The sequence below is a fragment of the Methylobacterium sp. E-045 genome (genome assembly GCF_022829685.1).
GTDB lineage: Bacteria > Pseudomonadota > Alphaproteobacteria > Rhizobiales > Beijerinckiaceae > Methylobacterium.
In genome coordinates, this window is the sequence record NZ_JAKSYE010000099.1 from 1 (window position 1) to 55,939 (window position 55,939).

The 55,939-nt window shown below is 69.4% G+C and carries 50 protein-coding genes (1 of these 50 cut by a window edge); 35 read left to right on the plus strand and 15 right to left on the minus strand.

Annotation, left to right across the window (positions count from 1 at the left end; genetic code table 11):
- Positions 1-57 precede the first annotated feature (57 nt).
- The gene (locus tag MKK51_RS19600) at positions 58-2,529 is read right to left on the minus strand and encodes a hypothetical protein (protein WP_243979899.1); all 2,472 of its coding nucleotides are present in this window, start codon (positions 2,527-2,529) and stop codon (positions 58-60) included.
- 240 nt (positions 2,530-2,769) lie between these two features.
- On the opposite strand from MKK51_RS19600, the gene MKK51_RS19605 reads away from it, so the two are divergent.
- The gene (locus MKK51_RS19605; RefSeq protein ID WP_243979901.1) at positions 2,770-3,183 is read left to right on the plus strand and encodes a flagellar biosynthesis repressor FlbT; all 414 of its coding nucleotides are present in this window, start codon (positions 2,770-2,772) and stop codon (positions 3,181-3,183) included.
- A gap of 222 nt (positions 3,184-3,405) precedes the next feature.
- On the opposite strand, the gene mdoH is transcribed toward MKK51_RS19605, so the two are convergent.
- Positions 3,406-5,496, minus strand: coding sequence for a glucans biosynthesis glucosyltransferase MdoH (gene mdoH, locus MKK51_RS19610; RefSeq protein ID WP_243980167.1), 2,091 nt, complete (start codon positions 5,494-5,496; stop codon positions 3,406-3,408).
- A 47-nt stretch (positions 5,497-5,543) separates the two neighbouring features.
- Complete coding sequence (locus MKK51_RS19615; protein ID WP_243979903.1) at positions 5,544-7,157, minus strand: glucan biosynthesis protein; 1,614 nt, start codon at positions 7,155-7,157, stop codon at positions 5,544-5,546.
- A 244-nt stretch (positions 7,158-7,401) separates the two neighbouring features.
- On the opposite strand from MKK51_RS19615, the gene MKK51_RS19620 reads away from it, so the two are divergent.
- The 10 genes from MKK51_RS19620 to MKK51_RS19665 all read left to right on the plus strand — a co-directional run bounded on the left by MKK51_RS19620 (position 7,402) and on the right by MKK51_RS19665 (position 16,087).
- Positions 7,402-7,641, plus strand: a complete 240-nt coding sequence (locus tag MKK51_RS19620) for a hypothetical protein (RefSeq protein WP_243979904.1) — start codon at positions 7,402-7,404, stop codon at positions 7,639-7,641.
- A 136-nt stretch (positions 7,642-7,777) separates the two neighbouring features.
- Positions 7,778-9,184, plus strand: coding sequence for a bifunctional UDP-N-acetylglucosamine diphosphorylase/glucosamine-1-phosphate N-acetyltransferase GlmU (gene glmU / locus MKK51_RS19625; RefSeq protein ID WP_243979905.1), 1,407 nt, complete (start codon positions 7,778-7,780; stop codon positions 9,182-9,184).
- A 299-nt stretch (positions 9,185-9,483) separates the two neighbouring features.
- On the plus strand, positions 9,484-9,687 hold the full coding sequence (locus MKK51_RS19630) for an XRE family transcriptional regulator (RefSeq protein ID WP_243979906.1): 204 nt from the start codon (positions 9,484-9,486) through the stop codon (positions 9,685-9,687).
- A gap of 329 nt (positions 9,688-10,016) precedes the next feature.
- Entirely contained in the window at positions 10,017-11,843 is a 1,827-nt protein-coding gene (glmS, locus tag MKK51_RS19635; RefSeq protein ID WP_243979907.1) for a glutamine--fructose-6-phosphate transaminase (isomerizing), read from the plus strand.
- A gap of 191 nt (positions 11,844-12,034) precedes the next feature.
- Positions 12,035-13,081, plus strand: a complete 1,047-nt coding sequence (locus MKK51_RS19640; RefSeq protein ID WP_243979908.1) for an endonuclease/exonuclease/phosphatase family protein — start codon at positions 12,035-12,037, stop codon at positions 13,079-13,081.
- A gap of 138 nt (positions 13,082-13,219) precedes the next feature.
- Positions 13,220-13,861 (plus strand): nitrile hydratase subunit alpha, encoded by a 642-nt coding sequence (gene nthA, locus MKK51_RS19645; protein WP_243979909.1) that lies wholly within the window; start codon positions 13,220-13,222, stop codon positions 13,859-13,861.
- The gene (nthB, locus tag MKK51_RS19650; RefSeq protein ID WP_243979910.1) at positions 13,858-14,526 is read left to right on the plus strand and encodes a nitrile hydratase subunit beta; all 669 of its coding nucleotides are present in this window, start codon (positions 13,858-13,860) and stop codon (positions 14,524-14,526) included. The genes nthA and nthB overlap by 4 nt, the downstream gene beginning before the upstream one ends.
- Positions 14,523-14,858 carry a nitrile hydratase accessory protein gene (locus MKK51_RS19655; RefSeq protein WP_243979911.1) on the plus strand — a complete coding sequence of 112 codons (336 nt, stop codon included), beginning with the start codon at positions 14,523-14,525 and terminating at the stop codon, positions 14,856-14,858. The genes nthB and MKK51_RS19655 overlap by 4 nt, the downstream gene beginning before the upstream one ends.
- Positions 14,859-14,978: 120 nt before the next feature.
- Positions 14,979-15,209 (plus strand): hypothetical protein, encoded by a 231-nt coding sequence (locus tag MKK51_RS19660; RefSeq protein WP_243979913.1) that lies wholly within the window; start codon positions 14,979-14,981, stop codon positions 15,207-15,209.
- Positions 15,210-15,274: 65 nt separating this feature from the next.
- Complete coding sequence (locus tag MKK51_RS19665) at positions 15,275-16,087, plus strand: DUF502 domain-containing protein (protein WP_243979914.1); 813 nt, start codon at positions 15,275-15,277, stop codon at positions 16,085-16,087.
- Between the two features lie 459 nt (positions 16,088-16,546).
- Here the strand turns inward: MKK51_RS19665 and MKK51_RS19670 are convergent, their stop codons facing one another.
- Positions 16,547-16,879 (minus strand): hypothetical protein, encoded by a 333-nt coding sequence (locus MKK51_RS19670; RefSeq protein WP_243979916.1) that lies wholly within the window; start codon positions 16,877-16,879, stop codon positions 16,547-16,549.
- Positions 16,880-17,167: 288 nt separating this feature from the next.
- Positions 17,168-19,309, minus strand: a complete 2,142-nt coding sequence (recG, locus tag MKK51_RS19675) for an ATP-dependent DNA helicase RecG (RefSeq protein WP_243979918.1) — start codon at positions 19,307-19,309, stop codon at positions 17,168-17,170.
- Positions 19,310-19,472: 163 nt separating this feature from the next.
- Here recG and MKK51_RS19680 point away from each other — a divergent pair, with 163 nt between their 5' ends.
- Together MKK51_RS19680 and mfd are read left to right on the plus strand one after the other, a co-directional pair.
- Positions 19,473-19,766 carry a succinate dehydrogenase assembly factor 2 gene (locus MKK51_RS19680; protein ID WP_027173438.1) on the plus strand — a complete coding sequence of 98 codons (294 nt, stop codon included), beginning with the start codon at positions 19,473-19,475 and terminating at the stop codon, positions 19,764-19,766.
- 178 nt (positions 19,767-19,944) lie between these two features.
- On the plus strand, positions 19,945-23,538 hold the full coding sequence (gene mfd / locus MKK51_RS19685; protein WP_243979920.1) for a transcription-repair coupling factor: 3,594 nt from the start codon (positions 19,945-19,947) through the stop codon (positions 23,536-23,538).
- A 106-nt stretch (positions 23,539-23,644) separates the two neighbouring features.
- Here the strand turns inward: mfd and MKK51_RS19690 are convergent, their stop codons facing one another.
- Together MKK51_RS19690 and MKK51_RS19695 are read right to left on the minus strand one after the other, a co-directional pair.
- Positions 23,645-23,989, minus strand: a complete 345-nt coding sequence (locus MKK51_RS19690; RefSeq protein WP_313898821.1) for a hypothetical protein — start codon at positions 23,987-23,989, stop codon at positions 23,645-23,647.
- A 303-nt stretch (positions 23,990-24,292) separates the two neighbouring features.
- Entirely contained in the window at positions 24,293-25,579 is a 1,287-nt protein-coding gene (locus MKK51_RS19695; protein ID WP_243979930.1) for an AMP-binding protein, read from the minus strand.
- A gap of 499 nt (positions 25,580-26,078) precedes the next feature.
- On the opposite strand from MKK51_RS19695, the gene MKK51_RS19700 reads away from it, so the two are divergent.
- Positions 26,079-26,852: an invasion associated locus B family protein gene (locus tag MKK51_RS19700; protein ID WP_243979932.1), complete on the plus strand. Its 774-nt coding sequence runs from the start codon at positions 26,079-26,081 to the stop codon at positions 26,850-26,852.
- A 114-nt stretch (positions 26,853-26,966) separates the two neighbouring features.
- Here the strand turns inward: MKK51_RS19700 and hspQ are convergent, their stop codons facing one another.
- On the minus strand, positions 26,967-27,320 hold the full coding sequence (hspQ, locus tag MKK51_RS19705) for a heat shock protein HspQ (RefSeq protein WP_243979934.1): 354 nt from the start codon (positions 27,318-27,320) through the stop codon (positions 26,967-26,969).
- A 167-nt stretch (positions 27,321-27,487) separates the two neighbouring features.
- Entirely contained in the window at positions 27,488-28,540 is a 1,053-nt protein-coding gene (locus MKK51_RS19710; protein WP_243979941.1) for an HpcH/HpaI aldolase/citrate lyase family protein, read from the minus strand.
- A gap of 310 nt (positions 28,541-28,850) precedes the next feature.
- Here MKK51_RS19710 and MKK51_RS19715 point away from each other — a divergent pair, with 310 nt between their 5' ends.
- Positions 28,851-30,131 carry a patatin-like phospholipase family protein gene (locus MKK51_RS19715; protein ID WP_243979942.1) on the plus strand — a complete coding sequence of 427 codons (1,281 nt, stop codon included), beginning with the start codon at positions 28,851-28,853 and terminating at the stop codon, positions 30,129-30,131.
- A gap of 3 nt (positions 30,132-30,134) precedes the next feature.
- On the opposite strand, the gene MKK51_RS19720 is transcribed toward MKK51_RS19715, so the two are convergent.
- The gene (locus MKK51_RS19720; RefSeq protein ID WP_243979951.1) at positions 30,135-31,337 is read right to left on the minus strand and encodes an FAD-dependent monooxygenase; all 1,203 of its coding nucleotides are present in this window, start codon (positions 31,335-31,337) and stop codon (positions 30,135-30,137) included.
- A gap of 193 nt (positions 31,338-31,530) precedes the next feature.
- Here MKK51_RS19720 and MKK51_RS19725 point away from each other — a divergent pair, with 193 nt between their 5' ends.
- Both MKK51_RS19725 and MKK51_RS19730 read left to right on the plus strand, forming a co-directional pair.
- Positions 31,531-32,922, plus strand: a complete 1,392-nt coding sequence (locus MKK51_RS19725) for a GntP family permease (protein ID WP_243979953.1) — start codon at positions 31,531-31,533, stop codon at positions 32,920-32,922.
- A 94-nt stretch (positions 32,923-33,016) separates the two neighbouring features.
- Entirely contained in the window at positions 33,017-33,808 is a 792-nt protein-coding gene (locus MKK51_RS19730; RefSeq protein ID WP_243979955.1) for an alpha/beta fold hydrolase, read from the plus strand.
- 223 nt (positions 33,809-34,031) lie between these two features.
- Here MKK51_RS19730 and MKK51_RS19735 read toward each other — a convergent pair whose 3' ends face one another.
- Complete coding sequence (locus tag MKK51_RS19735) at positions 34,032-34,235, minus strand: hypothetical protein (protein WP_243979957.1); 204 nt, start codon at positions 34,233-34,235, stop codon at positions 34,032-34,034.
- Positions 34,236-34,490: 255 nt separating this feature from the next.
- Here MKK51_RS19735 and MKK51_RS19740 point away from each other — a divergent pair, with 255 nt between their 5' ends.
- Together MKK51_RS19740 and pncA are read left to right on the plus strand one after the other, a co-directional pair.
- Positions 34,491-35,465 carry a quinone oxidoreductase family protein gene (locus tag MKK51_RS19740; RefSeq protein WP_243979959.1) on the plus strand — a complete coding sequence of 325 codons (975 nt, stop codon included), beginning with the start codon at positions 34,491-34,493 and terminating at the stop codon, positions 35,463-35,465.
- An 80-nt stretch (positions 35,466-35,545) separates the two neighbouring features.
- Positions 35,546-36,181 carry a bifunctional nicotinamidase/pyrazinamidase gene (gene pncA, locus MKK51_RS19745; RefSeq protein WP_243979961.1) on the plus strand — a complete coding sequence of 212 codons (636 nt, stop codon included), beginning with the start codon at positions 35,546-35,548 and terminating at the stop codon, positions 36,179-36,181.
- Between the two features lie 90 nt (positions 36,182-36,271).
- On the opposite strand, the gene rimO is transcribed toward pncA, so the two are convergent.
- Positions 36,272-37,615 carry a 30S ribosomal protein S12 methylthiotransferase RimO gene (gene rimO, locus MKK51_RS19750; protein ID WP_243979963.1) on the minus strand — a complete coding sequence of 448 codons (1,344 nt, stop codon included), beginning with the start codon at positions 37,613-37,615 and terminating at the stop codon, positions 36,272-36,274.
- Between the two features lie 271 nt (positions 37,616-37,886).
- On the opposite strand from rimO, the gene pabB reads away from it, so the two are divergent.
- The 4 genes from pabB to MKK51_RS19770 are packed head-to-tail and all read left to right on the plus strand — an operon-like array spanning position 37,887 to position 41,140.
- Complete coding sequence (pabB, locus tag MKK51_RS19755; protein WP_243979965.1) at positions 37,887-39,287, plus strand: aminodeoxychorismate synthase component I; 1,401 nt, start codon at positions 37,887-37,889, stop codon at positions 39,285-39,287.
- Positions 39,284-39,886, plus strand: coding sequence for an anthranilate synthase component II (locus MKK51_RS19760; protein ID WP_243979967.1), 603 nt, complete (start codon positions 39,284-39,286; stop codon positions 39,884-39,886). Before pabB ends, MKK51_RS19760 begins: the two co-directional genes overlap by 4 nt.
- Positions 39,873-40,718, plus strand: a complete 846-nt coding sequence (locus MKK51_RS19765) for an aminotransferase class IV (RefSeq protein ID WP_243979969.1) — start codon at positions 39,873-39,875, stop codon at positions 40,716-40,718. The genes MKK51_RS19760 and MKK51_RS19765 overlap by 14 nt, the downstream gene beginning before the upstream one ends.
- Positions 40,719-40,732: 14 nt before the next feature.
- Entirely contained in the window at positions 40,733-41,140 is a 408-nt protein-coding gene (locus MKK51_RS19770) for a DoxX family protein (protein WP_243980169.1), read from the plus strand.
- A 22-nt stretch (positions 41,141-41,162) separates the two neighbouring features.
- Here the strand turns inward: MKK51_RS19770 and mazG are convergent, their stop codons facing one another.
- Positions 41,163-41,990 (minus strand): nucleoside triphosphate pyrophosphohydrolase, encoded by an 828-nt coding sequence (mazG, locus tag MKK51_RS19775; protein WP_243980171.1) that lies wholly within the window; start codon positions 41,988-41,990, stop codon positions 41,163-41,165.
- Between the two features lie 680 nt (positions 41,991-42,670).
- Here mazG and MKK51_RS19780 point away from each other — a divergent pair.
- Both MKK51_RS19780 and MKK51_RS19785 read left to right on the plus strand, forming a co-directional pair.
- Positions 42,671-43,774: a replication protein RepA gene (locus MKK51_RS19780; protein WP_243980173.1), complete on the plus strand. Its 1,104-nt coding sequence runs from the start codon at positions 42,671-42,673 to the stop codon at positions 43,772-43,774.
- An 89-nt stretch (positions 43,775-43,863) separates the two neighbouring features.
- Positions 43,864-44,337, plus strand: a complete 474-nt coding sequence (locus MKK51_RS19785) for a winged helix-turn-helix domain-containing protein (protein WP_243979971.1) — start codon at positions 43,864-43,866, stop codon at positions 44,335-44,337.
- Positions 44,338-44,340: 3 nt separating this feature from the next.
- On the opposite strand, the gene MKK51_RS19790 is transcribed toward MKK51_RS19785, so the two are convergent.
- Positions 44,341-45,039: a DJ-1/PfpI family protein gene (locus tag MKK51_RS19790; RefSeq protein WP_243979973.1), complete on the minus strand. Its 699-nt coding sequence runs from the start codon at positions 45,037-45,039 to the stop codon at positions 44,341-44,343.
- Positions 45,040-45,121: 82 nt separating this feature from the next.
- Between MKK51_RS19790 and MKK51_RS19795 the strand changes: the two genes are divergently transcribed.
- The 5 genes from MKK51_RS19795 to MKK51_RS19815 all read left to right on the plus strand — a co-directional run bounded on the left by MKK51_RS19795 (position 45,122) and on the right by MKK51_RS19815 (position 49,806).
- On the plus strand, positions 45,122-46,135 hold the full coding sequence (locus MKK51_RS19795; protein WP_243979975.1) for a GlxA family transcriptional regulator: 1,014 nt from the start codon (positions 45,122-45,124) through the stop codon (positions 46,133-46,135).
- 145 nt (positions 46,136-46,280) lie between these two features.
- Positions 46,281-48,005, plus strand: a complete 1,725-nt coding sequence (locus tag MKK51_RS19800) for an ArnT family glycosyltransferase (protein ID WP_243979977.1) — start codon at positions 46,281-46,283, stop codon at positions 48,003-48,005.
- Complete coding sequence (locus tag MKK51_RS19805; protein ID WP_243979979.1) at positions 48,002-48,787, plus strand: glycosyltransferase family 2 protein; 786 nt, start codon at positions 48,002-48,004, stop codon at positions 48,785-48,787. Before MKK51_RS19800 ends, MKK51_RS19805 begins: the two co-directional genes overlap by 4 nt.
- A gap of 84 nt (positions 48,788-48,871) precedes the next feature.
- Entirely contained in the window at positions 48,872-49,213 is a 342-nt protein-coding gene (locus tag MKK51_RS19810) for a lipid-A-disaccharide synthase N-terminal domain-containing protein (RefSeq protein WP_243979981.1), read from the plus strand.
- A complete protein-coding gene (locus MKK51_RS19815) occupies positions 49,210-49,806 on the plus strand; it encodes a pyridoxamine 5'-phosphate oxidase family protein (RefSeq protein ID WP_243979982.1) in 597 nt (198 codons plus the stop codon). Before MKK51_RS19810 ends, MKK51_RS19815 begins: the two co-directional genes overlap by 4 nt.
- Before the next feature lie 32 nt (positions 49,807-49,838).
- Here the strand turns inward: MKK51_RS19815 and metC are convergent, their stop codons facing one another.
- Entirely contained in the window at positions 49,839-51,029 is a 1,191-nt protein-coding gene (gene metC / locus MKK51_RS19820; protein WP_243979991.1) for a cystathionine beta-lyase, read from the minus strand.
- 300 nt (positions 51,030-51,329) lie between these two features.
- Between metC and MKK51_RS19825 the strand changes: the two genes are divergently transcribed.
- From MKK51_RS19825 to MKK51_RS19845, 5 genes are all read left to right on the plus strand, one after another.
- A complete protein-coding gene (locus tag MKK51_RS19825; RefSeq protein WP_243979993.1) occupies positions 51,330-52,313 on the plus strand; it encodes an amino acid ABC transporter substrate-binding protein in 984 nt (327 codons plus the stop codon).
- A gap of 252 nt (positions 52,314-52,565) precedes the next feature.
- On the plus strand, positions 52,566-53,726 hold the full coding sequence (locus MKK51_RS19830; protein WP_243979995.1) for an amino acid ABC transporter permease: 1,161 nt from the start codon (positions 52,566-52,568) through the stop codon (positions 53,724-53,726).
- Positions 53,727-53,728: 2 nt separating this feature from the next.
- Positions 53,729-54,862, plus strand: coding sequence for an amino acid ABC transporter permease (locus MKK51_RS19835; protein WP_243979997.1), 1,134 nt, complete (start codon positions 53,729-53,731; stop codon positions 54,860-54,862).
- Positions 54,859-55,599 carry an amino acid ABC transporter ATP-binding protein gene (locus MKK51_RS19840; protein ID WP_243979998.1) on the plus strand — a complete coding sequence of 247 codons (741 nt, stop codon included), beginning with the start codon at positions 54,859-54,861 and terminating at the stop codon, positions 55,597-55,599. The genes MKK51_RS19835 and MKK51_RS19840 overlap by 4 nt, the downstream gene beginning before the upstream one ends.
- Positions 55,600-55,716: 117 nt before the next feature.
- Positions 55,717-55,939: the 5' portion of a hypothetical protein gene (locus MKK51_RS19845; RefSeq protein WP_243980000.1), read on the plus strand. It continues 170 nt past the right edge of the window; the window shows 223 of its 393 coding nt (coding positions 1-223); it begins with the start codon at positions 55,717-55,719; its stop codon lies off the right edge, out of view.

Here is a 55,939-nt window from a genome sequence, read left to right on the forward strand (position 1 = left end):
GAGCTAGCGGAAGCCCGGCTGGGCGGGGTTGGCCAGCGGGAGGGACGAGAGGACGAGTCAGTTGCGGGTCGACAGGGCATGGGCGTTGGCGGGTTCATCGTTGGGGTCAGCGTTCGTCAGGTTAGCCGAGCCGTTGTCGAGGATGTTGATCAGGTTCTTCGAGTAGTCCTGACGGTTCTGCACCACCGAGAGGTTGGAGCCGAAGGTCGAGGACTGGGCGCGCAACGAGGCCGTCGCCGAGGTCAACTGACTCAGTGCCGTGTTGATCTCGTCGTCGGACTGGAAGTTGTTGGTCGTTCCCTTGAGGCCCAGACCTTCGGCATCGAACTTCACACCGGAGATGTCGAGGGTCGACGTGCCCTTCTCGTTGAAGGTCAGCTTGAGGGTGTTCTCGTTGGCGGAGTTGCTGTTGCGGAACAGGAGGTTGACGCCGTTGTAACCGGAATCCTGGGCCTGTTGCGAAATCTGCGTCAGCAGGTTGTTGTACTGGGTCGCGAGGGTGGAACGCGTGGAGCTCGTGCCCTTGGCGCCACCGATGTCGGTTCCCGTGCTGGTCTGGGCGACGGCGCCCGACACGCCGAGGCCGATATCGGTGCTGCCGGCAGCCTTCACCGTCAGCGTCTGATCCGAGCCGAACGCGGTCGACTGGATCGTGAGCTTGTTATTGACGAAGCTCGCGCTGACCTTGCCGGCAAGACCCGTGTCGGCGTTGATCTGGTCATTGATCGCCTTGGCGACAGACGCCTGGCTCACGGCCGCACCGTTACCGACGGTCGCCGAACTGACATCGATCAGCTTGGAGGCGCCGGATCCGAGCTGGAGGGTGAACGAAGCATTGGGGGCAGGGTTGGTGCCGCTGAAGTCGAACTTGTTCGTGCCGGTGTTGTAGATACCGCTGTTGGCGCTCGTCGGCGGAGTCGCACCGGTGATCGAGGCCTTGGAAGAGCCGTCCGACGCGTCGGTTCCACCGGCAATGATGGCGACGACCGGGGCGCCGGCGCCGGCGGCGAAGGATCCGCTGGTGGCTCCCGAGGCTCCGAACCCGAGTCCGATGGTGTCGTTCGTGGCAGTCGCGGTAAGAGCGACGTTGTTTGCGCTGGCGGTGAACTTCAGGCCACCCGTGGTGCCATCGATCGAGGCGACGGCAGCGCTGTTCTGTGCCTTCAATGCGGCATTGATCGCGCTGACGAGCTTGGCGCCGGTCGGGTTGTCACCCAGAGCCGCACCGGTCGCGGCATCGCCGAGGTTCGTGCCGGCCGTATCCAGCGACCGGCTGTCGATGGTGATGGTCTGGGGCGTACCGGCATCCGTGATGGTGAAGGTCGCGGACTTGCCACCGGCGAGCGACGGGGGGGCCGTACGCAGATCGACACTGCCGGTCGCGCTCGCTGACGTATTGGCCGCCGGGGCGACGAGGGTTCCGGCGGCGGCCGTGAAGGTCGAGAAGCCGATACCAGTCGCACCACCCGCGGTGTTGCTGATCGGGTTGATCGAGAGCTGCGCGTCGGGTCCGAGATCCTGCGAGGACAGCACGATCTTGCCGTTGGCGGCCGCACCGTCATCGGCCGTGGTGCCGATCTTCGCGGTGATGGTCGAACCGGCATCCGACAGCTGCTTGTTGATCGCCTTGATGACGTTGACGTCGGTCGCGCTGGTCCCGAGGGTCCCGCCGAGATTGTCGGTGGCAGTGGTCGAATCCAACGTCACGGTAACGGACTTGTTGCCGTCGGTGATGCTGAAGACCGAGCTCTTGCCGTTGGCCAGATCGGTGGTGCCGCCCAGGGCCGCACCGGCGACGATCTTCGCCGCCGTCGGGGTGGTGGCAGGCTTGCCGAAGCCGATATCGGTGGTCGCGTTCAGCGAGCCGCTGACGCTCAGCTTGGCGGCGGCACCGGTATCCGTCGTGGTGAAGCTGACGCGGCCGTTCGTTCCGATCGAGGCCGAGACCTTGCCGGCCAGATTCGTGTTTGCCGCGATCTGACCGTTCAGGGCCGTCACGAGCTGGTCGGTGGTGACCTTCGACGTGTCGGAGGTGACGCTCTTCAGGGTCGAGGAATCGAGGCGCAGGGTGTTCTTGGTGACGCCGCCATCGAGGGAGATGTCCACCGACGCGTCCTTTGCGAGGGACGAGAGGTCGAGGGTACCCGTCACAGCCGAGGTTCCGGTCGCAACAGCCGACTGCGCGGCAACGCCGCCGAGGATCGTACCCTTACCGCCGCTCTTGTCGGCCAGCGCCTGCTGCGCGGTCGACTTGGCCGAGTCCACGAGCTTCTGGAGCGAGGTGATGCCCTGGTTGGCGGCCTGGATCGTCTGCACGCCGTTCGACAGGCCGTCGAGCAGGCCGCTGAGGTCCGACGAGCGGGCCGACAGGCTCTGCGAGGTGAAGAAGTTGGTCGGGTTGTCGAGGGCCGAGGTCACCTTCTTGCCGGTCGAGAGCCGGTTCTGGGTGGTGGTCAGCAGGTCGGCGGTGCCCTGCAGCGAGAGCAGGTTCTGGCGCGTTGCCGCGGTGAGCGTAATGCCTGAAGACATGTGGTCCGATCCATTCTGATCTGGAAGCACCCTTTTTTGGGTGCGAGGTAACCAAACCACGAGGACGTTGCGAACGTCTTAAGGCGAACGGTCAACGAAACATGTGCGAGATCCGATGCCTTCTCCTCATCTTCGCGCCCTTCGGGGAAATCCCGGATTCCGCAAGCAACGCTCGCCATGCCGGTCACATCTTGTTAACCGCGCGGACCGATGATCCCGCCTCAGCCCGAAGGACCGGTCATGCCCCTGAAGATCGAACTCAAGCCGTTCGAGCGGCTGCTGATCGGCGGGGCCGCCATCCGCAACGGATCCCGGCGGTCGAGTTTCGTCATCGAGACGATGACGAAGTTCTTGCGCGAATCCGACATCATCACGGAGAGCGAGGCCGATACGGCCTGCAAGCGCCTCTATCTGACCCTCACGGTGCTCTATCTCTCCGACGACGTGTCGGAGATCGAGAACCTGTTCGTGGCCCAGGCGAGCGAATTGCTCGAGGCAGTGCCGAGCACCGCGCCCTATATCCGGGACATCACCGCCTCCGTGGCGGCGCGGGACTTCTACCGGGCGATGAAGCGGGGCAAGGACCTCATCCAGTACGAGGCCTCCCTGGCCGACCGCCTGGCCAAGGCGCCCGATGCGGGAAGCGCCGACTGATACCAAGTCTCACTGACTCTGACCCATAGGTCAGGGTCAGTGAGGTCCGGCGGACGACCGCCGCCGCGCAGTCGCGCGGGCAGACCTCGATGAGTCAGACTCATCGAGGTCTGGTATGATTCTCCAAATTGACGATGGAGCGGGCAGGGGGGCCGGCATCGGCCGTGCGGATGCGTCAGGCCGTCGTGGCGCCGGGTTCCGGGTCCCAAAGATCCTCCCGCCTCACGCGGGGGCGAGGCGGGTGAGGCGGTCGAGGAGGGCGCGGTCGTGCAGGAGGGCCACGCGCTCCTTGGGGCTGAGCCACTCGGCGGCCTCGGCGATGGTCTCGGCCTCCACCACCTTGGCCTGGGCGAGGGCGCGGTCGGTGTCGATCACGCCGCGGGGGCGTTTGGGCATCTCCGGCAGCATCAGGGCATGGGCCTCGGCGAAGCCCGCATCGGCGTGGAGGGCGCGGATCGCATCCGCGTCGTCGAGGCCGGCCTCGGCGTTGCGGGCGGCGATCGCCCCGGCGCTCGACGCGATGGCGGGCGGGTCGCGCTCCTCCGGGGTCATCAGCAGGCCGAGGCGCTTGAGGGCGAGGCCCCAGGAGAGCTGGCCGCTCGCCCAGGAGATCGGGATCGCCAGGACGAGGCCGAGGATGGTGGGCGACATCCAGAGGAACAGCGAGGTGGCGATGGCGAAGGCGGCGATGCCGGTCACCAGCCCCAGCACCATGTGCCAGCGGTGGCGCCGGACGATGTCGCGGAAGGGAATCGAGCCGTCGTCGCGCCGCTGCGGGTTCCAGCCGGTGTCGCGCCCCACCAGGATCTCGAACACCGAGCCGGACTGGATCAGCATGGCGATGGGGGCGATGAGGGCGGAGAGGATCGTCTCGATCAGGCTCGACAGGACGAGGCGGACGGCGCCGCCCGAGGCCCGGCGCACCGGCCCGTCGACGAGGGCGAGGATCAGCCCCAGGAGCTTGGGCGCCAGGAGGATGCCCATGGTGAGCCCAAACAGCTGGAGCGCGCGCACGGGGTCGAAGCGCGGCCAGACGGGATAGAGCCCGAACTCGCTCGTGAAATATTCCGGCCGGACATAGGCGGTCTGGAGCACCAGGGCGATACCGACCACGAGCTGGCCGAGCCAGAGCGGGGAGGCGACGTAGCCGGCGATGCCGGTGGCGAAATGCTGGCGCGAGGCGAGGGCGAGGCCCGCCGCCCCGATGACCCGGCTGTGCTGGAGGTTGCCCTGCGCCCAGCGGCGGTCGCGCACCGCCACGTCGATGAGGGAGGGCGGGCTCTCCTCGTAGGAGCCGGGGAGGGCCGGCAGCATGGTCACGCTCCAGCCCGCCCGCCGGATCAGCGCCGCCTCGACGAAATCGTGGCTGAGGATATGGCCGCCGAAGGGCGGTTGTCCCTTGAGGTCGGGCAGGCCGCAGGCTTGCGCGAAGGCGCGGGTGCGGATGATGGCGTTGTGGCCCCAGTAATTGCCGTCGCGGCCCGACCAGACCGAGAGGCCGGTGGCGATGACCGGGCCGTAGATGCGGGCGGCGAATTGCTGGACGCGGGCGAATAGGGTGTTGCGGTTGATGATGAGCGGCAGCGACTGGATGATGCCGGAATCCGGGTCGGCCTCCATGGCGGCGGCCAGATGCACCACGCAACGACCGGTCATCAGGCTGTCGGCGTCGAGCACCAGCATGTGGTCGTAGGCCCCGCCCCAGCGGGAGACGAAGTCGCCGATATTGCCGGCCTTGCGGTGGTGGTTCTTCGCCCGGTGCCGGTAATAGAGCCGCGCATCCTCGCCCCAGCGCGCGCGCAGATCGAGGAAGGCGCGCTCCTCGGCGATCCAGGCATCGCCGAGGGTCGAGTCCGACAGGACGAAATAGTCGAAGGCCTCGCCGTGGCCCGTGGCGTCGATCTCCGCCCGCATGGCCTCCACGGCGGCGAAGGTGCGGGCGGTGGCCTCGTTGTAGACCGGCATCACGATGGCGGTGCGGGAGGCGAGCCGGGTCGGCGGCAGCGGCGCCTTCGGACGGCGCAGGAGCGCGAAGAAGCCGAGGATCGCGCTCATGAAGGAGAGGGCGATCCAGGAGAAGTTCAGGGTGAAGAGCACGAGCAGCACGTATTGCAGCGCCGTCGTCCCGCCCGAGACCGCGACGACCTCGTACATCTCCAGCGCCCCGTAGGCGGTGAGCAGCGCGGCCCCGCCGAAGACGAGGGCGCGGGCGGCCCAGGGCCGCCGCAGGGGCCCGGCCGGCCGGTGGCCCGAGGCGGGGTCCCAGCGGTCGAGATCCTGCACCGGCATGGGCAGCGGCGCCTCGAGGGGCATCGCCGGCCGGAAGGAATCCGGGGCGGCGGGGGGAGGCGTGTGCGTGTTCAGGGTGTCCACCGGTAAAGCCAGGTTTCGGTGACGGGGGCATCCCCGCGCTTGAGCAGGAGGCGCAGTTCGCAGGTCTTCTCGCCGCCCGGATCGAGCTCGAAGGAGACGCGCACCGTCTTGCGGTCGGGATAGCGATAGAGGGTGGGGGGCGCCACCGTGCCGGGCGAGGTCAGCAGCGTCGGCTGCAGGTCGGGATCGGCGAACAGCCCCTCGCCGGTGAAATCGACCAGGAACAGGCGGCGGTTGCCCTCGCCCTTCGCCTTGCCGCTGCGCGTCCCGGAGACGAGGGCCACGGGGGGCGCCTCGGGGGGCTGCCAGCACCAGTGCTGGCGATAGCCGAAGGGAAACTCGGCGCCCGCCTCCAGCTTGGCCTTCGGCCGCCAATAGGCGAGCACGTTCTCGTTGAACTCGGAATCGCTCGGGATCTCCAGCAGCGTCACCGCGCCCGGCCCCCAATTGCCGAAGGGTTCGAGCCAGAGGGACGGGCGCCATTCCCAATGCTGCACGTCGTCCTCGAAATCGGCGTAGCTGCGCGCCCGCTGCATCAGGCCGAACCCCTTCGGGTTCTCATCGACGAAGGACGAGACCTGCAGGGTCTCCGGGTTGCGGGCCGGGCGCCAGATCGCCTCGCCCGCACCGGTGCGGATCTGCAGGCCGGTGGAGGCATAGGCGCCGGCCCGGGCGTCGTCGGCGCCGCGCCGGTCGTAGGGGCCGAAGAAGTAGCTCGTGGTCATGCCGCCGAGCCCCAGATGGTCGATGGCCGCGCGGGCGAAGACCGTGCCCTCGACGTCGCAGAGCGACGCGCCGCCCGGCCGCAGGCTCATCCTGAGCGCGGCGGTGGCCGAGGGGGAATCGACGAGGCAGTGCAGCACCAGCGGGCCGCCGGGGCCGGGACGCTCGACCCAGATGGCGCGGAGTTCCGGAAACTCCTCGCCGCGGGAATCGGCCGGGCGCAGGGTGAGGGCGCGGGCGGTGACGCCGAAGCCCTGGCCGGTGGCGACGAGGCGGAAGAACGACGCCCCCTGGAAGGTGGCGAAATCGGTGAGTTCGCCCCCGTCGAACCGTGCGCGGATGCGCAGGCCCGAATAGCCGGGATCGTCCTTGAACTCGGGCAGGGCGACGCCCTCCGCCTCGAAGCGGGAGCGGTCGTAGGCGAGCGGCCGCACCGTGCCGTCCTCCACCAGGGCCAGGGCCACCCGGCCGGTGAAGACCGAGCCGCGATGCAGGGGTTCGAGGGTGAAACCGAAGGCGCCGTCCGCCCAGACCGCACTGCCCGGCGCGGTGCGGATGGCGTTGTACTGCTCGCGGTTGAGACCGGTGAGGGACCCGGGCAGGTCGTCCGTGCGGGGGGCGATGAAGGGGCGTTTGGCCAGCGCGCGGGCGAGGTCGGGCACCGTATGGCCGAGGAACGGCGCGCCCGCGGCGGGGAGGGCGGGGGCATCGTCCGCCCGGGCGGTGCCGGCGGCGGCGGGGAGGGAGATGGCCAGCGCGGCGGCGCCCGCCTGCATGAGAAGCTCCCGGCGGCTCCGGTCCTGCGGTCCCGTCACCACGGGATCGTCGAAGGGGGGCTCTGTCACGGCGCGGCGAAGTCCCGGAATCGTCGGCGTCATTGGACCTGTGATGTCGGCGCGGGAAGGCGCGGGGTGCGGTGCGGCATGTCCCGGCTTTACCACGACGCGGCCTGAACCCAACCTTAAGCCGTAAGGGGGCGAAACCGTTCAAGGAAACACGGATTGTCCGACAATCGCTCCGTCCGGCCGGGAACGGGCGCGGGAGGCGAGAGGGCCTCGGACTGGCCGAATGGCCGCGCTTGTGACAGATTCCGCGGGTCGTTCACCTCACACGAGGCACCTCATGGCGCTCATCCCATGCCCTGCCTGCTCGCGACAGGTCTCCGCGCAGGCCCTCGCCTGCCCGGGGTGCGGCCATCCCGGTGACGCCGCTTCCCCGGCGGGAGGCGGTGTCGCGCGCATGCTGGGAACCGTGGCCGGCACCTACATCTCCACCACCACCCTGGCGAGCCTGGTCCTCGGGGTCGTCATGTTCGTGTGCGTGGCCGCCGTGCTGATCACCCTGATCCTCAAGAGCCAGTGACCGGGACGGGGCAGGCCGGACCTCCGTCCGCGCCTCCGGCTTGCCGGCGGCGCAGGCTTGCTACCCGGCAAGCCACGCAGTAGCGCAGCCGGACGAGACGCGAACCGGCCCCCGGCCCGACAGCGGTGGAGCGACGATGACGGCGCAGACCAGCATTTCGAGCGTGACTGCCAGGACGGGCGAACGCAGCCTCACGGCCATCGTTCTCGCCGCCGGCAAGGGCACGCGGATGCGCTCCGACCTGCCCAAGGTGCTGCATGCGGTGGCCGGGCGAAGCATGCTCGGCCATGTGCTCGCCGCCGCCCGCGAGGCCGGGGCGACCCGCATCGCCGTGGTGGTCGAGCCGGGGCAGGAGGCGGTGGCCGCCGAGATCGCGCGGGCGGCGCCCGGTGCCTCGGTCCATCCGCAGATCGAGCGCCTCGGCACGGCGCATGCGGTGCTGGCCGCCCGCGAGGCCCTGGAGGCGGGCTCCGACGACGTGGTCATCGCGTTCGGCGACACCCCCCTCGTCACGGGGGCCACCCTCACCCGCCTGCGCGCGCCCCTGGCGGACGGGGCGGCGGTCGCGGTCCTGGCCTTCACGGCGGAGAATCCCGCCGGTTACGGGCGGGTGCTGGTGCAGGACGGACGGGTCGTCGCCATCCGCGAGGAAAAGGATGCGAGCGCGGAGGAGCGCGCCGTCACCCTGTGCAATGCCGGCCTGATGGCGCTCTCCGGCCCGCATGCCCTCGCCCTCCTCACGCGGATCGGCAACGCCAACGCGGCGGGCGAGTACTATCTGCCCGACGCGGTTGGCCTGGCCGTGGACGACGGGCTCGCCGTGGCGGTGGTGCCCGTGGACGAGGCCGAGGCGCAGGGCGTCAACGACCGGGTTCAGCTCGGCGTCGCCGAGGCGACGATCCAGGCCCGCCTGCGCCGCGCGGCCCAGATCGGGGGAGCCACCCTGGTGGCGCCGGAAACGGTTTTCTTGAGCGTCGACACGGTCTTGGGCCGGGATGTTCTCGTGGAACCTCATGTGGTGTTCGGCCCCCACGTGATCGTCGGCGACCACTGCGTGATCCATGCCTTCTCGCATCTCGAAGGCGCGACCCTGGCACGGGGCGTCCAGATCGGCCCCTATGCGCGGCTCCGCCCGGGGGCGGTGCTGGAGACCGGCTCGCGCATCGGCAATTTCGTCGAGATGAAGAACGCGCGCCTCGGCGAGGGCGCCAAGGCCAACCACCTCACCTATCTCGGCGATGCCGAGATCGGGCCGGGGGCGAATGTCGGGGCGGGCACCATCACCTGCAACTACGACGGGGTGAACAAGCACCGCACCGAGATCGGGGCCGGGGCCTTCATCGGCTCGAACACCGCCCTGGTGGCGCCGGTGAGCGTCGGCGCAGGGGCCATCGTCGGCGCGGGTTCGGTCATCACCACCCCGGTGCCGGCCGATGCCCTCGCCATCGCCCGCAGCCGCCAGCGCATCATCGAGGGCGTGGCCGGCGGGATGCGCGCGGGGTTGCAGGCGATCAAGGCGGCCAAGCGATCCGCGGGCCTCTGATGCGCCCCCGCTCCCTCGCCGATGCGACGAGGCACTGAACTGGAGCCCGATTCGGAGCGCCAAGCCATTCTCCTGATTGCAGGCGACAAGGCCGGGGTGGCGCAAAAGCGTTTCTACAAGGGACTCATCGCCAGGGCGGACGATCGGTTCGAGCAACATCTGGCAGCGCGGGAGCGATAGAATGGCACGGACGATGGAACAGGTGATGGCCGCCATGCCACCCGACCGTCATGCGCGAATTCAGGCTCGCGCGGACGAGATGAAGGCCGAGATCGAAGGGCTCAAGGCGTTGCGTCTGCTTGCCGAACGCAGACCAAGACGACATCGCACGGGAGCTGGGCATCACGCAGCCCGCCGTTCTCAAGATGGAGCGTCAGACCGATCTCTACCTCTCGACGCTGCGTCGGTTCGTGGAAGCGGCGGGAGGCAAGCTGGAACTGCGTGTGGAGTTACCCGGCAAAGGCGTGATTCACCTCACGAGCATGGGTGAACTGGCGCCCTGACCCTGTATGACGCCGACCCACATCGCATTTCGAACGGCGGCACGGCCCAAACGTCACCTTCAGCATGCTTCCCGAGACGCATAAAGCTCTTTCTCGGCATGACTTTGCCAAGTGTTGTTGATGTGAAAAATGAAGGCCCGTCATGCGCCTCGTGCGGCACGATGACAGGATAGCTGGCGGCGAGGGGTCCTGATCCGATACAAGGCGGGTCTGGAAGGCATGGGCCGCTCCTTGCGTGGTCGCCTGTCGACGATCCCGATCCGGGACGGCAGGGGGCCGGTATCGCCTCCGCCCCCCGACCGGGCCCACTCGTATGAGAAGAAACGACCATGTGCGGAATCGTTGGCATCGTCGGTCATGAGGCGGTGGCGGGACAGGTGGTCGAAGCCCTGCGGCGCCTCGAATATCGCGGCTACGATTCGGCCGGCGTCGCCACGCTGGCGAACGGCCGGCTGGATCGCCGCCGGGCCGAGGGCAAGCTCTCCAACCTCGAACTCAGGCTGCGCGACGAGCCGCTGCCCGGCGCCATCGGCATCGGCCATACCCGCTGGGCCACCCATGGCCGCCCCAACGAGACCAATGCCCACCCGCACGCCACGGCGCGGCTGGCGGTGGTCCATAACGGCATCATCGAGAACTTTCGCGAGCTGAAGGCCGAGTTGCAGGCCAAGGGCGTGCGGTTCGAGAGCGAGACCGACACCGAGGTGGTGGCCCAGCTCGTCAGCGCCGAGATGGACAAGGGCCTGGGCCCGGTGGAGGCGGTGGCCGCCGCCCTGCCGCGCCTGCGCGGCGCGTTTGCCCTGGGCTTCATCTTCGCCGGCCACGACGACCTCCTCATCGGCGCCCGCCACGGTGCGCCGCTCGCCATCGGCTTCGGCGAGGGCGAGACCTATCTCGGCTCGGACGCCCTCGCCCTCGCCCCCTTCACCGAAGAGATCACCTATCTGGAGGAGGGCGACTGGGCGGTGCTGACCCGCGAGGGCGCCGCGATCCGCGACATCGACGGCAACCCGGTCTCGCGCCAGCGCCAACGCATCGTCGCCCAGGCCTACCGGGTGGAGAAGGGCAACCACCGCCACTTCATGGCCAAGGAAATCCACGAGCAGCCCGAGGTGGTCGGCCGCACGCTGGCCCATTACGTCGATCTCGCGGGTGGCCGGGTCGCCCTGCCCGAGGCCCTGCCGTTCGATTTCAAGGACCTGTCGCGGCTCTCGATCACCGCCTGCGGCACAGCCTATTATGCCGGGCTGGTGGCGAAATACTGGTTCGAATCCCTGGCGCGCCTGCCCGTGGAGATCGATGTCGCCTCCGAGGCGCGCTACCGCGAGCCGCCCCTCGACAAGGCCGGCCTGACCCTCGTCATCTCGCAATCGGGCGAGACCGCCGACACACTGGCCTCCCTGCGCTACGCCAAGGAACAGGGCCAGCACACCCTGGCGGTGGTCAACGTGCCGACCTCCACCATCGCCCGCGAGGCCTCGGCCGTGGTGCCGACCCTGGCCGGCCCGGAGATCGGGGTGGCCTCCACCAAGGCCTTCTCCTGCCAGCTCACGGTGCTCCTGTGCCTCGCCATCGCGGCGGGCCGGGCGCGGGGCACGTTGAGCCCCGAGCGCGAGCGCGAACTCGTCGACGCCCTCATCACCGTGCCCGGCCTGATGGCGGACGCGACCAAGCTGGAGGGGGAGATCGAACTCCTCGCCCGCGAGGTCTCGAAGGCCCGCGACGTGCTCTATCTCGGGCGCGGCACCAGCTACCCGATGGCCCTGGAGGGCGCGCTGAAGCTCAAGGAGATCAGCTACATCCACGCCGAGGGCTACGCCGCCGGCGAGCTCAAGCACGGCCCCATCGCCCTCATCGACGAGAGCGTGCCGGTCATCGTGATCGCGCCCCACGACGCGATCTTCGAGAAGACGGTGTCGAACATGCAGGAGGTGGCCGCGCGCGGCGGACGCATCATCCTCATCGGCGACGCCAAGGGCGCGGCGGCGGCCGGCCTCGACACCATGGCGACGGTGACCATGCCCGACCTCGACCCGGTCGTGGCCCCCATCGTCTACGCCGTGCCGATCCAGCTCATCGCCTACCACACGGCCGTGTTCATGGGGAAAGACGTGGACCAGCCGCGCAACCTCGCCAAGTCGGTCACGGTGGAATAGGCCGGAACCGGCACCGGAATCCGTCGATTGTCAGGCGGTCGTCCAAACGGGGCCGCGTGGCGGTCGAAGGGGGGGGTCGCGTGGCGGTCGCTGCGGGGGCCGCATGCCGGTGGATCGAGACGGCGTGGCGGCTCATTGAATGGCCCGGTTGGGCGGCTCCCTGAAGGGGGCGCGGCGGCGGAGACACAGGTTTGACGTATCTCACGCTCGCCCTGCAGGGCGTCGCCGGTCTGCTGGTGGCAGCGACGGCGCTGCCCCTGATCGAGACTAATCTCGGCTTTGTCCGCAGCCTGGACTTCCCCCGGCTCCAGATCGCGGTGGCGCTGGCGGCCTGCCTCGTCGGCCTCCTGCTGGTCTCCAGGGACCTGCCCTCGCTGATCCTCGCGATCGCCATGGCGGCGGCTTTGGTCACGCAGGTGCGCTACATCCAGCCCTTCACGCCGCTCGCCGCCACCCAGGCGAAATCGGCGGATTCCTGCGAGCCCGGCGCGCGGCTCAACCTGCTCGTCCTCAACGTCCTGCAATCGAACCGGAATTTCGGCGCGGCCCTCGATCTCGTCACGCAGCGCTCGCCCGATCTCGTCCTGCTGCTGGAGACCGATTCCGGGTGGCAGGCGGCCATGGCGCCTTTGCGCGAACGCTACCCCCACAGGGTCGAGCAGCCGCAGGACAACACCTACGGCCTGCTGTTCTACTCGCGCCTGCCCCTGCGCGGCCCAGAAATCCGCTTCCTGCTCCAGGACGACGTGCCGTCGCTGCGCACGCGGGTGCTGCTGCCGGACGGCGAGACGGCGACGCTCTACGGCCTGCACCCGCGCCCCCCCCATCCCGGCCATAGCAGCGCGCCCCGCGACGCCGAACTCGTGATCGTCGCCCGCGAGGTCGCCGAGGGCCGGGGACCGACCATCGTCGCCGGCGACCTCAACGACGTGGCGTGGTCCCGCACGACCCAATTATTCCAGAATATCAGCGGCTTGCTCGATCCGCGCCGGGGCCGCGGCCTGTTCGCGACCTTCCACGCGCAATGGCCGGTGATGCGCTGGCCCCTCGACCACGTCTTCTTCAGCGAGCATTTCCTGCTCGGCGGGATGGAGCGGCTGCCCGATGTCGGCTCCGATCATTTTCCGATCTCCGTCAGCCTCTGCGCCGCCCCCCATGCTCCCGCCCGGCAGGACAAGCCCGAGGCCACGGCGGAGGATCATCACGACGCGCGGGAGGCCATCGAGGCCGTCCGCTGATGGCCTTCTGAGCGGTGTCGACACGGCCCCTCTCCGGTCGCAGACTGGCCGTCTCACATCGCCCGGCGCGCCTCGTGCTCGCCGGCCTTCGGCCGGACAACCGACGCGACGACCGTTCCGAGTTCAGGACGAGACGCCATGGCGCAGGATCACGATCATCACCACGACCATCCGGGCCACGCGCATGGCAGCAGCCTCACCCCCATCGAAGCGCGGGTGAGGGCGCTGGAATCGCTGCTACTCGAGAAGGGCTACGTCGAGGCGGACGCCCTCGAAGCCCTCATCGAGATGTACGAGACCCGCATCGGCCCCCATAACGGCGCCCGTGTGGTCGCCCGCGCCTGGACCGATCCGGCCTATCGCGAACGGCTCCTCGCCGACGGGACGCCGGCCATCGCGGAACTCGGCATCGGGGGACGCGGCGGCGAGCACATGGTGGTGGTCGAGAACACGGCCGACAGCCACAACCTCGTCGTCTGCACCCTGTGCTCCTGCTATCCCTGGCCCGTGCTCGGCCTGCCGCCGGTCTGGTACAAGGCACCGCCCTATCGCGCCCGCGCCGTCATCGACCCGCGCGGCGTCCTGGCCGAGTTCGGCCTGACCCTTCCCGAGGCGACCCGCATCACCGTGTGGGATTCCACCGCCGAGACCCGCTTCATGGTCCTGCCCCTGCGGCCCGCCGGCACCGAATCCCTGAGCGAGGCCGAACTCGCCGCCCTGGTCACGCGCGATTCCATGATCGGCACAGGGGTGCCCCTCGCCCCGGAGGCCGGCCGATGAACGGAGCGCAGGATCTCGGCGGCGCCCACGGATTCGGCCCCGTCATGCCGGAGGCGGACGAACCGGTCTTCCATGGGGGGTGGGAGCGGCGGGTGTTCGCCCTTGCCATGGCGATGGGCTATACCGGTACCTGGACCCTGGACGGCAGCCGCGCCGCGCGGGAATCGCTGCCCCCGGCGGAGTACCTCGCGTCGAGCTATTACGAGATCTGGCTCGCCGCCCTCGAAGCACAGATCGTCGCCCATGGCCTTGCCACGCAAGAGGAAATCGCCGCGGGCGTCAGCGCGGGGCCGGCGAGCCCGGTGAGACGCGTGCTGCATGCCGAGGAGATCGCGCCCCGCTTTTCGGCGGGATTCCCCAGCGACCGGCCTCCGGATGCGCCGGCCTTATATGCGGTACGCGACCCCGTCTTGACCCGCAACGACCACCCCTCCGGCCACACCCGCCTGCCCCGCTACGTCCGCGGACGGCGTGGCGTCATCGAGCGGGTCCACGGCGCCTTCGTCCTGCCCGATGCCAGCGCCGAGGGCCGGGATGCCCCGCCGCAATGGCTCTACACGGTGGGGTTCGAGGCCACCGAACTGTGGGGGGCGAGCGCCGATCCGGGCGGACGCGTCACGGTCGCCGCCTTCGAGGGATATCTGCTGCCGGGGACGCCGCGATGACCGCCACGTGGCGGTCGGACGAGCCGGGACCGTTCGCGGAGCCCTGGGAGGCGCAGGTCTTCGCCCTCGTGGTCGCCCTGCAGGAACGGGGCCTGTTCACGCCGGAGGAGTGGGCCCACGCCCTCGGACGCACCCTCCGGCCGGAGGGGAAGCCGGAAGCGGCGGCCGATTACGGACGCTGGCTCGCGACCCTGGAGACACTGCTCGCCGAACGCGGCGTCACCGATTCCGCGAGCGTTCAGGCCCGCAGCGACGCCTTCCTCCGCGCCGCCGCCGCGACCCCGCACGGCGAACCGATCCGCCTGGCCAACGACCCGCATCCGTCGCCCTGAGCCAATCGTGCCGCCCGGCGGGACTGCCCTTCCGCGCCTCGCGTCACGTCATGGATCTGGCGGAGCGGGCGTTGGCGGGGCATCCTGTGGCTTCCCTCACCGACGAGAACGGACACGACCATGGCAACGCCGCGCGACCTCAAGGTCCAGATGGCCGGCGAGACCCGCGCCCGCGAACGGGCGCAGGCCCTGGCCTCCGCCAGCGCCGTGCGGGCTCAAGGAGGCCCTGGCGGAGCGGGATGCATGGAAGGAGAGGGCGCTGGCGGCGGAGGCCGCGCTCGGCGAGACCAGACCGTGATCCAGCCCTCCGATCGTCCGGCCGGGGGCGTGTCGTCCGCGCGCTTGAGGTGACACGCCCGACCCGCTAACCCTTGTCCTGCAGGCTGACGATCGGCCTCCCACGAGACAGGCCGCCCGTGCGCGAAACGCTCACCCCGTTGCCGGAACCAGACCCCGCCGGAGCACGGCCGCCGCCTCGGGTGAGCAAGAAGAGCCGCCTGCGGACCTACTTCCTCACCGGCATCATCGTCGCCGGGCCGCTGGCGATCACGATCTACATCACGTGGTGGTTCATCAGCCTCATCGACGGCTGGGTGAAGCCCCTGGTGCCGGCGAGCTACCTGCCGGACCATTACCTGCCCTTCTCGATTCCGGGCCTCGGCCTCGTCATCGCCTTCATCGCCGTGACACTGCTCGGCTTCCTCACCGCCAATCTCGTCGGCCGCAGCGTGGTGGAGTTCGGCGAGGTGCTGCTGGCGCGCACGCCGGTGATCTCGGGCCTCTACAAGGGCCTGCGGCAGATCTTCGAGACGCTGTTCTCGGCCAACGGCACGTCGTTCCGCACCGTCGGGCTGGTGGAGTTCCCGGTGAAGGGCACATGGTCGGTGGTGTTCGTCTCGGCGCCGGCCGGTCCCGACGTGCAGACCGCGCTCGGCGAGGAGAACGACCATGTGGGGGTGTTCCTGCCCTGCGCGCCCAACCCCACCACGGGGTTCTTCTTCTACCTGCCGAGGGCGGACATCATCGAAGTCCCCATGAGCATCGACGACGCGGCCAAGCTCGTCATGTCGGCGGGGGTGATCCAGCCGGAGGACCCGCAGGTCAGGCTGCAGGCCATGGCGGCCTCGATCCGCTCGGCTCAGGCTGGGGCTGTCCATTCCGCCGAGGCCGATGCGCTAATGGAGGCTGCGTCTGGCCAAAAGGATAAAGTTATCGAGAGATCGGTCTGACGCAGCAACCCGAAAGGCAGCCGGTTAGGCGAATGCTGAACACATGGCTCGTTGCCAGGGCAACCGGACTCAGCCCGGGATAGTGGCCTCACCTACGAAACGCCCATCCCAAAGATAGAACCGTCCAGCCAACCTCACTGCCTCCGCGCCCTCTTTCGAAAGAAAGATAAAGCCTACTCTCCGCTTCGTGCCCGGCTCGAACGGCACATCACCAAGTAGAAGTCGAGCATCCCAACCGCCGTGTCGCGCATCCATTGTTGTAAAACAGGGGCACTGGAAGCCCAGCGTGGCGGCTTTTGTTTTGCCACCTTCTGAGTTCGGATAGAGGAGCACCTCCGCGACGAGGTCGGGCTTCCGATGCCACCATGACGTATCCGCCATTCGAGGAAGCTGCCGCGTTCATGGATCCACGCAGCGGCTGAGAGCCGTTGCGTGGCATCATCGATCAGATTCGCACGGCTAGTTGTGAACCGTCATCGATGCCTTCTCGACGGGAAGCGTCGGAGGCGAGGCGTCGGCGATCTGGCTGGTGGCACGGTGGGGGGCGGTGGAGCCGCCCCAGCCCGTGGCGACCTGGGCGGTGACGGCCACGAAGAGCAGCGCCATCAGCGCGTTCGCGGCGATCCGGAAGGGGCGGGCGGATTGACGGACCGCGAGGAGGACATCGTCCGTCGTCTTCAGCGCAGGCTCCTTGCCATCCGAAATCGGAAGCAGCCAGGGCTCGCTCGGAAGCGCCTCGGCACTTCCCATTTCGTGGGCACCCGGCAGGTTTTGGAACAGTCCGGCAGACATATCCATCCTCCTGAAAACTGTGTGGCAGCCCAGTGTGGCGGGCCGTTCGTTCATGTTCAGTTAAGGGGAGAATACGTTCATTTCAAGTTCAGGAAGTCCGTGCGGCACCGCACCATCCGCCCGCCGGGCAGTGGTGCGATCCTTCTCAAGCCGCTGATTCGAGGGAGAAATTTCCTCTTCCTGGCTGCGACGCCATGGCCCGGCGGAGGCAGATTGCGCAGGCTCCGCCCCTGCCGATCGTCGCAATTGTCCGCAAATCCTTCAGCGTCGTTCAGCCGGCGAATCACCTCAGCCGGCTCCGAGGAGCCGGATCGCCGCGTCCCGCTCGAAAAGGTAGAGCAGCACCCGCAGCGCCTGTCCGCGCTCGGACCTGAGGCCGGAATCGCGTTCGACGATGAGCCGCGCGTCGTCGCGGGCGACCTCCAGCAGGGCGGCATCGCTCTCGAGGCTGGCGAGCCGGAAGGCGGCCACCCCCGATTGGCGGGTGCCCAGCACCTCCCCCTCGCCGCGCAGGCGCAGGTCCTCCTCGGCGATGCGGAAGCCGTCCTCGGTCTCGCGCATCATCTCGAGGCGGGCGCGCGAGACCTGCCCCAGGGGCCCGCGATAGAGCAGCAGGCAGGTGGAGGCCTTGGCGCCACGCCCCACCCGACCACGCAGCTGGTGCAGCTGGGCGAGGCCGAAGCGCTCGGCATGCTCGATCACCATGATCGTCGCCTCGGGCACGTCGACGCCCACCTCCACCACGGTGGTGGAGACGAGGATCTTCGTCTCGCCGGCGGCGAACCGCTCCATGGCGGCGTCCTTGTCCGGCCCCGGCATCTTGCCGTGGATCAGGCCGACGGCCTCGCCGAATTCCTGCCGCAGGTCGGCGAAGCGGTCCTCGGCGGCGGCGAGGTCGACATATTCGGATTCCGCCACCAGCGGGCAGATCCAGTAGACCCTGTCCCCGGCGGCAAGCGCCCGGCCCAATCCCGCCACCACCTCGTCGAGGCGATCGGTGGAGACGAGGCGGGTGGCGATGGGCTGGCGCCCGGCCGGCTTCTCGTCGAGGACGGAGACATCCATGTCGCCGAAGCAGGTGAGCGCCAGGGTGCGGGGGATCGGCGTCGCGGTCATCACCAGGATGTCCACCGCCGCCCCCTTGGCGCCGAGCGCCAGGCGCTGGTGGACACCGAACCGGTGCTGTTCGTCCACCACGGCGACGCCGAGATCCTTGAACACCACGCTGTCCTGGAACAGGGCGTGGGTGCCGACCACGATGTCGATATGTCCGTCGGCGAGGTCGGCGAGGGTCGCGCGGCGCTCGGAGACCTTGTCGCGCCCGGTGAGGAGGCGCAGGCGCAAGGGTCCGACGAGCCCGGTCAGGCGCTCGAAATGCTGGCGGGCCAGGATCTCGGTGGGTGCCATCAGGGCCGCCTGACGGCCCACCTCCACCGCCGAGGCCATGGCCAGCAGCGCCACCGCCGTCTTGCCGGAGCCGACATCGCCCTGGAGCAGGCGCAGCATGCGCCGGTCGGAGGCGAGGTCCGCGCGGATCTCGGTGACGGCGCGGGCCTGGGCGCCGGTGAGGGCGAAGGGCAGGGCGGCTTCGATCCGGTCCTTGAGGTGCCCGTCCCCGGCATTGGCCCGGCCGGGCGCGCGGCGGTTGCGGGCGCGCATCAGGGCGAGCGCCAGCTGCGAGGCGAGGAGTTCGTCATAGGCGAGGCGCCGCCGCGCCGGGGTGCGGGGCGCGACGCCGTCGCTCGCGGGAGCGGGCGGGGCGCTCTCGGGCCGGTGCTCGGCCCTCAGCGCGTCTGCGAAACCCGGCAGCCCCTCCCGCGCGAGCCAGGCCGGGTCCTGCCATTCCGGCAATGTCGGCAGACGGTCGAGGGCGGAATGGGCGAGTTTCGAGATCGCCCGCGAGGTCAGCCCCTCGGTGGCGCCGTAGACGAGTTCCACCGCGGGGAGGGCGGCGAGCCCGGCTTCGTCCACGATCCGCGACGGATGCACCATCTGCCGGTGCCCGTCCCAAAGGTCGATGCGGCCGGAAATGTAGCGATGGGCGCCCAGCGGCAGCATCTTCTCCACGCGGGCCTGGGGCATGCCGAAGAAGACGAGGGTGATGTCCCCGGTGCCGTCCTCCACCAGGACCCGGAAGGGCCGCCGCCCCGTCCCGGCCTGGGGCGGGCGATAGCCGGTCACCGTGACGCCCAGCGTCACCGGTTCGCCCGGCGGCGCCTCGGCGATGGAGCCCATCATCGTGCGCGCCACCCCGCCCTGCGGCAGGTGGAACAGCAGATCGACGATCCGCGCGGGCTGCTCCGGGGTACCGAGCAGCCGCTCGATCATCGGCGCCATCTTCGGGCCGACGCCGGGCAGGGTCCGGGCCTCTGCGAAGAGCGGGTCGAGGATGCTGGGGCGGAGGAGCGGCGGGCGGGGTTCGTCTGTCATGCAAAGCCGGTTGAGCCGCGCGAACGGAGATGGTGATGCCGCCGCGCGGGTCTATATAGACGACAGCAGGGCCCTCCGCCGCTATCGCGGCACCGGGCCGCGCACAGTTTCCCCCGTCCCGGGATCACCGGATCCCGGGATCGCAGCATCACAGGCTGACCCCATGTCCGGAACCACCCGCACCAGCGCGGACCTCGATCCGCGCCGCCGCCGTACCCTCTTCCGCGCCTGGCACCGCGGCATGCGGGAGATGGACCTGATCATGGGCCGCTTCGCCGATGCCGAGATCGGCACGCTGAGCGAGGAGGAGCTGACCACCTTCGAGGCCCTGATCGAGGTGCCCGACCGCGACCTGTTCCGCTGGCTCACCGGCGAGGACGAGACGCCGCAGAACTACGACACGCCGGTATACCGCCGCCTCCAGGCGTTCCATAAGCACGACGCGCCGATTCACTAGCGGTCCAGGCGATGCGGGGCTCTCCTCCCCCTCGTGGGGAGGAGCCGGAGGTGGGGGTAGCGCCGCTCGACACCGCAGTCGGTGGGTCGCCCAACCACCCCCACCCTCGGTCCCTCCCCACAGGGGGGAGGGAGGCGCGTTGCGTCCCACTTTTCCATGAGTTCGAAACCCCGACCCGATGGCCAAGCCCCAGCCCAAAGCTCCCGCCCCGAAGCCCCAGACGGCGCGGTTCGCCCTGCCGAAATCCGGTGCCCTCGCCCGTGCGCTCGAGGCGCTGAAGCGGGGCGACAGCCCGACGCTCGCCAACGTGCCCGAAGGGTTCGATGCCGTCGTGGTGGCCGATCTCGCCCGCGCCCTGTCCCGGAGCTTCGAGGGGCCGGCGGTGCTGGTGCATGTGGCCCGTGATTCCGGGCGTTCGAACGCCTTCCAGACCGGGCTGAAATTCGTCGCCCCCGAGATCGAGGTGATGAGCATCCCGGCCTGGGATTGCCAACCCTACGACCGGGTCTCGCCGAATTCGGCCATCGCCGCCCAGCGGATGACCGCCCTGTCGCGGCTCTCGCGCTCGCGCTCCTCCGAGGAGCAGCCGCGCATCCTCTGCACCACCGTCAACGCTTTGATTCAGAGGGTGCCTCCCCGAGAGAAGATCGCGGTGGAGACCTTCTCGGCGGCGATCGGCAACGTGGTGCCGATGGACACCGTCACCGCCTGGGTCGAGGCCAACGGGTTCTTGCGCACGGGGACGGTGCGTGACACCGGCGAATACGCCGTGCGCGGCGGCATCCTCGACCTGTCGCCGCCCGGCCTGCCGAACCCGATCCGCCTCGACTTCTTCGGCGACACCCTCGAATCGATCCGCGCCTTCGACCCGGAGACCCAGCGCACGGTCGGGTCGTTGCGCTCCCTCGACCTCGTTCCCATGAGCGAGGTGCAATTGACCACGGAGACGATCCGGCGCTTCCGCCAGGGCTACGTCGCCACCTTCGGCGCGGCGACCCGCGACGACCGGCTGTATGAGACGATCAGCGAGGGACGGCGCTATGCCGGCCTCGAGCACTGGATGCCGCTGTTCCACGACCATCTCGACACCCTGTTCGACTACGTGCCCGGCGTCCCGCTGGTCTTCGACGCGCAGGCCGAGGAGGCGGTCGCCGAGCGGCTCACCCTGATCCGCGATTATTACGACGCCCGCGCGGAGGCGATGAAGACGCCGTCCACCGGCGTCGCGCCCTACAAGCCGCTCAGGCCCTCGTCGCTCTACCTGACGCAGAACGACTGGAAGGAGCGGGTGGCCGCCTCCTCCGTCGCGCGGCTCTCGCCCTTCGCGGTGCCCGAAAGCCCGGAGCGCCTGACCATCGACTGCGAGGGCAAGGCGGGGCGCAACTTCGCCGCCGAACGCGCCGACGAGACGGCCAGCGTGTTCGACGCCGCCGTGGCCCATGTGAAGGAGCTCCAGGGATCCGGTCATCACGTGATCCTGGGATCCTGGTCCGATGGCTCCCGCGACCGCCTCTGCGGCGTTCTGGCCGATCACGGCCTGAAGAAGCCGGTCGCCATCAACACGCTCACGGCGGTGAACGCCCTGAAGCGCGGCACCGACGTCGCCGTGGCGGTCTGGGGCCTGGAATCCGGCTTCACCGTCGACAAGCTCGCGGTGATCTCGGAGGGCGACATCCTCGGCGACCGGCTGGTGCGCCAGAAGCGCAAGTCGAAGCGGCCGCAGGACATCATCCTGGAGGTGCAGGCGCTCCAGGCGGGCGACCTCGTGGTCCATGCCGATCACGGCATCGGCCGCTTCGTCGGCCTGAAGACGGTGACGGCGGCGGGCGCACCGCACGATTGCCTGGAGATCCAGTATGCCGGCGGCCTGCTGCTGCTGCCGGTAGAGAATATCGAACTTCTGACCCGCTACGGCTCGGAGGATGCCGAGGTCGCCCTCGACCGCCTCGGCGGCGGTGCCTGGCAGGCCCGCAAGGCCAAGATGAAGAAGCGCATCCTCGAGATGGCCGGCCAGCTCATCAAGGTCGCGGCCGAGCGCTTCGTGCGGCAGGCCCCCCGCCTCCAGGCCCCGGACGGGCTCTACGGCGAGTTCGCCGCCCGCTTCGTCTTCGAGGAGACCGAGGACCAGGCCACCGCCATCGACGCCGTCCTCTCCGACCTCAATGCCGGCCGCCCCATGGACCGCCTCGTCTGCGGCGATGTCGGTTTCGGCAAGACCGAGGTGGCGCTCCGCGCCGCCTTCGCGGGCGCCCTCGGCGGCAAGCAGGTCGCCGTGGTGGTGCCCACCACCCTGCTGGCGCGCCAGCATTTTCGGACCTTCGCCGAGCGCTTCAAGGGATTGCCGGTGCAGGTGGCGCAGCTCTCGCGCTTCGTCTCCGCCGCCGAGATGAAACAGAACCGGGCCGGCATTGCCGCCGGCACCGTCGACATCGTCGTCGGCACCCATGCGCTGCTGGCCAAGAACATCACCTTCAAGGATCTCGGCCTCATCATCGTCGACGAGGAGCAGCATTTCGGCGTGGCCCACAAGGAGCGCCTCAAGGCGCTCCAGGCCGACGTGCACGTGCTCACCCTGTCGGCGACCCCGATTCCCCGCACCCTCCAGCTCGCCATGACGGGGGTGCGCGAGCTCTCGATCATCGCGACGCCGCCGGTGGACCGCCTCGCGGTGCGCACCTTCGTGATCCCGTTCGACGCGCTGATGATCCGCGAGGCCCTGCTGCGCGAGCGCTATCGCGGCGGCCAGTCCTTCTACGTGGTGCCGCGGATCGAGGACCTGGCGGAGGTGAAGCGCTTCCTCGACCAAGAGATGCCCGAGACCAAGGTGGCGGTGGCCCACGGCCAGATGGCGGCGGGCCAGTTGGAAGACGTGATGACCGCCTTCTACGAGGGCAAGTTCGACGTGCTGCTCTCCACCACCATCGTCGAATCCGGCCTCGACATCCCCACCGCCAACACCCTCATCGTGCACCGGGCCGACATGTTCGGCCTCGCCCAGCTCTACCAGCTGCGCGGGCGCGTCGGGCGCGCCAAGGCCCGCGCCTACGCCCTGTTCACGACGCCGGCCAACAAGCAGCTCACCGTGCAGGCGGAGAAGCGCCTGCAGGTGCTCCAGACCCTCGACACCCTAGGCGCCGGCTTCCAGCTCGCGTCCCACGATCTCGACATCCGCGGCGCCGGCAACCTTTTGGGCGACGCCCAGTCCGGCCATATCAAGGAGGTCGGCTACGAGCTCTACCAGCAGATGCTGGAGGATGCCGTCACCGCCCTGAAGGCCGGCATCGAGGAACCGGTGGAGGAGGCGTGGTCGCCCACCATCGCGCTCGGCGCCCCCGTCACGATTCCCGAGGATTACGTCGAGGACCTCACCGTCCGCCTCGGCCTCTATCGCCGGCTCTCCACCCTGGAGAACGACGCCGAGATGGAGAGCTTCGGGGCCGAACTCATCGACCGGTTCGGGCCGCTGCCGCCGGAGGTGGAGCAGCTTCTCAAGATCGTCACGATCAAGATCCTGTGCCGCGACACCAACGTGGAGAAGGTCGAGGCCGGGCCGAAGGGGGTCGTCGTGCATTTCCGCGACAAGTCCTTCGCCAACCCGCAGGGTCTGGTAGCCTTCGTCGGGGGGCAGGCCTCCTTCGCCAAGGTGCGTCCGGACATGAGCATCGTGTTCATCCGCGAGCTCGATTCCATCCCCGAGCGCCTGAAGATCACGACCTCGATCCTGCGCGAACTGTCGAAGATCGCCCGCGCGACGAAGAAGAAGGCGGCCTGAACGGCATCACGCCGGACCATCGAAAAAAGGCGGACCCAACGGCCCGCCTCGCAGATAAATTCTTATTCTTGATGAGCCGCTTACAACGACCATCTCATCGTCTGTCTCAGAGATCCGGCTCGTTCAGGACATAGGGTCCGATGCGGCTCTGCAGGTCGATCGCGGAACCGCCGCCACGTCCCGTCACACCATCGATGACGATCACGGGGATGCCCGCCTGCTGCATCTGCTCGCGCAGGCGATCCGAGAGCATGGCATAGGCCGGGTCGAGGCGGGACGAGGTCTGAAGGAGGATGGCCGCGGGGCGGGCGATGACGGCGAGAACGTCGTCGGCGGCCTCGAGGGATGCGGTCACGCTCGCATAACCCAGCTCGGCGAGCTCGGCGGCGAGGGAGTGATCGATGGCGCGGTGACCATCATCGACGACCAACACTTGTTGCAGCGCACTCATGACTGTCAGGGTTAGCCCATCAATCGCCCCTTGGGAAGGGACCTGTGCGATAACACACGTCAGCCCGGATGGTTCGCCGGCTGCGGGGCGAAAATACTCCTGACACCCGGTCGATCGCTCAGGGTCGGGCGGCGACGTGACGCCCTCGGCTCCCTTCACATCGCACATCGGAGGATCGCGGCAAGATACTGTTCTAAAAAGCGGATTTCCTTTGTCAGATCCTCCGGATCCCGGCCGTTCGCGCCCGCCGCGCACCCGTGCGTGAAAGCGGTGGATGTTGGGCAAAACCCGATGCCGGGACGCTCAGTAGCGCACGATCTCGGTTGCTCGGCCGGCAAATATTTTCGCCGCGAAGGGCACCGCGCTCCAGAGATCGGCGGCTTTGTCCGGCGGAATTCCGCGCTGCAATGGGCTGGCCTTGGAGGCGCGCCCCCGGAAAGCGAATCGCCCGTCCTCGTCCCGGGCGATATCGAGCAGGGCCGGAAACGGCGCCAGCGGGTGAGCGTCCGCGAGGAAGTGAGCGAGATCCCCGTCGGCCCGCGAGGCGGTGAGGAGGGCCGATTCGTCGAAGGCGAGGACATCGACCACCCGTTGCGGACCATGGCCGGAGGCCGGCGCCAGCAGCCGGGCATGAAGGCGGGTCGGCAACCGATGGGCCAGCACGACGGAATCGAGCCCGTCAGGGCTGCGGCTCGCGGCCAGATTGCGTTCGAGGGCGGCCGGCGCGACGAGATGGGTCGGCCCCGGCCGGGCCAGGGCTTCGGCGAAGCGGCCGGCATCGAACGGCCCGAACATCTCCAGGCCGGCCCCCGCCACGAGGGCGGCGCCGAGACCGGTGACGAGCCCCCTCAGATCCACCGGAGCGAGGAGGGTCAGGATGCGCTCGCGCGGGGCGATCCGGGCCGTGGCGAGATGGACGGCGATGGTGGCGATCAGCGCATCGGCGGGACGATAGACGGGCTGTGCGGGATCGGCGGCGGCGAAGGTGACGAGCCCGGCACTCTCCGGTGCGAACGGACCGCCGCGTCCGTCGAGGACCATGCCGTCGAGGCTGATGACGCCATCGGGCACCTCCGGCCCGAAGGCGGCGAGGTAGCGCAGTCCGAAATAGCGCACGGCCGCCTGGCGCAGGCACTCGGCCGGCAGCGTTCCCGCGACCTGGGACTGGGTGAGCACCGCCTGGATACCGGCGGCCTGGATGCCGGCCACGAGGGCATCCTCGTCCCATGTCAGGGGCAGCAGGCAGGGAATATGGCCCGCGGCCTCGATGGCGAGGTAGGACAGCAGGGTCTCGGACCCAGGAGCGGCGATGAGGCCGACGCGGCTGGCCGGAGCCAGGCGCCATTGTCGCATTCCGCTGGCGAGGCGCGCGACGATCTCGGCCGCGGCCCCATAGGTCCAGGTGATGGGCGCGCGCCCGGACCATGCGGCCTTGTCCTTCGGATCGACGAAGGCGACACGGGCGGGATCGGCGTGGGCGGTCGCCGCCAGCAAGGTGCACAGGCCGGGCCTGATGGTCTCCGACCGCCGGCTCGGCGCAGCGGGCCCGTCCGCCGGTACGTCGAGGGGGAGGGCGTCACGAAAGGACATGATCGCTGGCTGCGCCGACACCTCCGCCTCAACTCCCCGCGCGCATCGACTCCTCGTGCCCTCCGGTCATGAACGGTTAGGGTTAAATCTTGCTTAAGACCGAGCGACGCCGATCCCCACCGATGGCCGGCCTCGGCGCGTTCGGCGGACGACGATGCGTGCCGAGGAGCGGAACGGGGACGATCGGGCTTCTCCGGACGAGACAGGTGTCATGTCTTCGCCGCATTCCGCAGGGAAGCAGGCCGCCCGGTCGTTCGAGCGGGTTCGAGACGTTCAGCGCCCCGTCCGGCGCCTTGGCGGGCCAGGTTGGCCATCCAAGCTCCGGGAACGGGCAATTTGCGCGCGCCGAGGGCTTGACCGCGCGGACCAGGGCGGCGAGGGCTCGACCGAACACCGTCCGCGGGTTTCGATCCGCACCATCGAGTTCAGGAAACGTCTTGCTGGGCTCGAGAGCCGCAGCATTCCTTCGTCATTCGCGATATCCAAGGGGTCAGAGCTGATGTTCTTTGCCAACCGTCCCGCGCGCCCGATGCGCGCCGCCGCGATTCTCGCCCTGGCCGGCATGATGGGCAATGCGGGCCTGGCGGCACCGGCCTTCGCCCAGGCTCCGAAGGGCAAGGCCGCCGCTCCGACTGCCCCGGCCCCGGCGGCTCCGGCCCCCCAGACCCCGGCCGCCCAGCAGCCGGCCGGCCCGCAGATCGTCGCCGTGAAGTCCGAGCCGTCCCAGGCCGATTGGACCAAGGTCTGCGGCAAGGACCAGAACACCAGCACCGACGTCTGCTACACGACCCGCGACTTCGTCTCCGACCAGGGCCAGCCGGTCCTCGCCGTGGCGGTCTACGACATGAAGAACGCCCAGCAGAGCGTGCGCGTGGTGCGTTATCTGCTGCCGCTCGGCCTGCTCCTCGGCCCCGGCATCCGCTTCACCGTCGACGGCCAGCAGGCGACCCCGGGCAAGTTCGCCGTGTGCTTCCCCAACGGCTGCTTTGCCGAGGCCGGCAATGTCGGCGCCGATCTCGTGAATGCGCTCAAGAAGGGCACCACCCTCAACATCAGCGTCCAGAACCAGGCCCAGCGCGAAGTGACCTTCGCCGTGCCGCTGGCCGGCTTCGGCAAGGCCTTCGATGGTCCGGCCGTGGATCCGAAGGTGCTGGAGGAGCAGCAGAAGAAGCTCCAGGCCGAGCTCGAGAAGCGCAGCGAAGACATGCGCAAGAACCTCGAGAAGCAGAACGCCGCCGGTGCCGCCGCCGGCACCGCCGCTCCGAAGCCCTGATACCAGGCAACGGACCCGTTTCACGGACGAGAAAAGGCCGGGCTCACCACCGCCCGGCCTTTTTTCATGCGCGTCCTCGACGAGGGAGCCCCGTGCCGACGGGCTGTCCGGCGCTCAGTTCGCGTGCGCGCTCCGGAGGCGGTAGGCGCCGTCCGAGTCCCGCTCGAACACCTCCGGAATGCCGGCGTGGCGCAGGGCCTCGCCGGACGTGTCGGGAACGAGGTTCTGTTCGGAGACATAGGCCACGTACTCGCTCTCCGCGTTCTCGGCGAGGAGGTGGTAGAACGGCTGGTCCTTGCGCGGCCGGACCTCCTCGGGAATCGCCAGCCACCATTCCTCGGTGTTGTCGAAGACCGGGTCCACGTCGAAGACGACGCCGCGGAACGGGTAGATCCGGTGGCGCACCACGGCGCCGAGGCCGAACTTGGCGGTGCGCATCATCGGTTCGGATGAAATCGTGTCGGTCATGGAACCAAAATAAGCACCCTCGGACCTCTTGTCATCGGCGGCTTTGCGACGCCGCACCGCAAGGAGCCGTCTCGGAAGCCGCCGCTCCCCCCTCTCCCCGCATGCGGGGAGAGGGGATCCACCGGAAACCGTCCCGGTTCAGGCCGCAGGTCACTTCGGGCAATCGGTCACTTCAGGCCGTAGGTCTTGGCCAATTCCGGGTCCTTCTCGGCCACCAGCCGGGCGAGGTCGACGATGACCTTGGCCTGTTTCCAGGTGGCGTCGTCCTGCATCTTGCCGTCGAGCATCACCGCGCCGGTGCCGTCCGGCATCGCCTCGACGATCCGCACCGCGAAGGCGACCTCCGCCGGATCGGGGGCGAAGACGCGCTTGGCGATGGCGACCTGGTTCGGATGCAGGGTCCAGGCGCCGGCGCAGCCCATGAGGAAGGCGTTGCGGAACTGGGCCTCGCAGGCATCCCCATCGGAGAAGTCGCCGAACGGGCCGTAGAAGGCCTTGAGGCCGTTGGCCATGCAGGCATCGACCATCTTCGCAATCGTGTAGTGCCAGAGGTCCTGCTGGGCGCTCGCCCGGGCCGCGCCGTCCGAGGACGGGTCGGCGATGACCCGGTAATCCGGGTGGCCGCCGCCGACCCGGGTGGTCTTCATGCCGCGGGACGCCGCGAGATCGGCCGGGCCGAGGCTCATGCCGTGCATGCGCGGGGAGGCGGAGGCGATGGCATCGACATTGGCGACCCCTTCCGCCGTCTCCAGGATGGCGTGGACGAGGATCGGCTTGGTCACGCCGTGCCTGGCTTCCAGCTGGGCGAGCAGCTGGTCGATGTAGTGGATGTCCCACGGCCCCTCGACCTTGGGCACCATCACCACGTCGAGCTTGTCGCCGACATTCGCCACGATCTCGAACAGGTCGTCGAGAATCCAGGGGCTGTTGAGGGCGTTGATACGGGTCCACAGGCCGGTGCCGGAGGCGGCGAAATCGGTCGCCTGCGCCATGGCGACGAAGCCCTTGCGGGCGGCCTCCTTCTGGTCGACGGGCACCGCGTCCTCGAGGTTGCCGAGCACCACGTCGACGGTGGCGGCGAGCTCCGGTACGCGGGCGCGGACCTTGTCGTTGTGCGGCGGCACGAAGTGGATCATCCGCTCCAGCTTCACCGGCAGGTCACGGAACGGGGCCGGGGCGCCTGTGGCGAGCGGCTGGAAGAAACGGCGCGGCAATTTCATCGGGTCTCGGGCTCCGGCTATGGGTGGTCGTCGACCTGCATATCGTATTCAGGACGTCGACATAGGGTGTTGGCACCACATCATCTTTCCCGAAAACCAGAACTGATTGTCAGGACGATGCTCTCGCCTCGAAGCGGTTAGTCAAGGTTAACCTCCGCGTAAAGGCGGGTTTCAGGGGAAGACCGCTTTCCTAACGACGTGCGCTGGCGCATGTTCGGTGCAAGGGGAGGGTCCGCGGACCGGAACCGGCCGGTGAACGCCGGGTTCTCCCAGCCGAGGCGGGCGTTCGAGACGAACCAAGGACACTCTCATGTCCGGATTATCGACCCCACACGGCCTTCTCTACGCAGCCGGCATGGTCGCCATGCTCGGTATCGCTGCACCGGGCGAGGCCGCCCCGGCCCATGCGGGCGCCCCGGCGAAATCCGTCTCCTCCAGGGATCCGTCCAAGGCACCGCCTGCCAGAGCATCCGAGCGCGTGCCGTTCACGGCCGGCAACGCGGCCGAGGCCCGGCCCGACGGCCTGAAGGGCCAGCTACGGATCGCGGCCGACGACACCAAGGCATTCCAGGGCCTCATCGACGGGGCGAGCGCGGCATCCGATCCGTGGCTGGTTCTGTCGGGCGGCGGCGAGAACGGGGCCTTCGCCGCCGGCCTCCTCAACGGCTGGTCGAAGGCAGGCAACCGGCCCGATTTCGGCATCATCACCGGGGTGAGCACGGGGGCGATGATCGCGCCCTTCGCCTTCCTCGGCTCCAGCGCCGATGCGACGCTGGCGCGGGCCTATACCGAGATCTCCGCCGCCGACGTGTTCGAGTTCGGCGGCACCAGCGAGGCCCTCACCGATACCTGGCCGCTCAAGCGCCGGATCGAACGGATGGTGACGGGCCGGCTTCTCACCGACATCGCCGCCGAGCATGCCAAGGGACGGCGCCTGCTGGTGGCGACCACGGCGGTGGACAGCGAGCGCCCGGTCCTGTGGGACATGGGCGCCATCGCCTCGGAGGGCAGCCCCAGGGCGCTCGACCTGTTCCGCTCGATCATCCTCGCCTCCTCGGCGGTGCCGGGCGTGTTCCCGCCGGTGATGATCGACGCGGTCGGCACGGACGGAAAGCGCTTCCAGGAGATGCATGCCGATGGCGGCACCACCGCGCCGTTCTACCTGGCGCCGGAAGCCGCGATCCTCGGCAGGGCCAGGGTGAGGCTTCCCGCGAGCACGGTCTACCTCGTCGTCAACAACACGGTGACGCCGGACTTCCAGATGGCCACCCGCACGACCCTGAGCGTGCTCGGGCGGTCGATGTCGGCCGCGATCAAGGCTCAGACCCGCGCGGCGCTCGCCCTCACGGAGCGTTTCGCCGAGCGCGACGGCCTCGATCTCGAGGTGGCCGAGATCGACAACCGGTTCACGCGCACCACGTCCGCGCCCTTCGACCAGGATTACATGAAGGCCCTGTTCGCCCATGGCGAACGCCTCGGGCGCGACGGCATCGCGTTCAGCCGCGGAACCCCCGCCGCCTCGATCCCCACCGGATCGACGGGCCATGGCCTCGGGACGGCGGAGACGCCGACGAGTCTCGCCCGGCGCTGATCGTCACCGCATCAGCGAGGGTGCGCCCAGGCGCGGCAGCACCCCCTCGCGCATGACGATACGGCGCAAGGGGCCGATCGTGGTCATGGCCAGGAGGCCGAGGCCGCGCAGGGCGTCGACGGGGAGGAGGGCGGTGAGCAGGCTGCGGTTGAGGGTGTCCACCGCCGCCGTGCGCAGGCGGGCATCCAGCGACCGCGAGCGAGCGAAGCCGGACAGCGCATGGCGCGAGCCGGGATCGCGCCCGTCCGAGATCGCGGCCAGGACGCTGTCGCGCAGCGCCGCCGCATCGCGCAGGCCGAGATTGAGCCCCTGCGCGCCGATGGGCGGGAAGGCATGCGCCGCCTCGCCGATAAGGGCGATGCGTGGCCCGACGGGGGAGGCGACGGAAAGGCCGCGCATGGGCACGAGGCCGCGCGGTCCGTCGATGCGCATGGCCCCGAGCATGGCCTGGGCCCGGTCCTCGATGGCGCGCGCGAGATCGGCATCGGGCCGTTCGGCAAGGCGCTCCGCCGCCTGCGCGCCCGTGACCCAGACGAGACTGGAGCGGTGTCCGCCGGGAAGGGGGACCAGGGTGAACGGTCCCTGCCGGGTATGGAACTCGGTGGAGACGTCCCGGTGCGGGCGCTCGTGGGCCAGCAGCGTGGTGATGGCGGCCTGCGGGTAGGACCAGTCCCTGGTGGCGATGCCGGCCCGCTCCCGCATGCGCGAGCGCGCGCCGTCCGCGCCGACGACGAGGCGGGCAGCGATGGACGCGCCCTCCTCCAGGATGATCCGGGCCTCGTCGGCATCCCGCTCGAGCCCCACCGCGTCGCTCTCGAACAGGGTCAGGCCAGAGGTCGAGCGCGCCCGCGACCGCAGGGATTCCACGAGGCGCGCGCTCTCCACGTTCCAGCCGAAGGCGGCAAGACCGATCTCGGTGGACACGAACCGGGCCGGCGGCGGGCGGAACAGGCTGCCCGTGTCATCGACGATATGGAGTTCGGCCAGGGGGGCCGCGTGCGGCGCGATCTCCGCCCATGCCCCCAGCGCGTCGAGGAAGCGCACCGACCCATCGAGGAGGGCGACCGTGCGCCCATCGGCGACGGGAGCATGCCGGCCCACCAGGGCCGTGGCGATGCCCTCCCGGGCCAGGGCCAGGGCGAGACCGAGCCCGGCGGCACCTGCGCCGACGACGGCCACGTCGAAACGGGGAGGGGACGAATCCATGCATCGCTCCTCGGCGAGGGGCGCCCTCACCAGACCAGTCGAAGCGGCACCGACCGGACCGCTGCCGTTTCAAATAGGGGGCGTCCGTCTCGGATCACCGCGCTGTGGCATTGCCACGCTGCGGCTTCTAGCATCAGCTGCATGCCCTGACAGGACCAGAGTGCCGGAGGTTGCCCATCATGAGAGCGTCGTCATGAGCCTCGCCATCGCGCTGCTGGCGCTCGGATTCCTGATGCTCGTCGCCTATCGCGGCTTCAGCGTCATCCTGTTCGCCCCGGTGGCGGCGCTCCTCGCCGTGCTCCTCACCGATCCCTCCGCCGTGCTGCCGGTCTTCTCCGGCCTGTTCATGGAGAAGATGGTCGGCTTCGTGAAGCTGTACCTGCCGGTCTTCCTCCTCGGCGCGGTGTTCGGCAAGGTCATCGAGCTGTCGGGTTTTTCGCGCTCCATCGTCACGGCGGTGATCGATCTCGTGGGTCCGCGCCGGGCCGTGCTCTCCATCGTGCTGGTGTGCAACCTGCTCACCTATGGCGGCGTCTCGCTCTTCGTCGTGGTGTTCGCGGTCTATCCCTTCGCGGCGGAAGCCTTCCGGCTGAGCGGGATCCCCAAGCGCCTCATCCCCGGCACCATCGCGCTTGGCGCCTTCTCCTACACGATGGACGCGCTGCCCGGCACGCCGCAGATCCAGAACATCATCCCCACCACCTTCTTCGGCACCAACACCTGGGCCGCCCCCTGGCTCGGGCTGATCGGCGCCGCCTTCATCCTCGTCGTCGGCGTCGCCTATCTCGACCGGCGCATCGCCTCGGCCAAGGCCAGGGGAGAGGGCTACGGCAGCGGCCATACCAACGAGCCGACACCCCTCTCCGACGAAGCCCTGGCGCATCCCCTGGTGGCGCTGCTGCCGCTCGTCGTGGTCGGCCTCTCGAACCTCGCCTTCACCGCGCTCATCCCGCGCCTCTACGGGGCGAAGACCGAGACCATGCTGGCGGGGCTCGACAAGCCCATCGTCACCACGGTCTCGTCGGTCACCGCGATCTGGGCGGTGGAGCTGGCGCTGCTGGCCGGCATCCTCACGGTCTTCGTCTTCGCCTGGAAGCCGGTCTCGACGCGCTTCGCCGAGGGCAGCCGCGCGGCGGTGGCGGGCTCCCTCCTGGCGGCCATGAACACCGCCTCCGAATACGGGTTCGGCGCCGTCATCGCGGCCCTGCCGGGATTCATCGTCATCCGCGAGGCCCTGTCGGCCATCCCCAACCCCTTGGTGAACGAGGCGGTGACGGTGACGGCGCTCGCCGGCATCACCGGCTCGGCCTCCGGGGGGCTGAGCATCGCCCTCGCCGCCATGTCCTCCACCTTCATCGCGGCGGCGCAGGCAGCCCACATCCCCATGGAGGTGCTGCATCGGGTGGCCGCCATGGCGAGCGGCGGCATGGACACCCTGCCCCATAACGGTGCCGTCATCACCCTGCTCTCGGTCACCGGCCTCACCCACCGGCAGTCCTATGCCGACATCTTCGCGATCACCGTGCTCAAGACGAGCGCGGTCTTCCTCGTCATCGGGATCTACTACCTGACCGGCCTGGTGTGAGGTTCGCCAGGATCATCGCGGTTCCCGATGGCCTGGACTTTCTCGTGGTGCGGGCGGCCAATGCCGCGACATCCGATACGACGGGAGCCTTCCGATGGATCGTCGAACCTTCCTGACACTCGCAGCCGCCGGTGCCGCATTCCCGCTCGTCGGCAACTCGGCCAAAGCGGACTCGGCCGAGGCGGATTCGGCCAAGTCGGCTCCGCCGCCGGCGCGGAACGTCGTCCTCGTCCACGGCCTCTTCGCCGACGGGTCGTGCTGGTCGGAGGTCATCGCGCGTCTCCAGCGGGCGGGCCTCGCGGTCACCTCCGTGCAGAACCCGCTGACCACCCTCGACGAGGCGGTGGCCTCGGTGCAACGGGTGCTGGCGCGGCAGGATGGCCCGACCGTGCTCGTCGGCCATTCCTTCGCCGGCATGATCGTCTCGGAAGCCGGCACCGATCCGAACGTATCCGCCCTCGTCTACGTGGCGGCCCGTGCGCCGGATGCCGGCGAGGATTACGCCGCCCTGGCGAGGACCTTTCCGACACCGCCCGCCAGCGCCGGTATCGTCTTCGAGGGAGAGTACGGGCGCCTTAGCGAGGCGGCCTTCCTGCGCGACTTCGCCGGCGACCTTCCCGAGGCGAAGGCGAAGGTGCTCTATGCGGTGCAACAGCCTTTCGCGAAGGCGCTGCTCGCGGGCAGGACCACCCGGGCGGCCTGGCGCTCGAAGCCGAGCTTCTACGCCGTCTCCACGGAGGACCGGACGATCGATCCCGATCTCGAACGCTTCATGGCGAAGAGAATGGGCGCCACGACGATCGAGGTGAAGGCGAGCCACCTGTCGCTGATCTCCCAGCCCGACACGATCGCCAAGCTGATCCTGGACGCTGCCGGACGGCCCTGAGGCACCTCGCGGGCAAAGGGGATGCGACGGGCCCGAACTCCCGTTTGCCGACTGCCGGATCGTGCCCTATCGTCCGATGCGGCGACGTCGAATGATCGCCGGGACAGGAGAGGTCACCATGGCATTCTTCATCGGGATCGCAGGCCCCTGGCTCGTTCTCGCGGTTCTGGATCTCCTGGCGATTCGCCGCGACCGGGAACTGTCCCGCATCCCGTGAAAGGTCTCAGAGTGCCGGCTCCTCGACGATCTTCAGGGTGAGTTGCGTGAACGGCCTGATCTCCCAGGCGGACCCGGCCTTGAACATCATCACCACCCGGCAGCGGTCCATGACCTCGAAGGCGGGAAGGTCCGGCTCCGGCTGGAACACGAGCCCCGCGATGACGGCGGGGTCGTAATCGGCGGGCCTGATCCAGACGATCTCTTCCATGGGACGCTGCCACCCTCCGTCTCGGCTGCCGGGGAACACCGCCCGGCCTCTCGCGCGTGAGCCGGGCGAATTTTGCAATGGCCATGCCGCCCGCGCGAGCCCCGGGCCGAACAGATGTCGTAAAAGTGGTCCCCGGTTTTGTGTCCTGAAACCTGCGACGCGCCAAAGGCCTGAAACAGGTTCGGCAGCGCCGGGCTTGCCCCTCACCGCCGGCAGCTTATGTCGCGTCCATCGAACAGACGAGGAGTGACGACGATGCCCAAGGCGATCCGGGTCTACGAATACGGCGAGCCCGAGGTGATGCGCTATGAGGAGGTGACCGTCGGCGAGCCCGGCCCCGGCCAGATCCGCGTCCGCCAGACGGCCATCGGCGTCAACTTCATCGACATCTACTTCCGCTCTGGCGCCTACAAGGCGCCGCAGCTTCCCTTCACCCCCGGTAACGAGGGCGCGGGTGAGGTCACCGCCATCGGCGAGGGCGTCACCGGCTTCCGGGTGGGTGAGCGGGTGGCTTATGGCTCGGCCTCCGGCACCTATGCCGAGGAGGTGGTGATCAATGCCAGCGCGGCGGTGCATCTCGCCGATGGGGTCGACGACGCCACCGCCGCGGCGATGATGCTGAAGGGCCTCACCGCGGAGTACCTTTTGCACCGCACCTGCCCGGTGAAACCGGGCGACACGATCCTGTTCCACGCCGCCGCCGGGGGCGTCGGCCTCATCGCCTGCCAATGGGCCAAGCAGATCGGCGCCACCGTCATCGGTACGGTGGGCTCGGCCGAGAAGGCGGAGCTGGCGCGGGCCAATGGCTGCGACCACGTCATCCTCTACCGCGACGAGGATTTCGCCGCGCGGGTGAAGGAGATCACCGGGGGCAAGGGCGTGCGCGTCGTCTATGACGGCGTCGGCAAGGACACCTTCCCGGCCTCCCTCGACTGCATCGCCCCACTGGGGATGTTCGTGAGCTTCGGCTCCGCCTCCGGCCCCGTCGAGAACTTCAACCTGGCGGTGCTCGGCCAGAAGGGCTCGCTCTTCGCGACGCGCCCCTCCCTGTTCGCCCATGCCGGGACGCGGGCCACCCTCGATTCCATGGCCGAGAACCTGTTCGGCGTGGTGGCGAGCGGTGCGGTGAAGATTCCCGTCCATGCGCGGGCGAAACTCGCCGACGCGGTGCTGGTGCACAAGGATCTGGCCGGACGCCAGACCACGGGCGCCACGATCATGACCCCGTGATCCCAGCATCCCAGCATCCCGTGATCCGGGGATACCGGGATCACGGGATCACGGGATCACCCGACGACAGGACGAGGCGGATGATGCCCCCAGGCGAGCGCGACCTTCTCCTCGTGGTCGACGTCCAGAACGACTTCCTGCCCGGCGGGGCCCTCGCCGTGCCGGACGGCCATGCGGTGATCGACCCGATCAACCGCCTCGCCGCCCTGTTCCCGCACGTGGTCCTGACCCAGGACTGGCATCCGGCCGGGCATGTCTCCTTCGCCTCCAGCCATGCGGGGAAGTCTCCCTTCGAGACGGTGGATCTCGCCTACGGCCCTCAGGTCCTCTGGCCCGACCATTGTGTCGAGGGCTCGCCCGGTGCCCGCTTCTCGTCCGAGCTTCACGTCGATTGGGCCGAACTGGTCATGCGCAAGGGCTATCATGCCCATACCGACAGCTATTCGGCCTTCCTGGAGGCCGACCGGAATACGCGAACGGGGCTCGACGGCTACCTGCGCGAGCGCGGGTTCGAACACCTCTATCTCACCGGTCTCGCCACCGATTATTGCGTGCTCTGGACGGCCCTCGACGCCCGCGCCGCGGGCTTTGCCGTCACCGTCATCGAGGATGCGGTGCGGGGAATCGATCTGGACGGGTCGGTGGAGCGGGCCTGGGCGACCATGCGCGAGGCCGGGATCGGGCGGATCACGAGCGGAGCGATCGAGGCCGGGTAGAGCCTGAACCCCCCGATGCGGCCGCATCCCCTCATCCCGCAAGAGGGGCTGCGCACCGGGGTCGAGCCGGCAGGGCCAGTCGCCCCGATCCTACACCGCGCTGCCGTAGAGATCGTAGGCATCGGCCCGCTCGATCTTCACGGTGACGATGTCGCCGACCCGGAGCGGCCGGCGCGAGGTGACGTGGACGTTGCCGTCGATCTCGGGCGCGTCGTATTTCGAGCGGCCCTTGGCGATGCCGCCATTGGCCTCGTCGATGATGACGGGCAGGCGCTTGCCCACGCGCGCCTTCTGGAGGCGAGCCGAGACTCCCTGCTGCGCCTCCATGAAGCGGCGCTTGCGCTCGGCCTTGACCTCGGGCGGGACGAGATCGCCGAGACCGTTGGCCACCGCGCCGCCCACGGGCTCGTATTCGAAACAGCCGACGCGCTCGAGCTTGGCTTGCCCGATCCAGGTCAGCAGTTCCTCGAACTCGGCCTCGGTCTCGCCGGGGAAGCCGACGATGAAGGTCGAGCGGATGGCGAGATCCGGGCAGATCTCGCGCCAGCGCCGGATGCGCTCCAACTGCTTCTCCTGGTTGCCCGGCCGGCGCATGCGCTTGAGCACGGAGGGCGAGGCATGCTGGAGCGGCATGTCGAGATAGGGCAGGATCTTGCCCTCCGCCATCAGTGGGATGACGTCGTCCACGTGCGGGTAGGGGTAGACGTAGTGCATCCGCACCCAGGCGCCGAGCTCACCAAGTTCGGCGGAAAGATCGTAGAACTTCGCCCGCACCTCACGGTCGCGCCAGGGACTCGTGGCGTAGCGAACATCGACGCCGTAGGCGGAGGTGTCCTGCGAGACCACCAGCAATTCCTTGACGCCGGCCTTCACCAGCTTCTCGGCCTCGCGCAACACGTCGCCGGCGGGCCGGCTGACGAGATCGCCGCGCAGGGACGGGATGATGCAGAAGGTGCAGCGGTTGTTGCAGCCCTCCGAAATCTTGAGGTAGGCGTAGTGCCGCGGGGTGAGCTTCACCCCCTGCGGCGGGACCAGGTCGAGGAACGGGTCATGGGCCGGGGGCACCGCCTCGTGCACCGCCGCCACCACCGATTCGTAGGCCTGCGGCCCGGTCACCGCGAGCAGGTTCGGGTATTTTTCGCGAATTTCCTCGGGCTGCGCACCCATGCAGCCGGTGACGATGACGCGGCCGTTCTCGGCCATGGCCTCGCCGATGGCCGAGAGCGATTCGGCCTTGGCCGAGTCGAGGAAGCCGCAGGTGTTGACGATGACCACGTCCGCCCCGTCGTGCCGGCGGGCGAGCTCGTAACCTTCCGCCCGCAGATGCGTGAGGATGCGCTCAGAATCCACCAGGGCCTTGGGGCAGCCGAGGGAGACGAACGAGATCTTGGGCGCGGCTTTCGCCGGGGTCGGAAGGGTGACGGGTACGGTCATGGTCGCTCGTCGGTCGCGGCCGAGGAAAACTCGACCGGCCGTGATTCTCGGGGCGGAGGGTGCCGGGTTGCAGCCCTCCTATACGCCCATCCTCGCGCGGTTGCGAGGGCGGCGGTTCCGGCCACCATGCCGCCAGCCTGCACGGCCCATGCAAGCCGCGCGGCTTCCGTCGAACCGCGACCCGTGTCACCTGTGGCGCGTGATCAGGAAACCATGCCGCAGGAGGGGCCCGTGTCCCAGCCCGCGCGAAGCTCTTAAGTCCGACAGCATCATGTGGACCCGCGAGATCCCCTTCATCGATCCCGTCGCGGCGGCGGAGGCGTTCTCGTCCCTGCCGGGGCTGGCTTTCCTCGACAGCGCCATGCGCCACGAGACCCTGGGGCGCGTCTCGATCGTGGCCGCCGACCCGTTCGGGCGGTTCCGCTACGCAAAAGGTCGCGCGACGCTGGACGGACGCCCCCTCGAGGGAACCGGCCTGGAGGCCCTGCGCGCCTGCCTCGCGCCCTACCGGCTGGCCGGGGACGAGGGCGTCGGCTTTCCCGGCGGGGCCATCGGCTACTTCGCCTACGACCTCGGCGCCTGCCTGGAGCGGGTGACGCCCCCTTCCCGCCGCGCCGGCCTCACCGACGACATCGCCTTCAACCTCTACGACACGGTCCTGTCCATCGACCATGACAGCCGCACCTGCCGGCTCATCGCCACCGGCTTTCCGGAGACGACGGATGCCGCACGGGCGGGGAGGGCGCGCGTGCGTCTCGACCGTTTCGCGGAGCTGCTGGCGGCCGGCGACGGCGGCACCGGGAAGGTGACAGAGGCGGCGCCCCTCGCCTGGCGCTCCAACTTCACCAGGGCCTCCTACGAGGCGGCGGTGGAGAAGGTCCGCGACTACATCCGGGCCGGGGACATCTACCAGGCCAATATCGCCCAGCGCTTCGAGGCGGCGCTGCCGCCGGGATACGATCCCTTCTCGCTCTATCACCGCCTGCGCGAGACCAACCCGGCGACCTTCGGCGCCTATCTCTCCTTCGGTGCCCTCACCATCGCCTCGAGCAGCCCCGAGCGCTTCATGAAGCTGCAGGGCAGGGCGGTGGAGACCCGGCCGATCAAGGGCACCGTGCGCCGGGTCGAGGATCCCGCCGAGGACAGGGCTCTCGCCGAGGCGCTCCGGGCCAACGTCAAGGAGCGGGCCGAGAACATCATGATCGTCGACCTCCTGCGCAACGACCTCTCGCGCATCTGCGAACCGCACAGCGTCAAGGTGCCGGTCCTGTGCGGGCTCGAATCCTATGCCTCCGTCCACCACCTCGTCTCGGTGGTGACGGGAACCCTGCGCGAGGGCCACGACGCCATCGACCTGATCGCCGCCACCTTCCCCGGCGGCTCGATCACCGGGGCGCCGAAACTGCGGGCCATGGACATCATCACCGAGATCGAGGGCGACGCCCGCGAGCTCTATTGCGGGGCCATCGGCGCCCTCGGCTTCGACGGGTCGCTGGACACCTCCATCGCCATCCGCACCGTGTTCATGGACGAGACCCGCGCCGTGCTCCAGGCGGGGGGAGGGGTGACGCTCCTCTCCGACCCGGCCGCCGAATTCGAGGAGACCCTGACCAAGGCGGCGCGGGTCTTCGCCGCCTTCGAACCCGACCGGAACGAGAGCGGGACGCCATGATCCTCGTCGTCGACAACTACGATTCCTTCGTCTTCAACGTGGTGCGCTACGTGGAGGAGCTCGGCCAGGAGGTGAGGGTGCTGCGCAACGACGCCGTCGACGTCGCCGGCATCCGCGCGCTCGCCCCAGAGGCGCTGATCCTTTCGCCGGGCCCCTGCACCCCCAACGAGGCTGGCGTGACCCTGCCCGCCATCGAGGCCCTGTCCGGCGAGATCCCGATCCTCGGCGTCTGCCTCGGGCACCAGGCCATCGGCGCGGCCTTCGGCGGACGGGTCGAGCGGGCGGCGCGGCCCCTCCACGGCCAGGCGACGGCGATCCGCCACGACGGCGCGCGCCTGTTCGCGGGCCTGCCCGACCCGATGCAGGTGGGCCGCTACCATTCCCTCATCGTCACGGCGCAGCCGGGCATGGACGAATCCCTCGTCATCGACGCCGTATCGGGGGAGGGCGAGGTGATGGCCCTGTCGCATCGCCACCACCCGACGATGGGTGTGCAGTTCCACCCGGAATCGGTGCTGACCGAGAACGGCCACGCGGTGTTCGGCAACTTCCTCGATCTCGCGCGCCGGTGGCGGGAGACCCGCGATGCTGTGGTTTGACGGCGTCCTTCACGAGGGGACGCGCCACGGTTTCGACCTCGCCGACCGGGGCCTGACCCTCGGGGACGGCCTTTTCGACACCGCCCTCTGCCTCGGCGGCCGCATCGCCTTCCGGGAGGCGCATCTCGCCCGTCTCGCTGCCTCGGCCGACACCCTCGGTTTCGCCATCGACGGGGAGGCCCTGGGGGAGGCGATGGGAACCGTCGCCGCCGCCATCGGCGACGGCGCGCTCCGCACCACGGTGACGCGGGGATCCGGCCCGCGCGGCCTCGCCCCGCCGGAGCCCGCCCGTCCGGTCTGGTGGATCACCGCCGCGCCGCGCCGCGCCGGATCGGGGTTCGCGCCGGTCTCCCTCCATCCGAGCGCGATCCGCCGCAACGAGACCTCGCCGGGCTCCGGCCTCAAGACGCTGGGCTATCTCGACGCCGTCCTCGCCGCCCGGGAGGCGAGGGCACGGGGATTCGACGAGGCCCTGTTCCTCAACACCAAAGGCCACCTCGCCTGCGCCGGGACCGGCAACCTGTTCGCGCTATGGGACGGGCGCCTCGTCACCCCGCCCCTGTCGGACGGCGTGCTCCCCGGCATCGTCCGCGCGCGGGTTCTCGGCTTGGCGGAATCCCTCGGCATCGGGACCGCGGAACGCTCCCTCGCCCTCGAGGAGGTCCTGGCCGCCGAGGCGGTGGTCATGACCAATTCCCTGCGCGGCCTCTCCGCCGTCACGGCGATCGGGACGACGACGTTCCCCGACGCGCACGCGACCGTCGCTGCGTTGAGCCACGCGCTCCGCCTCCTCATCGCCGAGGAATGCGGCGTGCCGCCGGAGGTAGCGTGAGGCCGGGCATCATCATGCGACACCGCCTGCTCTCGCGGCTCGGCCTCGCCGCCCTCTACGGCGGCATCGGCCTCCTCCACCTCGTCGCCGCCGACACCTTCCTGCCGATCATGCCCGATTGGGTCCCCTGGCCGAGGCAGGTCGTCATCCTGACGGGTCTGTACGAACTCGCCTGCGTGGCGGGCCTGTTCTTCGCGCGCACGCGCCGCGCCGCCGGCTACGCCCTGGCCGTCTACGCGATCTGCGTGTTCCCGGCCAATATCAAGCATGCCATCGAGGGTATCCCGGTACCCGGCCTGCCGGAGAGCTGGTGGTATCACGGCCCGCGCCTCGCCCTCCAACCGGTTCTGGTCTGGTGGGCGCTCCACGCCACGCGGATCGTCGATTGGCCGTTCGGGCGGCGGTCAAGCGCGGGCCGCTGAAAGGACCGAAGCCAGGCGGCGATCAGGCTTCCGAACGCTTCACCCGCTGCCAGGCGGCCTCCATGGCAGGAAGACCGGCTTCTTCTAGGCTTGCCCCATCCTCCGCAATCAGCGCCGCCATGGCGTGGAAGCGTCTCTCGAACTTGATATTCCCTTTTTTCAAGGAATATTCCGGATCTATTCCGGAATGCCGGGCGAGATTCACCACCGCGAAGAGCAGATCGCCGATTTCCTCGGCGAGATGACCCGGGTCGTCCCGCCCGAGCGCGTCGGCGACCTCGTCCACCTCTTCGCGGATCTTGGCGATGACCGATTCGGTGTCCGGCCAGTCGAATCCGTGCCGCGCCGCGTTGCGGCTGATCTTCTCGGCCCGGGTGAGGGCGGGCAGGGCCTTGGCGACGGAGCCGAGAAGATCGCTCCCGCCCTGGTCGGGTCGTCCGGTCTTTTCCGACCGCTCCGCCGCTTTCGACGCGGTCCAGTTGGCATCGAGCTGCGCCAGGCTCAGGTGGTCAGGACCGTCGGCCAGCAACGTCCCATCCGCCTGGAACACATGCGGATGCCGCCGGATCAGCTTGGCGCAGATCGACCGGACCACGTCGTCGAAGGCGAAGCTCCCGGCCTCTTCGGCGACCTGCGCCTGGAACACGACCTGGAGCAGGAGATCGCCGAGTTCCCCCTGGAGGTCGGCGAGATCGCCGCGCTCGATCGCGTCCACCACCTCGTAGGCCTCCTCCAGCGTGTAGGGCGCGAGACTCTCGAGGGTCTGGGCCTGATCCCAGGCGCAGCCCCGTTCGGGATCGCGCAGGGCCGCCATCAATCGCAGCAGGGTCTCGATCGGCTCTTCGGAGATCACGGGTTCACCACGCTTGGGAATCGGAGGATCGGGGAGGGGCAGAAGCCAGTGCCGGGCCAGCGTTAGGCCACGCGGCGTGGTTCTCTCAACCCTCTGTCGCAGAAGCCGCGATCCACCGTCGTCTGTGCCGAAGCTGTGGATCGGGAGAGGAGAAATTCTGGAAATTCCAAAATATCGATCGAAAATCCGTGCCGTCCGGTAAAGCGAACGAACCTCCGGACTCTTAGGAAAGATATCAGTAACCTCTTTTTAGAGAGTCAGTTCAGCAAGTTATATGGGGCAGCGAATTCGCTTGGTTCTTCCGGATGTTGAGCCACCTTTTCGTATCGAACTCTGCGTGGCGCCGTAGGCAACTCTGCGTAGCGGCGTACCGGATTCTGCGCTGCCGCGGCGCCGATTCGTATGGGATTCTGCGCCGATCCGTATGGAATTCTGCGGGGAGAACGGGGTTTGCCGGTGAAGTATGGGGATAGTCCGGAATGCCGGTCCGTATCGAACTCTGCGTTGGCCAAGAGGCGGCATCCTCCGGTGGCGGGATTGCCGCATGGGTGCGGCCCATCTCCCGGCTGCCGACGCCGTGGATTGTCGGGATAAGATCCGGTCCCGGCGACTCCTGGCCTCGGAATCGTGCGATGGCGGAGGTTCAGTGACGAGAGCCGCCGGTATCGATGACAGCCATGGGGATCGAGGAGAAGCTCGCCCAGATCCGCGATCCCGACCTTCTCGAGGAGGTCGCGGCCGGTCGCGGCAGCTTCCTGTTCGGAAGCATCGTCGAGCACATCCTCCACCGGCAGCGCGCCCGTGATGCCGAGGCCGAGACCCTGCGCCAGGCTGCCGACAAGCGCGGCGCCATGCCCCGCGACAAACGTCGTCGCGATGCGGTGCGCGAGGTCATCGAGAACGAGCCGACCCTGCCGGAGAACCTGCAGCACATCCACAGCGTGCTGGCTCTCTGCGGTCTGCCCTACCGCGATCCCGGCGACGACCGCGAGTTCTTCCGGGAATACGGTCGGAATTCCCTCAGCCTGCTGGCGGGCCGCCTCAAGAACCCGGTCAATGGCGAGATGGAGTTCCAGGGCCTGCCCTACGGCCCCAAGGCGCGCCTCGTCCTCCTGCATCTCTGCACCGAGGCCGTGCGCCAGCGCAGCCCCACCATCACCGTGGCCGACAGCCTGTCGGGCTTCATGAAGGAGATGGGATTTGCCGTGACCGGCGGCGAGCGCGGGACGATCCGCCAGTTCAAGGAACAGCTCAACCGACTCGCCGCCTGCACCCTGCAGATCGGCCTGTGGGACGGCAGCGACAAGGCCAGCACCCTCAACGTGCCGCCCTTCCGCCAGCTCGACCTCTGGCTCTCGCACGGAGCCGGGGAGGGGCAGGTCTGGTCGAAGACCGTCCAGTTCCACCAGGATTTCTACGACAACCTGATCCAGCACGCCCTGCCGGTGGATATCCGCGCGGCCCGCGCCTTCGCCGGCTCGGCCCGCAAGCTCGATCTCCTGTTCTGGCTCGGTTACCGCCTGCGGGTCCTGCAGCGCCCGCTGCGGCTGACCTGGGCCAACCTGCACAGCCAGTTCGGCGCCGACAATGCCAGCATCCGCAGCTTCCGGCAGGCCTTCAAGGCCGATCTCGCCCATATGCAGGAGGTGTTCCCAAAACTGCCCGTCTCCCTCGACGAGGCCGGCATGATCCTCCAGCCCGCCCATCCCAGTGCCCTGTTGGTGCCCCCCAGACTCGGCGGGGCGAAAGCAGGACCGTCACGGCGCGATCTCGCAGGCTGAGGTATCGTCCGGGGTTGGAAGAGGAATATTCCATTCCGTTCCCGTCTCTGCTAGATGTTCCATGATTGGAATATTCCAGAGGTGCGATCATGTTCCTGACGGAAGCGGAGGCCGAGGCGCGCCTTTCCGACCTCCATCGCGAGCGGGCCCGGATCGAGCGAACCATCGCCGACCTCACGCTCTTCCTCGCGATCGGCCGCCAGATGTCCGGCCCCGGCGGAGGGACAGGGGACGGGCGGCGCGAGCCGGCTCCGAGCGCGTCGCGACCGGATGTGTCGGGACACGGGGAACCGGCCACCGAATCCGGCGGCGACCGGTCGCAGGCCCGGCGCGAGGGCCGTCTCCTCATGGAGGCGGCCTCCGAGATCCTCGACGAGGCGGGCCGTCCCCTCCACGCCGCCGAGATCCTGGAGGGCCTGACCCTGCGCGGCCTGTCGGTCCCCGGCATCGACCCGGTGGCGGCCCTCAACACCCGCCTGTGGAAGCGCTCGGGGCCCGACGGTCCGTTTCAGCGCCTCGGCGACGCGGTCTATGCCCTCGCCTCCGGACCCGACGACGATTGAGGCTCAGAACCGCCCGTTGCGGGTGATCTCCGCGATGATCTTTTCACGGGCGGCGCGGGAGGCCGCGAATCGCGCGCGGGCCGCGGCGACCACCTCCGGCGGGGCCGTGCCGGGATGGCCCGCCGAGAAGGGCGGGGCCGGCGCGTATTCGAGCGCCAGCTGGATCGTCTCGGCCTCCGTCCGGCCCGCGAGATCCGCCACCGCCGCGAGGGCGAAGTCGAGGCCGGCCGTGACGCCGCCGCCGGTGATGATCCGCCCGTCGCGCACGATCCGCTCGTCCACCGGGATCGCCCCGAAGGCGGCGAGAAGGTCGAGGGCGCCCCAATGGGTCGTCGCCCGCTTGCCCCGCAGCAGCCCCGCCGCCCCGAGGATGAGGGCGCCGGTACAGACCGAGGTGACGAGGATCGGCCGCTCGGCTTGGGCGCGCACGAAATCGAGCAAGGGCACGTGCGTCATCAGGGCGTTCACGCCAATCCCGCCCGGAATGCAGAGGAGGTCGAGGGGCGGGCAGGAGGCGAGATCCGTCGTCGGGGTCAGCGGCAGGCCGGTGGCGCTGGTGACGGTGGCCCGGTCGAGGCCGACGAGATGGACCCGCGCGCCCGGCAGCGAGGCGAAGACCTCGTAGGGCGCGGTGAGGTCGAGCTGCTGCACCCCCTCGAAGGTGAGGAGGCCGATCTCGAAGCGGGTCCCGGTCTGCGGCATGGCGGTCGTCTCCGTGAGGGCAGCGAAAGAAGGGGCTGCCACTGGACGGATCCGAGGATACCGGCGCAGGCTGCCGGCCGACATGACCGAAAACCCTCGCATCCTGCCAAACCCTTGGCGCCGGAAACCGCCCCTGGCCGTGGCCATCCTGGCCTATCCGGGGGTGCAGCTCCTCGACGTGGCTGGTCCGCTCCAGGTCTTTTCCACCGCCAACGACCTCTCCGCCGATGCCGGCCGGCCACCCCCCTATCGGGTCGACGTCGTCGCCGAACGCGCCGGCTCCGTCGCCACCTCGTCCGGTCTGGCGCTGACGGCCGAGGGGCTGATCCCGGATTCCGACGCCCTCGACACGCTGATCGTCGCCGGCGGGCGAGGGGTTCAGGCCCAGCTCGAGAATCCCGGCCTCCAGGACTGGCTGCGCGAGCGGGCCGCCCGGTCGCGCCGGGTCGCCTCGGTCTGCACCGGCGCCTTTCTCCTCGGGGCGGCGGGGCTCCTCGACGGCCGCCGCGTCGTCACCCACTGGACCCGCTGCGACGCCCTGCGGGCCCGCTATCCGAAAGCCCTGGTCGAGGCCGACCCGATCTTCATCCGCGACGGCGCGCTCTGGACCTCGGCCGGGGTCACCGCCGGCATCGATCTCGCCCTGGCCCTGGTGGAGGCCGATCTCGGGCGGGAGATGTCCCTGGCCGTGGCGCGGCACCTCGTCGTGTTCCTCAAGCGCCCCGGCGGACAGGCCCAGTTCAGCGCCGCCCTCTCGCTCCAGGGCGGCGACGACCGGTTCGGTGATCTCCACGCCTGGATCATGGACAACCTCTGCGCCGATCTGACGGTCCCCGCCCTCGCCGACCGGGCCGGGATGAGTCCCCGCAGCTTCGCGCGGCATTACCGCGCCGATACCGGCCGCAGCCCGGCCGAGGCGATCGAAGGCATCCGCTTCGAGGCCGCCCGCCGGCTCCTGGAGGACACCGACCTGCCGCTGAAGCGCATCGCCGAACGCTGCGGCTTTCGCGCGGAGGAGACCCTGCGGCGGGTCTTCCTGCGGCGGATCGCGGCGACGCCCGGCGAGTACCGCCGTCGTTTCGCTGCTTTTGCGTGATCCTGGCAGCGCTCGCCCGATGCGGGCGCGTTTGACTTTCCCGCCCGCATCATCGACACCGCCGCCCGTCGCGGCATCGACCGATCGTCAGGGGCTGCCCGCCGGCCCGGAGCCGCCTCATGTCCGCCCCAACGCGTCCCGTCTCATGAGAACCGCCGATGCCGGACAGGCCGGCCCGCCCGGCCCTGAAGCGGGCTTCCTCGACGGGCTGATCGGCGCGGCCTCGGCCAGCCATGTCCGCGCCTGCGCCCTGCTCCTGGCGCTCTGCCTCGCCTGCTTCCTGCCGGGCTTCGTCTCGCTCCAGCCGATGGACCGGGACGAGCCGCGTTTCGCCCAGGCCTCGAAGCAGATGATCGAGACCGGCGACCTGGTCGACATCCGTTTCCAGGGCGAGGCGCGGCACAAGAAGCCGGTGGGGATCTACTGGGCGCAGGCCGCTGTGGTGAAGGGGGCCGAGGCTCTGGGGATCGACCACGCCCGCACCACCATCGCGCTCTATCGCGTGCCCTCGCTCGTCGGCGCGCTGCTGGCGAGCCTGCTGACCTATTGGGCAGCCCTCGCCTTCCTGCCGCGCCGCGCCGCGCTCGTCGCCGCCCTCCTGTTCTCCGCCTGCATCATGATCTCGGCCGAAGCGCGTCTCGCCAAGACCGACGCCCTCCTCACCGCCTGCTCGGTTGCCGCGATGGGCGCGCTGGCGCGGGTCTGGCTCGGGCGGATCACGCCCGGACGGACGCGGGGCCGGCCAGATCGTACGACCCGTCTGGTGTTCTGGCTGGCCATGGCGATCGGCATCCTGGTGAAGGGGCCGATGGTGCCGCTCTTCGTCGGGCTCGCCGCCGTCGTGGTGTCGGTGAAGGAGCGGTCCGGCCGCTGGCTCATGGACCTGCGTCCCGGCCTCGGCCTCGCGTTGACGCTCGCCATCGTCGCCCCCTGGTTCGTCGCCATCGCCTGGAAGAGCGGCGGCGCGTTCTTCGGGGAGGCGGTGGGCCACGACATGCTGGGCAAGGTGGGGGGAGCCGCCGAGAAACACGGCGCACCGCCCGGCACCTATCTCGTGGTGTTCTTCGCCACCTTCTGGCCGGGGGCCGCCTTCGCGGCGCTGAGCGCGCCCTTCGCCTTCGCCAACCGGCGCGACGACGCCGTCGCTTTCCTGATCGCCTGGATCGTGCCCGCCTGGATCCTGTTCGAGGCGGTTCCGACCAAGCTGCCGCATTACGTCCTGCCCCTGATGCCGGCGGTGGCGATCCTCACCGTTCTCGCCGTGGTGCGCGGCGCCCTCGATCCGGCCAGGCGGGGAGCCAAGGCCGTGGCCGCTCTGGTTGTGCTGATCCCGGTCGGGCTGACCATCGGCCTCGTCGCCGTCGCCTGGACCTTCGATCGCGTGATCCCCGTCGCCGGGCTACCGCTGCTGCTGGCGGCCTCGGCGGCCGCGATTCTGGCTTTCGTCTTGTTCGCCCGCCGCCTGCCCGAACGGGCCCTCCTCGCGGCCGTCCTCGCCTCGGCCCTGCTCTCGCCGGCGGTGTTCGGCCTGACCCAGCCGGTGCTCGCGGCGCTGAAGGTCTCGCCGCGTCTCGCCGCCCTCCGCGACGGGCTGCCCTGCGCCGCGCCGAAGGTCGCCAGCCTCGGCTATCGCGAGCCGAGCCTCGTCTTCCTCATCGGGACAGACCTCGCCATGATGAACACCGGTGCCGAGGCGGCGGAGTTCCTCGCCCGGGGCGGCTGCCGCCTCGTCTTCGTCACCGAGCCGTTCCTGGACGAGTTCCGGCGGGCGGAAACAGGCGTTAAGGCTGCCCCGGTCGGCCGGGTCTCCGGCTTCAACATCAACAGCGGCCGGCGGATCGATCTCTCGGCCTATGCGGTGACCCCGTGACCCAAACCGACACAGTCCCCTCCATCCGCCTGTCCATCGTCGTCCCGGTGAAGAACGAGGCCGGCAATGTCGAGAGCCTCGTCACCGAGATCGAGCGCGCCTGTTCGGGCCTCGGCCCCTTCGAGGTGATCTACGTCGATGACGGCTCCACCGATTCCACCGGCGCGATCCTCGCCGACCTGCGCCGCAGCCGGCCCTGGCTGCGCGTGGTCCGCCATGCCCGCAGCGGCGGGCAGTCGGCGGCGATCCGCTCGGGCGTCGCGGTGGCGCGCGGCGCCCTCGTCGCCACCCTCGACGGGGACGGCCAGAACGATCCCGCCTTCATCCCCGCTCTGGTGGCGGCCCTGGAGGAGGGCGGCCGAGGCACCGGCCTGGCCCAGGGCCAGCGGGTCGGCCGCAAGGACGGTCGCCTGAAGACCCTGCAATCGCGCATCGCCAACGGCGTGCGCGGCCGCATCCTCAAGGATGCCACCCGCGATACCGGCTGCGGCATGAAGGTGTTCCGCCGCGACGTGTATCGGGCGCTGCCCTATTTCGATGCGCTGCATCGCTTCATGCCGGCCCTCGTCGCCCGCGAGGGCTACCGGGTGGTCCATGCCGACGTGGTCGACCGGCCGCGCTTCACCGGGCGCTCCAATTACGGGCTGTTCGACCGGCTCTGGGTCGGGCTCCTCGATCTCGCGGGGGTGTGGTGGCTGATCCGCCGCAAGCGGCCCTCGCCCGAGGCGGTGGAGGTCGCGCCGGAACTGCGCCCGACCACGTTGGGCCGGGCTCAGCTCTAGATTTCTGTTTTGCCGCGCTCTTTTTCGCCGAACCGGCATCCTTCGGCGCAGAGCGCTCTCGTGACCGGTGGGGAGGCCTGACCCATGCTGATGCAGCTTTCGGAAGACCTGGGCGGCTACGCCTACGACATCTTCGTCACCAAGTTCGACGGCTGGCTCGTCTTCGGCATCCTGGCCCAGGTGGTGTTCGGCGCCCGCTTCATCCTGCAATGGCTGGCGAGCGAGAAGGCCGGCCGCAGCGTCATGCCGCTCTCGTTCTGGTTCCTCTCCATCGCCGGGGGGCTGATGACCCTGGTCTACGGGCTGGTGCGGCGCGAGCCGGTCATCATCTTCGGGCAGGCCCTCTCGACCGGCATCTATCTCCGCAACGTCGCGCTGATCCTCAAGGAGAAGCGTCGCAAGTCCGGGGCGGACGCGGTTCCATGACGCCCCTGCCGGCATTCTACGACGATCTCGATGCGAGCCTGGCCCATCTCTGGCGGCTCCTCGAGGACGGGCCGGCCCTTCGCCGCAACGCCTTCCACATGCCGGCCCTCGCCACGGTGGACGAGGCAGGCGCGCCGCAGGTGCGCACCGTCGTCCTGCGCGAGGCGGATGCCGAGGCGGGGAGCATGCGCTTCCACTGCGACCGCCGCTCGCGCAAGGCCGCCGAGATCGCCGCCTCCGGCCGGGCCGCGCTGCACGGCTACGATTCGGCGAGCAAGGTCCAGATCCGGGTCTCGGGTACGGCCATGCTCCATACGGACGATGCGCTGGCGGATGCCGCCTGGGCCGGATCGCTGGCCATGAGCCTCGTCTGCTACGGCGTGGCGCCGGAGCCCGGGGCCGAACTCGCCTCGGGGGACGCCTATTCCCTGCCGGAGACCGACGCCGGCATCGCCGCCGGCCGGCTTAATTTTTGTGCGGTGCTGGTGAGCGCGACGCGGCTCGAATTCCTGTTCCTCGACCGGCGTGGGCACCGCCGTGCCGCCTGGACGCGGAACGGCGACGGGTGGGCGGGGACCTGGCTGGCGCCGTGAATGACACCCTCCTCCCCACAAGGGGGAGGGGCTCATCCCATCGCGGCGCGCAACCGCGAAAATCCGGCATCGAGATCGGCCTGCAGGTCCGACATCTCCTCGAGACCGATATGGAAGCGCAGGCCCGGCCCGCCCGGCTCCCAGCGCGTGGCGGTGCGATAGGTGCGGCAATCGAAGGGGATGACCAGGCTCTCGAAGCCGCCCCAGGAAAATCCCATCCCGAACAGTTCGAGCCCGTCCAGCATCGCCGCCACGGCTTTTGCCGGAGCGGGCTTCAGGACCACCCCGAACAGTCCGGACGAGCCGGAAAAATCGCGCTTCCAGATGGCGTGGCCGGGATCCTCCGGCAGGGCCGGGTGGAGCACCCGCAGCACCTCCGGCCGCCCCTGGAGCCAGCGCGCCATGGCGAGGCCCTGGCGCTCGTGCTCGCGCAGGCGGAGATTCATCGTGCGCAGGCCGCGCAGGGCCAGGAACGCATCCTCCGGCCCGGCGCACATGGCGAAATGCTCGAAGGTGCGGTGGAGCGCCGGCCAGTAACGCTCGTTGGCCGAGGTGAGGCCGAGGAGCAGGTCGGAGCCGCCGCTGAGATACTTGGTGCCCGCCTCCACGGCGATGTCGACCCCCCGTTCATGCGGAGGGAAGAACAGCGGCGTCGCCCAGGTATTGTCCATGACGACCGCGGCTCCGCGCGCATGGGCGACCTCCGCGATGGCCGGCACGTCCTGCATCTCGAAGCTCTGCGAACCCGGCGCCTCCACCAGCACCGCCTTGGTGTTCGCCTGCATCAGGTCGCCGATGCCGGCGCCGACGAGGGGATCGTAATAGGTCACGTCCACGCCGAAGCGCTTCAGCACCCCGTCGCAGAAGATGCGGGTGGGGCGGTAGGCGCTGTCGGTGACGAGGAGATGGTCGCCCGCGCTCACCACGCTCATCAGAGCGACGGTGAGGGCGGCCAGGCCCGAGGGGGTGAGCACCGTGCCCGTCGCGCCCGCGAGCTCGCTCCAGGCCTGGGTCAGCGAATCCATCGTCGGCGAGCCGCTGGTGCCGTAATCGTAGCGCCCGCGCCGGTGCTGCAGGTCGTCATAGGTCGGAAACAGCACCGTCGAGCCGCGATAGATCGGCGTGTTGACGAAGCCGTGCTGGGCGGAGGGGTCGCGCCCCGCATGGACGAGGCGGGTGGCCGGGCCGAAACGGGCGGGATCGCGGGGAGGGGTGTTCGACATGGAAACCGGTATGGGGGGAGGGCGGTTGCACCGCAACCTCAGCCCGGCCCGTGCGGTGGCGTCAAGCGGAAGCCCTTGACCGGGCCTGCCGATCCTCTGCAATGCGCAGGCATGATCAAAGGGCTTCCCGCATCCTCGACGCCACGTCCGATCCGCTCACCTCATTCTGAGATGAGGCCGCGCAGCGGCGGCCTGGAAGGAGCCCTCCGGATCGCTCGATACCGGCTGGAGCGCTCCTTCGAGGCTGCTTCGCAGCACCGCAGGATGAGGTTCTGGATGGGAGGAGTCATGCTCTTCTGCATGGCTCCCGCCCTCGCCCAGAACGGTCCCGCCCAAGGCACCCTCGCCCAGGTGAAGGCGCGGGGGCATCTCGTCTGCGGCGTCAGTGGCGGGGTCGCCGGGTTCAGCATCCCGGACAGCCAGGGCCAGTGGCGCGGGCTCGACGTGGATTTCTGCCGGGCGCTGGCGGCGGCGATCTTCGACGATCCCGCGAAGGTGCGGTTCATTCCGCAATCCTCGGCCGCGCGCTTCACCGCCCTGCAATCGGGCGAGATCGACGTCCTCTCGCGCAACACCACCTGGACCCTGTCGCGCGACACCGCCGCCATGAACTTCCCGGTCATCACCTTCTATGACGGGCAGGGCTTCCTGGTGCGCAAGTCCCTGAACATCGCCTCCGTCAAGCAGCTCGACCGGGCGACGATCTGCCTGCAGCAGGGCACCACCACCGAGCTCAACCTCGCCGACTGGTTCCGCACGCGGGGGCTGACCTACAAGGTCGTCACCTTCGCCAACAGCGAGCAGACGCTGGGCGCCTACGAATCCGGCCGCTGCGACGCCTATTCCACCGACAAGTCCTCCCTCTACGGCGAGCGCCTGAAGACGGCGCATCCCGACGAGCACGTCATCCTCGACGAGGCAATCTCGAAGGAGCCGTTCGCGCCGGGCATCCGCCAGGGCGACGACCCATGGCGCGACCTCGTCGCCTGGACCCACTACGCCATGATCGATGCGGAGGAGGCGGGGATTTCTCAGGCCAATGTCGAGGAGATGCGCAGATCGGCGCTGAGCCCCGACGTGAAGCGCATCCTCGGCCTCGAGGGCAAGTACGGCGAGGGCCTCGGCCTCACCACCGACTGGGCCTACCGGATCATCCGCCATGTGGGCAATTACGGCGATTCCTTCGAGCGCAATGTCGGTGCGCAGACGCCCCTGAAGATCCCGCGCGGCCTCAACGCCCTCTGGAATCAGGGCGGCCTGCAATACGGGCCTCCGATCCGGTGAGGGGCGTGTGTGAGGTCCCCTCTCCCCGTACGCGGGGAGAGGGTTTCGGCCCCCTCGTCGGGGCCGAAACGAGGCGGCAGCCGAGGGTGAGGGGGCGATTCCGGACGAGCCTCTTCCGGGTACACCCCCTCACCCTCGCTGCGGCTTGCGCCTTCGCTTGCCGCAGGGACGACGAGGTCCCTGCGGCCCTCTCCCCGCCCAGCGGGGAGAGGAGACTGCGCGCCCTACGGTCGTCGCTCGCGGATAAGCTCCATGCCTGAATCCCGAAAGACCTCCCTTCGCGCCGTGGCGCTCCAGATCCTCCTGGCCCTCGCCGTCGCCGGCCTCGTCTACGTCGCCTCCACCAACGCCGCGCAGAAGCTCGCGAAACAGGGCATCGTCGCCGGGTTCGGCTTCCTGTCGCGCAATGCCGGGTTCGACATCAGCCAGCGGCTGATCCCCTATGCGGCCGCGACCTCGACCTATCTCGATGCGTTTCTCGTCGGGCTCTGCAACACGCTGTTGGCCGCGGCCCTCGGCATCGTCCTCGCCACGCTGATCGGCTTCGTGGTGGGCATCGCCCGGCTGTCGCCGAACCTCCTCGCGCGGGGACTGGCCTCCGCGTATGTCGAGGCGGTGCGCAACGTGCCGCTGCTGCTGCAGCTCCTCGTCTGGTACGTGGCCGTGCGGGTGGCCCTGCCCTCGGCCGAGGCTCCCGCGAGTCTGGGGGGCGCCTTCGTCTCGCAGCGCGGCCTCGCCCTGCCGAGCCCGGATTTTTCGGGGTCCGCCTGGCTGGTGCCGGCGGCCTTCCTCGCCGGCATCCTCGCCATCGCGATGCTGAGACGGCGGGCGGGCATCGCTGCGGAGACCGGCCGACCGCCGGTCCGGGTCTGGCTGCCGGGGCTCGCCCTCACGATCCTCCTGCCGGGTCTCGCCTGGATCGGGCTGGGGCTCGCCGGCCACCCGGTCGTCCTCCACTGGCCGGCGCGCGGCCCCTACGACGTCGAGGGCGGCCTGCCGATCCTGCCGGAATTCGCCGCCCTGGTCCTCGGGCTTTCCACCTACACCGCCGCCTTCATCGCCGAGATCGTGCGCGCCGGCCTCTCCAGCGTCGCACGCGGGCAGGGCGAGGCGGCTTCCGCCCTGGGGTTGAGCCGGAGCCAGGCCCTGCGCCTCGTGGTGGTCCCCCAGGCCATGCGGGCGATCGTGCCGCCGCTCACCAGCCAGTATCTCAACGTCACCAAGAACTCGTCGCTGGCCGTGCTGATCGGCTATCCCGACCTCGTCCACGTCTTCATGGGCACCGTGCTCAACCAGACCAACCAGGCGGTGGAGGTGGTGGCGATCACCATGGCGGTCTACCTCACGATCAGCCTCGCCACGGCCTTCCTGATGAACCTCTACAATCGCCGTGTGACCCTGGTGGAGCGCTGACGATGCAGCGATTCATCCGCGTCGATCTCGTCGCCTCCCGCGCGCCGCCCGCCGCCGTCGGCGGCCCCCTCGGCTGGATGCGACGGAACCTGTTCTCGAGCCTTGCCAACGGGCTCACCACCCTGCTGATCCTGGGATTGCTCGCCTGGGCGCTGCCCATCGCCCTCCGCTTCCTCGTTCTCGACGCGGTCTGGACCGGCGCATCGGGGGATGCCTGCCGGCCGGAGGTGGCGGGACGGCCGGTGGGGGCGTGCTGGGCCTTCATCGCCGACAAGATCAACTACCTCGCCTACGGCTCCTACCCCGCCGCCGAGCGCTGGCGCCCCAACCTCGCCGTCGCTCTGCTCGCCCTCGCCGCCGGATGGATGCTCTGGCTTGGCGCCCCCCGGCGCGATCTCGGTGCGCTCTTCGCCTTCGTCGCCTTCCCGGTCTGCGCCTACCTGCTGCTTGCCGGCGCGCCCTCGCTTGGCCTCCCGTCGGTGGCGACGGGCCTGTGGGGCGGCTTCCTCGTCACCATGGTGGTGGCGGTGGTGGGAATCGTCGTCTCCCTGCCGCTGGGCATCCTTCTGGCGCTCGGGCGGCGCTCGACCCTGCCGGTGGTGCGCGTGCTCTCCACCGCCTTCATCGAGTTCTGGCGCGGCGTGCCGCTGATCACGGTGCTGTTCATGGCCAACGTGATGCTGCCGCTGTTCCTGCCCGGCGACATCACCGTGGACCGCCTGCTCCGCCCCCTCGTCGGCATCGCCCTCTTCGCCTCCGCCTATATGGCCGAGGTGGTGCGCGGGGGGCTGCAGACGGTGCCGAAGGGGCAGCAAGAGGCCGCCGCCGCCCTCGGCCTCAGCCAGGCCCAGAGCCTGCGCCTCGTCGTGCTGCCCCAGGCGCTCAAGGTCGCGCTGCCCGGCATCGTCAACACCATCATCGGCCTGTTCAAGGACACGACCCTGGTTTCCATCGTCGGCATCAGTGATTTCATCCGCGTGCTGGAGGCCTCCCGCGCCGACCCGCGCTGGTCGGCCGCCACCATCCCGGCCACCGCCTACGCCTTCGCCGCCCTGGTCTATTTCACGGTCTGCTTCGGCATGGCGCGCTATGCCGGGTTCATCGAGCGCCGCCTCGCAGCGGGAGAGAGACGATGACCGAGACCTCCCCCGCCGTCGCGCTCTCCGGCGTCAACAAGTGGTTCGGCGCCCACCACGTCCTGCGCGACGTCGACCTCACGGTGGCGAAAGCCGAGAAGATCGTCATCTGCGGCCCCTCGGGCTCGGGCAAATCGACCCTGATCCGCTGCATCAACGGCCTCGAGGCGCATCAGCAGGGCACGATCCGGGTGGACGGCCTCGAACTCACCGGGGCGCAGGCCAGCGTGGACGCCGTGCGCCGCGAGGTCGGCATGGTGTTCCAGCACTTCAACCTGTTCGCCCATCTCACCGTGCTGGAGAATTGCACGCTCGCCCCCATCCACGTGAAGCGGATGGGCCGGGCGGCGGCCGAGACGCTGGCGATGGGCTATCTCGAGCGCGTCCGCATCCCGCAGCTGGCGGCCAAGTTTCCCGGCCAGCTCTCGGGCGGGCAGCAGCAGCGCGTGGCGATCGCCCGCGCCCTGTGCATGAGCCCGAAGGTGATGCTGTTCGACGAGCCGACCTCGGCGCTGGACCCGGAAATGGTCAAGGAGGTGCTCGACACCATGGCCGAACTGGCGCGCGGCGGCATGACCATGCTCTGCGTCACCCACGAGATGGGCTTTGCCCGCGAGGTCGCCGACCGCGTGGTGTTCATGGACGAGGGCCAGGTCATCGAGGTGGCGCCGCCGGCCGAGTTCTTCGACAGGCCGCGCCACGCCCGCACCCAGGCCTTCCTCAGCCAGATCCTGTGACGGGAGAAGGGGTCAGAAAATGGCACGGTCCGGCCGGCCGCCCATGCTCGGGTTCGTTAACGGCCGTGGTTTAGAACCGGTGATCAAGGTGTTGAGTATTTGTAGAAAGCGTATCGCGTGCGTATCTTGCGCTTCCTCGTCATCGGCAGCGTCTTCGGGCTGAGCGTCCTGGCGATCGGCTTCGTCAGCGCCGATCGGCTGGCCCATCTCCCGCCGGCGCCCGCGCCCCGGATGGTGCAGGCCCCCGTCGTGAACGAGCCGCAGGATACCGGCTCGATTCCGACCCTGCTCGAGCCGGGCGACCTCTCCACCACCGGCCCCGTGGCCCCCCGCCCGACGG

Excerpts from the sequence above, each read along its gene's own strand:
- MKK51_RS19600 (WP_243979899.1), bottom strand. The coding sequence starts at position 2,529 with ATGTCTTCAGGCATTACGCTCACCGCGGCAACGCGCCAGAACCTGCTC.
- MKK51_RS19605 (WP_243979901.1), top strand. The coding sequence starts at position 2,770 with ATGCCCCTGAAGATCGAACTCAAGCCGTTCGAGCGGCTGCTGATCGGC.
- mdoH (WP_243980167.1), bottom strand. The coding sequence starts at position 5,496 with ATGCCCCTCGAGGCGCCGCTGCCCATGCCGGTGCAGGATCTCGACCGC.
- MKK51_RS19615 (WP_243979903.1), bottom strand. The coding sequence starts at position 7,157 with ATGACGCCGACGATTCCGGGACTTCGCCGCGCCGTGACAGAGCCCCCC.
- MKK51_RS19620 (WP_243979904.1), top strand. The coding sequence starts at position 7,402 with ATGGCGCTCATCCCATGCCCTGCCTGCTCGCGACAGGTCTCCGCGCAG.
- glmU (WP_243979905.1), top strand. The coding sequence starts at position 7,778 with ATGACGGCGCAGACCAGCATTTCGAGCGTGACTGCCAGGACGGGCGAA.
- glmS (WP_243979907.1), top strand. The coding sequence starts at position 10,017 with ATGTGCGGAATCGTTGGCATCGTCGGTCATGAGGCGGTGGCGGGACAG.
- nthA (WP_243979909.1), top strand. The coding sequence starts at position 13,220 with ATGGCGCAGGATCACGATCATCACCACGACCATCCGGGCCACGCGCAT.
- nthB (WP_243979910.1), top strand. The coding sequence starts at position 13,858 with ATGAACGGAGCGCAGGATCTCGGCGGCGCCCACGGATTCGGCCCCGTC.
- MKK51_RS19655 (WP_243979911.1), top strand. The coding sequence starts at position 14,523 with ATGACCGCCACGTGGCGGTCGGACGAGCCGGGACCGTTCGCGGAGCCC.
- MKK51_RS19660 (WP_243979913.1), top strand. The coding sequence starts at position 14,979 with ATGGCAACGCCGCGCGACCTCAAGGTCCAGATGGCCGGCGAGACCCGC.
- MKK51_RS19670 (WP_243979916.1), bottom strand. The coding sequence starts at position 16,879 with ATGTCTGCCGGACTGTTCCAAAACCTGCCGGGTGCCCACGAAATGGGA.
- recG (WP_243979918.1), bottom strand. The coding sequence starts at position 19,309 with ATGACAGACGAACCCCGCCCGCCGCTCCTCCGCCCCAGCATCCTCGAC.
- MKK51_RS19680 (WP_027173438.1), top strand. The coding sequence starts at position 19,473 with ATGTCCGGAACCACCCGCACCAGCGCGGACCTCGATCCGCGCCGCCGC.
- mfd (WP_243979920.1), top strand. The coding sequence starts at position 19,945 with ATGGCCAAGCCCCAGCCCAAAGCTCCCGCCCCGAAGCCCCAGACGGCG.
- MKK51_RS19690 (WP_313898821.1), bottom strand. The coding sequence starts at position 23,989 with ATGAGTGCGCTGCAACAAGTGTTGGTCGTCGATGATGGTCACCGCGCC.
- MKK51_RS19695 (WP_243979930.1), bottom strand. The coding sequence starts at position 25,579 with ATGTCCTTTCGTGACGCCCTCCCCCTCGACGTACCGGCGGACGGGCCC.
- MKK51_RS19700 (WP_243979932.1), top strand. The coding sequence starts at position 26,079 with ATGTTCTTTGCCAACCGTCCCGCGCGCCCGATGCGCGCCGCCGCGATT.
- hspQ (WP_243979934.1), bottom strand. The coding sequence starts at position 27,320 with ATGACCGACACGATTTCATCCGAACCGATGATGCGCACCGCCAAGTTC.
- MKK51_RS19710 (WP_243979941.1), bottom strand. The coding sequence starts at position 28,540 with ATGAAATTGCCGCGCCGTTTCTTCCAGCCGCTCGCCACAGGCGCCCCG.
- MKK51_RS19715 (WP_243979942.1), top strand. The coding sequence starts at position 28,851 with ATGTCCGGATTATCGACCCCACACGGCCTTCTCTACGCAGCCGGCATG.
- MKK51_RS19720 (WP_243979951.1), bottom strand. The coding sequence starts at position 31,337 with ATGGATTCGTCCCCTCCCCGTTTCGACGTGGCCGTCGTCGGCGCAGGT.
- MKK51_RS19725 (WP_243979953.1), top strand. The coding sequence starts at position 31,531 with ATGAGCCTCGCCATCGCGCTGCTGGCGCTCGGATTCCTGATGCTCGTC.
- MKK51_RS19730 (WP_243979955.1), top strand. The coding sequence starts at position 33,017 with ATGGATCGTCGAACCTTCCTGACACTCGCAGCCGCCGGTGCCGCATTC.
- MKK51_RS19735 (WP_243979957.1), bottom strand. The coding sequence starts at position 34,235 with ATGGAAGAGATCGTCTGGATCAGGCCCGCCGATTACGACCCCGCCGTC.
- MKK51_RS19740 (WP_243979959.1), top strand. The coding sequence starts at position 34,491 with ATGCCCAAGGCGATCCGGGTCTACGAATACGGCGAGCCCGAGGTGATG.
- pncA (WP_243979961.1), top strand. The coding sequence starts at position 35,546 with ATGATGCCCCCAGGCGAGCGCGACCTTCTCCTCGTGGTCGACGTCCAG.
- rimO (WP_243979963.1), bottom strand. The coding sequence starts at position 37,615 with ATGACCGTACCCGTCACCCTTCCGACCCCGGCGAAAGCCGCGCCCAAG.
- pabB (WP_243979965.1), top strand. The coding sequence starts at position 37,887 with ATGTGGACCCGCGAGATCCCCTTCATCGATCCCGTCGCGGCGGCGGAG.
- MKK51_RS19760 (WP_243979967.1), top strand. The coding sequence starts at position 39,284 with ATGATCCTCGTCGTCGACAACTACGATTCCTTCGTCTTCAACGTGGTG.
- MKK51_RS19765 (WP_243979969.1), top strand. The coding sequence starts at position 39,873 with ATGCTGTGGTTTGACGGCGTCCTTCACGAGGGGACGCGCCACGGTTTC.
- MKK51_RS19770 (WP_243980169.1), top strand. The coding sequence starts at position 40,733 with ATGCGACACCGCCTGCTCTCGCGGCTCGGCCTCGCCGCCCTCTACGGC.
- MKK51_RS19780 (WP_243980173.1), top strand. The coding sequence starts at position 42,671 with ATGGGGATCGAGGAGAAGCTCGCCCAGATCCGCGATCCCGACCTTCTC.
- MKK51_RS19785 (WP_243979971.1), top strand. The coding sequence starts at position 43,864 with ATGTTCCTGACGGAAGCGGAGGCCGAGGCGCGCCTTTCCGACCTCCAT.
- MKK51_RS19790 (WP_243979973.1), bottom strand. The coding sequence starts at position 45,039 with ATGCCGCAGACCGGGACCCGCTTCGAGATCGGCCTCCTCACCTTCGAG.
- MKK51_RS19795 (WP_243979975.1), top strand. The coding sequence starts at position 45,122 with ATGACCGAAAACCCTCGCATCCTGCCAAACCCTTGGCGCCGGAAACCG.
- MKK51_RS19800 (WP_243979977.1), top strand. The coding sequence starts at position 46,281 with ATGAGAACCGCCGATGCCGGACAGGCCGGCCCGCCCGGCCCTGAAGCG.
- MKK51_RS19810 (WP_243979981.1), top strand. The coding sequence starts at position 48,872 with ATGCTGATGCAGCTTTCGGAAGACCTGGGCGGCTACGCCTACGACATC.
- MKK51_RS19815 (WP_243979982.1), top strand. The coding sequence starts at position 49,210 with ATGACGCCCCTGCCGGCATTCTACGACGATCTCGATGCGAGCCTGGCC.
- metC (WP_243979991.1), bottom strand. The coding sequence starts at position 51,029 with ATGTCGAACACCCCTCCCCGCGATCCCGCCCGTTTCGGCCCGGCCACC.
- MKK51_RS19825 (WP_243979993.1), top strand. The coding sequence starts at position 51,330 with ATGGCTCCCGCCCTCGCCCAGAACGGTCCCGCCCAAGGCACCCTCGCC.
- MKK51_RS19830 (WP_243979995.1), top strand. The coding sequence starts at position 52,566 with ATGCCTGAATCCCGAAAGACCTCCCTTCGCGCCGTGGCGCTCCAGATC.
- MKK51_RS19835 (WP_243979997.1), top strand. The coding sequence starts at position 53,729 with ATGCAGCGATTCATCCGCGTCGATCTCGTCGCCTCCCGCGCGCCGCCC.
- MKK51_RS19840 (WP_243979998.1), top strand. The coding sequence starts at position 54,859 with ATGACCGAGACCTCCCCCGCCGTCGCGCTCTCCGGCGTCAACAAGTGG.